51 protein-coding genes and 1 pseudogene (1 of these 52 cut by a window edge) are annotated in these 56356 nt (G+C 71.4%); 20 read left to right on the forward strand and 32 right to left on the reverse strand.

What is annotated here, in order from left to right; translation table 11 throughout:
- Positions 1–529 precede the first annotated feature (529 nt).
- A complete protein-coding gene (gene trpS / locus ACZ6KY_RS33630; protein WP_469314033.1) occupies positions 530–1534 on the forward strand; it encodes a tryptophan--tRNA ligase in 1005 nt (334 codons plus the stop codon).
- Between the two features lie 145 nt (positions 1535–1679).
- On the opposite strand, the gene proC is transcribed toward trpS, so the two are convergent.
- The 3 genes from proC to ACZ6KY_RS33645 all read right to left on the reverse strand — a co-directional run bounded on the left by proC (position 1680) and on the right by ACZ6KY_RS33645 (position 4450).
- Positions 1680–2489, reverse strand: coding sequence for a pyrroline-5-carboxylate reductase (gene proC / locus ACZ6KY_RS33635; RefSeq protein ID WP_356783946.1), 810 nt, complete (start codon positions 2487–2489; stop codon positions 1680–1682).
- 189 nt (positions 2490–2678) lie between these two features.
- On the reverse strand, positions 2679–3512 hold the full coding sequence (locus ACZ6KY_RS33640) for an ABC transporter permease (protein ID WP_469314034.1): 834 nt from the start codon (positions 3510–3512) through the stop codon (positions 2679–2681).
- Entirely contained in the window at positions 3509–4450 is a 942-nt protein-coding gene (locus ACZ6KY_RS33645; RefSeq protein WP_469314035.1) for an ABC transporter ATP-binding protein, read from the reverse strand. The genes ACZ6KY_RS33640 and ACZ6KY_RS33645 overlap by 4 nt, the downstream gene beginning before the upstream one ends.
- Positions 4451–4555: 105 nt before the next feature.
- Between ACZ6KY_RS33645 and ACZ6KY_RS33650 the strand changes: the two are divergent.
- Positions 4556–4751: pseudogene (locus tag ACZ6KY_RS33650) on the forward strand (SulP family inorganic anion transporter); the annotation flags it as partial.
- A 71-nt stretch (positions 4752–4822) separates the two neighbouring features.
- Positions 4823–5014 (forward strand): hypothetical protein, encoded by a 192-nt coding sequence (locus ACZ6KY_RS33655; RefSeq protein ID WP_469314036.1) that lies wholly within the window; start codon positions 4823–4825, stop codon positions 5012–5014.
- Here ACZ6KY_RS33655 and ACZ6KY_RS33660 read toward each other — a convergent pair.
- The 3 genes from ACZ6KY_RS33660 to ACZ6KY_RS33670 form a co-directional block, all read right to left on the reverse strand.
- Positions 4978–5820, reverse strand: a complete 843-nt coding sequence (locus ACZ6KY_RS33660) for a class I SAM-dependent methyltransferase (protein WP_469314037.1) — start codon at positions 5818–5820, stop codon at positions 4978–4980. The two genes, ACZ6KY_RS33655 and ACZ6KY_RS33660, sit on opposite strands and share 37 nt — an antisense overlap.
- 337 nt (positions 5821–6157) lie before the next feature.
- A complete protein-coding gene (locus ACZ6KY_RS33665; protein WP_469314038.1) occupies positions 6158–6655 on the reverse strand; it encodes an EamA/RhaT family transporter in 498 nt (165 codons plus the stop codon).
- Positions 6656–6748: 93 nt separating this feature from the next.
- Positions 6749–7069 (reverse strand): peptidase, encoded by a 321-nt coding sequence (locus tag ACZ6KY_RS33670; protein WP_469314039.1) that lies wholly within the window; start codon positions 7067–7069, stop codon positions 6749–6751.
- Positions 7070–7204: 135 nt separating this feature from the next.
- Between ACZ6KY_RS33670 and ACZ6KY_RS33675 the strand changes: the two genes are divergently transcribed.
- Entirely contained in the window at positions 7205–9382 is a 2178-nt protein-coding gene (locus ACZ6KY_RS33675) for a protein kinase domain-containing protein (protein WP_469314040.1), read from the forward strand.
- Between the two features lie 79 nt (positions 9383–9461).
- Here the strand turns inward: ACZ6KY_RS33675 and ilvD are convergent, their stop codons facing one another.
- The 4 genes from ilvD to ACZ6KY_RS33695 form a co-directional block, all read right to left on the reverse strand.
- Complete coding sequence (ilvD, locus tag ACZ6KY_RS33680; protein WP_469314041.1) at positions 9462–11315, reverse strand: dihydroxy-acid dehydratase; 1854 nt, start codon at positions 11313–11315, stop codon at positions 9462–9464.
- A 286-nt stretch (positions 11316–11601) separates the two neighbouring features.
- Positions 11602–12228 carry a TetR/AcrR family transcriptional regulator gene (locus ACZ6KY_RS33685; RefSeq protein WP_469314042.1) on the reverse strand — a complete coding sequence of 209 codons (627 nt, stop codon included), beginning with the start codon at positions 12226–12228 and terminating at the stop codon, positions 11602–11604.
- On the reverse strand, positions 12225–13049 hold the full coding sequence (locus ACZ6KY_RS33690) for a sugar phosphate isomerase/epimerase family protein (RefSeq protein WP_469314043.1): 825 nt from the start codon (positions 13047–13049) through the stop codon (positions 12225–12227). Before ACZ6KY_RS33690 ends, ACZ6KY_RS33685 begins: the two co-directional genes overlap by 4 nt.
- A 363-nt stretch (positions 13050–13412) precedes the next feature.
- Positions 13413–14345, reverse strand: a complete 933-nt coding sequence (locus ACZ6KY_RS33695) for a Ppx/GppA family phosphatase (protein WP_469314044.1) — start codon at positions 14343–14345, stop codon at positions 13413–13415.
- A gap of 127 nt (positions 14346–14472) precedes the next feature.
- On the opposite strand from ACZ6KY_RS33695, the gene ACZ6KY_RS33700 reads away from it, so the two are divergent.
- On the forward strand, positions 14473–15312 hold the full coding sequence (locus ACZ6KY_RS33700) for a DUF3109 family protein (protein WP_469314045.1): 840 nt from the start codon (positions 14473–14475) through the stop codon (positions 15310–15312).
- 121 nt (positions 15313–15433) lie between these two features.
- Here the strand turns inward: ACZ6KY_RS33700 and ACZ6KY_RS33705 are convergent, their stop codons facing one another.
- Positions 15434–17221 (reverse strand): BACON domain-containing protein, encoded by a 1788-nt coding sequence (locus ACZ6KY_RS33705; protein WP_469314046.1) that lies wholly within the window; start codon positions 17219–17221, stop codon positions 15434–15436.
- Positions 17222–17605: 384 nt separating this feature from the next.
- On the opposite strand from ACZ6KY_RS33705, the gene radA reads away from it, so the two are divergent.
- Both radA and disA read left to right on the forward strand, forming a co-directional pair.
- The gene (gene radA / locus ACZ6KY_RS33710; RefSeq protein ID WP_469314047.1) at positions 17606–19015 is read left to right on the forward strand and encodes a DNA repair protein RadA; all 1410 of its coding nucleotides are present in this window, start codon (positions 17606–17608) and stop codon (positions 19013–19015) included.
- Positions 19016–19083: 68 nt separating this feature from the next.
- A complete protein-coding gene (gene disA / locus ACZ6KY_RS33715) occupies positions 19084–20208 on the forward strand; it encodes a DNA integrity scanning diadenylate cyclase DisA (RefSeq protein WP_389083478.1) in 1125 nt (374 codons plus the stop codon).
- Between the two features lie 82 nt (positions 20209–20290).
- Here the strand turns inward: disA and ACZ6KY_RS33720 are convergent, their stop codons facing one another.
- Positions 20291–21133, reverse strand: a complete 843-nt coding sequence (locus ACZ6KY_RS33720) for a hypothetical protein (RefSeq protein WP_469314048.1) — start codon at positions 21131–21133, stop codon at positions 20291–20293.
- A gap of 191 nt (positions 21134–21324) precedes the next feature.
- Between ACZ6KY_RS33720 and ACZ6KY_RS33725 the strand changes: the two genes are divergently transcribed.
- From ACZ6KY_RS33725 to cseC, 5 genes are all read left to right on the forward strand, one after another.
- Positions 21325–22242 carry an HhH-GPD family protein gene (locus ACZ6KY_RS33725; RefSeq protein ID WP_469314049.1) on the forward strand — a complete coding sequence of 306 codons (918 nt, stop codon included), beginning with the start codon at positions 21325–21327 and terminating at the stop codon, positions 22240–22242.
- A gap of 263 nt (positions 22243–22505) precedes the next feature.
- Positions 22506–23045 (forward strand): SigE family RNA polymerase sigma factor, encoded by a 540-nt coding sequence (locus ACZ6KY_RS33730; RefSeq protein WP_328554197.1) that lies wholly within the window; start codon positions 22506–22508, stop codon positions 23043–23045.
- Positions 23033–23683 carry a hypothetical protein gene (locus tag ACZ6KY_RS33735; RefSeq protein ID WP_469314050.1) on the forward strand — a complete coding sequence of 217 codons (651 nt, stop codon included), beginning with the start codon at positions 23033–23035 and terminating at the stop codon, positions 23681–23683. Before ACZ6KY_RS33730 ends, ACZ6KY_RS33735 begins: the two co-directional genes overlap by 13 nt.
- 19 nt (positions 23684–23702) lie before the next feature.
- On the forward strand, positions 23703–24410 hold the full coding sequence (gene cseB, locus ACZ6KY_RS33740) for a two-component system response regulator CseB (protein WP_401328237.1): 708 nt from the start codon (positions 23703–23705) through the stop codon (positions 24408–24410).
- An 8-nt stretch (positions 24411–24418) separates the two neighbouring features.
- The gene (gene cseC, locus ACZ6KY_RS33745; protein ID WP_469314051.1) at positions 24419–25957 is read left to right on the forward strand and encodes a two-component system sensor histidine kinase CseC; all 1539 of its coding nucleotides are present in this window, start codon (positions 24419–24421) and stop codon (positions 25955–25957) included.
- A 148-nt stretch (positions 25958–26105) separates the two neighbouring features.
- On the opposite strand, the gene ACZ6KY_RS33750 is transcribed toward cseC, so the two are convergent.
- From ACZ6KY_RS33750 to ACZ6KY_RS33760, 3 genes are all read right to left on the reverse strand, one after another.
- Complete coding sequence (locus ACZ6KY_RS33750) at positions 26106–26552, reverse strand: VOC family protein (protein WP_469314052.1); 447 nt, start codon at positions 26550–26552, stop codon at positions 26106–26108.
- Between the two features lie 94 nt (positions 26553–26646).
- The gene (locus tag ACZ6KY_RS33755; RefSeq protein ID WP_469314091.1) at positions 26647–27159 is read right to left on the reverse strand and encodes a helix-turn-helix transcriptional regulator; all 513 of its coding nucleotides are present in this window, start codon (positions 27157–27159) and stop codon (positions 26647–26649) included.
- A 137-nt stretch (positions 27160–27296) separates the two neighbouring features.
- Positions 27297–28928, reverse strand: a complete 1632-nt coding sequence (locus ACZ6KY_RS33760) for an MDR family MFS transporter (RefSeq protein WP_469314053.1) — start codon at positions 28926–28928, stop codon at positions 27297–27299.
- A 171-nt stretch (positions 28929–29099) separates the two neighbouring features.
- Between ACZ6KY_RS33760 and ACZ6KY_RS33765 the strand changes: the two genes are divergently transcribed.
- Complete coding sequence (locus ACZ6KY_RS33765; protein ID WP_469314054.1) at positions 29100–29711, forward strand: TetR/AcrR family transcriptional regulator; 612 nt, start codon at positions 29100–29102, stop codon at positions 29709–29711.
- A gap of 89 nt (positions 29712–29800) precedes the next feature.
- Here the strand turns inward: ACZ6KY_RS33765 and ACZ6KY_RS33770 are convergent, their stop codons facing one another.
- Entirely contained in the window at positions 29801–30487 is a 687-nt protein-coding gene (locus tag ACZ6KY_RS33770) for a M23 family metallopeptidase (protein WP_469314055.1), read from the reverse strand.
- 550 nt (positions 30488–31037) lie between these two features.
- Between ACZ6KY_RS33770 and ACZ6KY_RS33775 the strand changes: the two genes are divergently transcribed.
- Entirely contained in the window at positions 31038–34169 is a 3132-nt protein-coding gene (locus ACZ6KY_RS33775; RefSeq protein ID WP_469314056.1) for an NACHT domain-containing protein, read from the forward strand.
- Positions 34170–34244: 75 nt separating this feature from the next.
- Here ACZ6KY_RS33775 and ACZ6KY_RS33780 read toward each other — a convergent pair whose 3' ends face one another.
- On the reverse strand, positions 34245–36770 hold the full coding sequence (locus ACZ6KY_RS33780; RefSeq protein ID WP_261704656.1) for an ATP-dependent Clp protease ATP-binding subunit: 2526 nt from the start codon (positions 36768–36770) through the stop codon (positions 34245–34247).
- A gap of 430 nt (positions 36771–37200) precedes the next feature.
- Between ACZ6KY_RS33780 and ACZ6KY_RS33785 the strand changes: the two genes are divergently transcribed.
- A complete protein-coding gene (locus ACZ6KY_RS33785; RefSeq protein ID WP_469314057.1) occupies positions 37201–37923 on the forward strand; it encodes an SCO3374 family protein in 723 nt (240 codons plus the stop codon).
- Here ACZ6KY_RS33785 and ACZ6KY_RS33790 read toward each other — a convergent pair.
- From ACZ6KY_RS33790 to ACZ6KY_RS33835, 10 genes are all read right to left on the reverse strand, one after another.
- Entirely contained in the window at positions 37902–38237 is a 336-nt protein-coding gene (locus ACZ6KY_RS33790) for a histone-like nucleoid-structuring protein Lsr2 (RefSeq protein ID WP_469314058.1), read from the reverse strand. The two genes, ACZ6KY_RS33785 and ACZ6KY_RS33790, sit on opposite strands and share 22 nt — an antisense overlap.
- A 226-nt stretch (positions 38238–38463) precedes the next feature.
- On the reverse strand, positions 38464–39039 hold the full coding sequence (locus ACZ6KY_RS33795; protein ID WP_469314059.1) for an amino-acid N-acetyltransferase: 576 nt from the start codon (positions 39037–39039) through the stop codon (positions 38464–38466).
- A 9-nt stretch (positions 39040–39048) separates the two neighbouring features.
- Entirely contained in the window at positions 39049–39465 is a 417-nt protein-coding gene (locus tag ACZ6KY_RS33800; protein WP_469314092.1) for a BlaI/MecI/CopY family transcriptional regulator, read from the reverse strand.
- 198 nt (positions 39466–39663) lie between these two features.
- Complete coding sequence (locus ACZ6KY_RS33805) at positions 39664–39849, reverse strand: hypothetical protein (protein ID WP_328554209.1); 186 nt, start codon at positions 39847–39849, stop codon at positions 39664–39666.
- Positions 39850–39862: 13 nt separating this feature from the next.
- Positions 39863–40459, reverse strand: a complete 597-nt coding sequence (locus ACZ6KY_RS33810; RefSeq protein WP_469314093.1) for a hypothetical protein — start codon at positions 40457–40459, stop codon at positions 39863–39865.
- Between the two features lie 336 nt (positions 40460–40795).
- The gene (locus ACZ6KY_RS33815; RefSeq protein WP_351542506.1) at positions 40796–41593 is read right to left on the reverse strand and encodes a type III pantothenate kinase; all 798 of its coding nucleotides are present in this window, start codon (positions 41591–41593) and stop codon (positions 40796–40798) included.
- An 8-nt stretch (positions 41594–41601) separates the two neighbouring features.
- Positions 41602–42579 (reverse strand): carboxylating nicotinate-nucleotide diphosphorylase, encoded by a 978-nt coding sequence (gene nadC, locus ACZ6KY_RS33820; RefSeq protein ID WP_469314060.1) that lies wholly within the window; start codon positions 42577–42579, stop codon positions 41602–41604.
- A 5-nt stretch (positions 42580–42584) separates the two neighbouring features.
- Complete coding sequence (locus ACZ6KY_RS33825; RefSeq protein WP_469314061.1) at positions 42585–44354, reverse strand: L-aspartate oxidase; 1770 nt, start codon at positions 44352–44354, stop codon at positions 42585–42587.
- Positions 44351–45343 carry a pantoate--beta-alanine ligase gene (gene panC, locus ACZ6KY_RS33830; protein ID WP_469314062.1) on the reverse strand — a complete coding sequence of 331 codons (993 nt, stop codon included), beginning with the start codon at positions 45341–45343 and terminating at the stop codon, positions 44351–44353. Before panC ends, ACZ6KY_RS33825 begins: the two co-directional genes overlap by 4 nt.
- On the reverse strand, positions 45340–46287 hold the full coding sequence (locus ACZ6KY_RS33835) for a Rossmann-like and DUF2520 domain-containing protein (protein WP_469314063.1): 948 nt from the start codon (positions 46285–46287) through the stop codon (positions 45340–45342). The genes panC and ACZ6KY_RS33835 overlap by 4 nt, the downstream gene beginning before the upstream one ends.
- A 218-nt stretch (positions 46288–46505) precedes the next feature.
- On the opposite strand from ACZ6KY_RS33835, the gene ACZ6KY_RS33840 reads away from it, so the two are divergent.
- The gene (locus ACZ6KY_RS33840; RefSeq protein ID WP_469314064.1) at positions 46506–47717 is read left to right on the forward strand and encodes a threonine aldolase family protein; all 1212 of its coding nucleotides are present in this window, start codon (positions 46506–46508) and stop codon (positions 47715–47717) included.
- Positions 47718–47770: 53 nt separating this feature from the next.
- Here ACZ6KY_RS33840 and ACZ6KY_RS33845 read toward each other — a convergent pair whose 3' ends face one another.
- Positions 47771–47989: a hypothetical protein gene (locus ACZ6KY_RS33845; protein ID WP_469314065.1), complete on the reverse strand. Its 219-nt coding sequence runs from the start codon at positions 47987–47989 to the stop codon at positions 47771–47773.
- A 159-nt stretch (positions 47990–48148) separates the two neighbouring features.
- Here ACZ6KY_RS33845 and ACZ6KY_RS33850 point away from each other — a divergent pair, with 159 nt between their 5' ends.
- Positions 48149–49255, forward strand: coding sequence for a DUF5937 family protein (locus ACZ6KY_RS33850; RefSeq protein ID WP_469314066.1), 1107 nt, complete (start codon positions 48149–48151; stop codon positions 49253–49255).
- Positions 49256–49678: 423 nt separating this feature from the next.
- On the opposite strand, the gene ACZ6KY_RS33855 is transcribed toward ACZ6KY_RS33850, so the two are convergent.
- Positions 49679–50350, reverse strand: coding sequence for a response regulator transcription factor (locus tag ACZ6KY_RS33855; protein ID WP_362395850.1), 672 nt, complete (start codon positions 50348–50350; stop codon positions 49679–49681).
- Between the two features lie 69 nt (positions 50351–50419).
- On the reverse strand, positions 50420–51625 hold the full coding sequence (locus ACZ6KY_RS33860) for a sensor histidine kinase (RefSeq protein WP_469314067.1): 1206 nt from the start codon (positions 51623–51625) through the stop codon (positions 50420–50422).
- A 118-nt stretch (positions 51626–51743) separates the two neighbouring features.
- On the opposite strand from ACZ6KY_RS33860, the gene ACZ6KY_RS33865 reads away from it, so the two are divergent.
- A complete protein-coding gene (locus ACZ6KY_RS33865; RefSeq protein ID WP_469314068.1) occupies positions 51744–52946 on the forward strand; it encodes an SAM-dependent methyltransferase in 1203 nt (400 codons plus the stop codon).
- On the opposite strand, the gene ACZ6KY_RS33870 is transcribed toward ACZ6KY_RS33865, so the two are convergent.
- Positions 52911–54062, reverse strand: a complete 1152-nt coding sequence (locus ACZ6KY_RS33870; protein WP_469314069.1) for an NADH-quinone oxidoreductase subunit D — start codon at positions 54060–54062, stop codon at positions 52911–52913. The two genes, ACZ6KY_RS33865 and ACZ6KY_RS33870, sit on opposite strands and share 36 nt — an antisense overlap.
- Positions 54063–54093: 31 nt before the next feature.
- On the opposite strand from ACZ6KY_RS33870, the gene ACZ6KY_RS33875 reads away from it, so the two are divergent.
- Both ACZ6KY_RS33875 and ACZ6KY_RS33880 read left to right on the forward strand, forming a co-directional pair.
- Positions 54094–54597 (forward strand): PH domain-containing protein, encoded by a 504-nt coding sequence (locus tag ACZ6KY_RS33875; protein WP_469314070.1) that lies wholly within the window; start codon positions 54094–54096, stop codon positions 54595–54597.
- A 101-nt stretch (positions 54598–54698) separates the two neighbouring features.
- A complete protein-coding gene (locus ACZ6KY_RS33880) occupies positions 54699–55985 on the forward strand; it encodes a PH domain-containing protein (RefSeq protein ID WP_469314094.1) in 1287 nt (428 codons plus the stop codon).
- A gap of 233 nt (positions 55986–56218) precedes the next feature.
- Here ACZ6KY_RS33880 and ACZ6KY_RS33885 read toward each other — a convergent pair whose 3' ends face one another.
- Positions 56219–56356, reverse strand: the 3' end of a protein-coding gene (locus tag ACZ6KY_RS33885; RefSeq protein ID WP_469314071.1) for a DNA polymerase III subunit gamma/tau domain-containing protein. 1596 nt of this gene lie beyond the right edge of the window; 138 of the gene's 1734 nt are visible here — the last part of the coding sequence; the start codon falls outside the window, past its right edge; it ends in the stop codon at positions 56219–56221.

The raw sequence follows: 56356 nt of genomic DNA on the forward strand, positions 1-56356 counted from the left end.
CTTTCCAGGTTCCCGCTTCCGCGTTTCCCTTTCCGGCGAGTCCGACTCTATCAGATCCTTTCGGGCCTGACTCCCAGTCAGCGGGGCTTGTCTTCCCGGCTGTTGGGCCGTTCCGACGAGTGAGACTTTAGCGGATTCCTGGCTCCCGAGCTAATCGGGGTGGCGCCCTTTCGAACGCGGAATCCTCATTTCGCAAACACACATGAAAACGAGCCGACGACGAGTCGTCGATCGTTGAATGGTGGTGCGGAATGGCTGTCCGGGGACCGACCGGAGTCGACGCTCACGTCGGACAACTCGGAGAACACTACGTACGGGCAGGGGTCGTGTCAACTCCCCTCCGGACGGGCCACCCGAGGCGTACGCTGCGTCCATGACTACGCGTACGTGCACCCGACAGTGGTGGGCCGCCTGACAGGCGGCCGTACACACGTATGTACCCAACGGCCGCCGCCCTCGGCGGCCGTTTTTGTGTCTCCCTCCTGGAGCCGGCCGGTGGGCGCGGCGGCCTCGACCAGGAGGTGGAGAGATGACGCGGATCTTCAGTGGGGTCAAGCCGACCGGGCATCTGACGCTGGGGAACTATCTGGGAGCCGTACGCCGCTGGGCCGCCGTCGATCAGCACCGGGCCGAAGCCCTGTTCTGCATCGTCGATCTGCACGCGCTGACCGTGGACCACGATCCGGGGCGGGTCCGCAGGCTCAGCAGGCAGGCGGCGACGTTGTTGCTGGCCTCAGGGCTGGATCCCGAGCTGTGCACCGTGTTCGTACAGAGTCATGTGGACGAGCACGCGCGGCTGTCGTATCTGCTGGAGTGCGTCGCGACCGACGGAGAGATGCGACGGATGATCCAGTACAAGGAGAAAGCCGCGCTGGAACGGAAACGCGGTGGGAGCGTGCGGCTGTCGTTGCTGACGTATCCCGTGCTGATGGCGGCCGACATCCTGGCGTACGGAAGCGAAGAGGTGCCGGTCGGGGACGACCAGACGCAGCATGTCGAGTTGACCCGGGATCTGGCGGTGCGGTTCAACCAGCGGTACGGCCATACGTTCGTGGTACCTCGGGCGACCCGTCCTGAGGTCGCGGCGCGGGTCATGAACCTGCAGGAACCGACGTCGAAGATGGGGAAGAGCGACGACGTCGGACCGGGCGTCGTCTATTTGCTCGACGAGCCGGATGCCGTGCGGAAGAAGTTCATGCGCGCGGTGACGGACAGCGGACAGGACGTCGAGTACGACCCGGAGGGGCGGCCCGGCGTCTCGAACCTGCTGGAGATCCTCGCGGCCTGTGAGGGCGGGGACCCCGCGGCCTTGGCCGGTGCGTACGAGTCGTACGGCGCTCTGAAGAAGGACACCGCCGAGGCCGTGGTCGAACTGCTCCGGCCCGTACAGGAGAGGCACAAACAGTTGTGTGCGGATCCCGCTTACGTGGAGGGGGTGTTGCGGGACGGTGCGGCGAGGGCCAGAGAAATGGCGCGGCCGACGGTGGACGCGGCGTACGGGGCGATCGGGTTGCTGCCGCCTACGGCCTGCTGAGGACTGACCGGCTGCTGATGACCGGCAGAGGGCCGCGGACCGACCGAGGACCGACGGTGGCTGAGGACTGTCTGATGGTCGTCCTCGGCACCGAGGGCCGTTCCCGGCCGGCCCCCGGTGTCGGGGGACCGCCGGGAACGGTGGGTCAGCTGTTGCCGGAGGCGAGTTCGCGGCTGCGGTCGCGGGCTGCTTCCAGTGCGGCGATGAGCGCCGCGCGTACGCCGTGGTTCTCGAGTTCGCGGATCGCGTTGATCGTGGTGCCCGCGGGAGACGTGACGTTCTCGCGGAGCTTCACGGGGTGCTCGCCGCTGTCGCGGAGCATCACGGCGGCGCCGATCGCCGACTGGACGATCAGGTCGTGCGCCTTGTCCCGCGGCAGACCGAGCAGGATGCCCGCGTCCGTCATGGCCTCGACCAGATAGAAGAAGTACGCCGGTCCCGAACCGGAAAGCGCGGTGCAGGCGTCCTGCTGGGACTCGGGGACGAGGAGGGTCTTGCCGACGGCGCCGAAGATCTCCTCGGCGTACGCCACGTGCTCGGCGGTGGCGTGGCTCCCGGCGGAGATGACGGACATCGCCTCGTCGACGAGGGCGGGGGTGTTCGTCATGACACGGACGACGGGGGTACCCGCGGCCAACCGCTCCTCGAAGAACGAGGTCGGGATGCCTGCCGCACCGCTGATGATCAGACGGTCGGCGGGGATGTGCGGGGCGAGTTCGTCGAGGAGCGAGCCCATGTCCTGGGGCTTGACGGTGAGAATCAGGGTGTCGGCGGTCTTCGCCGCTTCCGCGTTGCTGACCGGGGTGACTCCGTGGCGTTCCTGGAGTTCCTTGGCCCGCTCCGGCCGGCGGGCGGTGACCAGGAGGTCGGTGGGGGCCCAGCCGGCTCGGATCATTCCGCTGAGCAGGGCTTCACCGATCTTGCCGGTGCCGAGGACTGCGACTTTCTGCGGCATGGTTGCGGGTGCCCTCCGAGGGTTGAGTCGTCCGCGTTCATCCTCCCACCGGGGTCACGGAGGCGGGTGGGATGTCCGGTGGGCGGACTGCGCGTTGCCCTCGGTCCCGGCGGGCCGGACAGCACGTTCCTCTCGGTCCCGGCGGGCCGGTGCGGAGCGGACCGGCCCGCTCCGCACCCTCGCGGGGACCTATGGCGTCCTGCGTCGCAGCGTCGCCGCTCCGAGTCCCAGGACCAGCAGCGCGCTCCCGGCGACGATCAGCACGTCGCGTAGGAAGGTCGCGGTCATGTCGGTGTGCTTGAGGACCTCGTTCATGGCGTCGACCGCGTACGACATGGGGAGGACGTCGGAGATGGCCTCCAGGACGGGGTGCATGTTGGAGCGCGGGGTGAACAGGCCGCAGAGGAGAAGCTGCGGGAAGATCACCGCGGGCATGAACTGGACGGCCTGGAACTCGGAGGCGGCGAACGCCGAGACGAAGAGGCCGAGGGCCGTTCCGAGGAGGGCGTCGAGCAGGGCGACCAGCAGGAGCAGCCAGGGGGAGCCCGTGACGTCCAGGCCGAGGACCCAGACCGCGAGTCCGGTGGCCAGGGCCGACTGGATGATCGCGAGCGCACCGAACGCGAGGGCGTAGCCGGCGATCAGGTCGCCCTTGCCCAGCGGCATGGCGAGGAGGCGTTCGAGGGTGCCGGAGGTGCGCTCGCGCAGGGTCGCGATCGAGGTCACCAGGAACATCGTGATCAGCGGGAAGATCCCGAGGAGGGACGCGCCGATGGAGTCGAAGGTGCGGGGGCTGCCGTCGAAGACATAGCGGAGCAGAACCAGCATCACGCAGGGGACGAGGATCATCAGCGCGATGGTGCGCGGGTCGTGCCGCAGCTGGCGCAGGGCGCGGGCCGCGGTGGCCGTCGTACGGGAGACGTTGAGGGCGCTGGGGCGTGACGCCGGTGCCGCCTGCCCGATGGGGCCGGCGCTCGCGGCTGTGGTGGGCGCGGTGGGGCTCGTGGGCGCGGTGGAACTCATCGTGCGGTCTCCTCGCGGGGCTGGGCACCGGCGGGGCGGGGGTCGGCGCCGGGGGCCGAGGGCTCCGAGGCCGGGACGGAGGGCTCCGGGGCCGGGGGCTCGGCGGTGGTGGGGTTCCGCGGTGAGGTCGTGCTGGTCGTCGCGGGCCGGTGCGCGGCCGCCTCGTCCACGAGGTGGAGGAAGGCGGCTTCGACGGTGTCCGAGCCGGTCCGTTCGCGCAGGGCGTCGGGGGTGTCGTCGGCGAGGATCCCGCCCTCGCGCATCAGGAGGAGCCGGTGGCAGCGCTCGGCCTCGTCCATGACGTGGGAGGAGATCAGCAGGGTCGTACCGCGCTGCTCGGCGATGGCGTGGAAGAGGTTCCACAGGTCGCGGCGCAGGACGGGGTCGAGGCCGACGGTCGGTTCGTCGAGGACGAGGAGTTCCGGGGTTCCGAGGAGTGCGACGGCGAGGGAGACACGGCTGCGCTGGCCGCCCGAGAGGTTGCCGGCGAGGGAGCCGGCGTGGGAGGCGAGGTCGACGTCGTCGATGGCCCGGGTGACATCGGCGCGACGGCGCTCGGAGGCGGCCCGGCCCGGGTCGAGGATCGCGGCGAAGTAGTCGAGGTTCTGGCGGACGGTCAGGTCGTCGTAGACGGAGGGCGCCTGGGTGACGTAACCGATGCGGGAGCGGAGCGCGGCGTCGCCGGCGGGGCGGCCGAGGACTTCGAGGGTGCCGCTGACCTTGGCCTGGGTGCCGACCGTCGCGCGCATCAGGGTGGATTTTCCGCAGCCGGAGGGGCCGAGCAGTCCGGTGATCTGGCCGCGCGGGACGGTGAAGTCGAGTCCGCGCAGGACGGTGCGGGTGCCGCGGACGACCGTGAGGCCTTCGGCGCGGACGGCGGGCGGGGAAAGGGGCACGGGTGTTCCTGTGGGGTCGGGCGGACGCGGACGAATAATCATCACATGATGAATATCCTCTCGCGAGGTACGCCGGTCAAGGGCCGCGATGGACCGGCCGAAGGGCCACGATGTACCGGTGGCGCTGCCCCGTGTGCCGGGGTCGCCATGGTGTCCGGTGTGCCCGCCGGACTGGGGCTGGTGACCGGAATCGTCGGTGGGCCGGTCGCCGGGATACCGCCTGGCAGCAGCCTTCAGGTGAGCGAACCCGCGGCCGGGCTGACCGTGTCGGTGTACGAGGCGGTGCGGTCGTACGGGTCCAGGCACGGGTGTTCTGGTGCTCGGGGCCGGGCTGGTGCAGCTCGGACCGCCTGGGACATCGGTCATGTGCACGTGGAGACCGAGAAGCGGGGCACAGCGGGAATGGTCGTACGAGTGGCTGGCAACACCACGTCCCTACGGCTGCCGAAGCTGCTGGACGCCTTGGAGGCGCTGCCGCACGACCATGACGTACGGCTGGAGTTGGGCGGGCTGCGGCATGTCGATCACGCGTGTGCGGCGGCCCTCGACGCATGGGCCGCCGGACGCGATCACGAACGGATCGCCACCAGCAGCTCGACGACGTAGGTCTCCTCCACGAACCCTTCCGGGAACGCCTGGAGGAGGTGGTTCCGTTCCTCGGCGAAGAACGCTCCGGTGGCCTCCTCGCCGAGGACCAGGAACTGCGAGTGGCTGCCGAGACTGGCGAGGCGGGTGTCGATCGCGACGCGCCGGCTCCATCGGACCTGGCGGCGCTCGAAGGAGAGGCGGCCCTCCGGGTCCGCGGCGAGGGACCGGGCGGCGCGGGTGGCGGCGGTGCCCTTCTCCGCCTCCTGGTCCCTGCCGAGGAAACGCTCGGCGCGCCGGGCCGCCGCCTCGATCCACGGGACGTCGAGCGCCTCGGTGTTCCACCACAGGGCCAGCGCCCCGCCGGGACGCAGCACGCGCAGCGCCTCCGGCACCGAACGGCTCGGGTCGGTCCAGTGCCACGCCTGGGCGTAGGTGAGGAAGTCCGCGGAGGCGGTCGCGAGGGGCAGTGCGTCGCCGCTGCCCCGGACGATCGGGATGCGGGGGTGGGCGCGACGGAACTCGGCGGCCATGCCGGGGCCGGGTTCCACGGCGAGGACATCCGCCCCGCGGGCGTGCAGGAGTCCGGTGGAGATCCCGGTGCCCGCGCCCACGTCGACGGCCTTGGCACCGGCCAGCGAACGGGCCGCGAGGGCTTCGACGGCGTCGAAGAGGGCCGGCGGATACGACGGACGGTTCGCTGCGTACTGCGCGGCGGCGGCGTTGAAGGAGTGGGCGCGCTCGGTGCGTTGCGTGCCGTCGGGAACGGTGGAGGGGGAGGGGGACGCGGTCTGGGAGGAGGGGGGAGAAGAAGGGGAAGTGGTCATGGATTCATGATCGCGAGTGGTGCGGGGGTGGGGTAGGGCGTGTTCCTGCCGTCGTGCTCGGCTGGATCGACTTGCGCGCTGGGCCGGGCTTTGGGCCCGGCTCTGGGCCGGGCCGGGGATGGGCCGGACCGGGACTGGGCCGGACCGGGACTGGGACGGACCGGGACTGGGACGGACCGGGCTGGGCTGCCTGGCCGGGGACGGACCGGGCTGGGCTGGCTGGGCCAGGGACTGTGTTCCCCAGTTGGCCGGGGCGCGCCCTGTTCTCGCTGGCCCGGCGGGTCGCACCGTGGGGGGGGGCGTGGTCAGGTGCGGGTCAGATCCGGGCAGGAGCGGGTCAGGAGCGGCGGGTCTTCTTCGAGGGGTTGCCGGCGCGGCGCGTGGTGCGGCGGGTGTACTGCTTCTTCGCCGCCTCGTACTCCTCGCGGTGGAGCTTCTCGCCCGGGGCCTCGGTGAGGGAGCGGAAGCAGTAGGCGAGGAGGGAGCCGACGAAGCCGATGGCGAGCAGACCACGCAGGGAGGCCTGGCGGTCGGGGTCGGGCCGCTTGGTGAATGCCTCCGAGGTGTGCCGGAACGCGAGGGCGCTGCACACCGCGAACATCACCACGACCAGCACGCTCACGAGCGTCCCCACGTCCGCGATGGCCAGGCCCTGGTAGGCGAAGCGGAGCACGAAGCAGGCGGCCACGGCGGCTGCGAGGGAGCCGACGGCCACGCCGATCCGACGGCCGGTGTAGCCGCCGTCGTGCTCCACCCAGGTCGTCCCGAAGAAGCGCAGGGGCTCGGGCTGGGGCCCCGCGGGGGTGCCGGTTCCGGTGCTGGTCTCGTCGCTCACGCCACGATTATCGCTCCGGTCGCGGCTCCGTCGGCTATCGCTCCGGTCACAGCCCTGTCGGCCACCGCGGGCGCCCTTGGGCCGAGGTGTCGGTCAGGAGCACGTCGGGGCTACATAGCCGTCGCTGCCCGTTTGCACATACGCGTCCGACACGAACTGGCCGTTGGAGATGTTGTCCCAGATCTTGCTCGTGCCGTAGGGGCCCGCGACGGACTCTCCCGAGCACTGGCAGTAGATCGGGACACGCGAGCCCGGCGGCAGGGTGCGGACGATGCTGAAATGAGTGCCCGGGCCGCTGCGGACGTTGACGTTGTGGCCCGGAGCGAGCGCGTAGGTGCGGAGTGTCTCGGCCGACAACGGCTCCGCTTCCGCCGCCTCAGCCGAGTCTGCGACGGCGATGTCTTCCACGGCCATATCGATCTCCCCCGTTTGATTGATTCACGCCAAAGACTTGCTGGGCGCCGAGGCTAGCAAGCCGTCGAGGTTTCGCACGAAGGATCGACTAGGCTCTGCGCGTCGCGCACGCGGTCGAACCCACGGGGGTGAGTGATGCCGCCACAGCGCAGCACCGGTACGGACTCGGAAGCGGAACATCCGCGCTATGCCGGGCAGTACCTGCTGGAGGCGAGACTCGGCTCCGGTGGCATGGGAATCGTGCATCTGGCGCGATCCGCCTCCGGGTTGCGGCTGGCCGTCAAGGTCGTGCATGCCGAGTTCTCTCAAGACCCCGAGTTCCGGGGGCGGTTCCGCCAGGAGATCGCGGCCGCCCGCCGGGTCAGCGGTGCCTTCACGGCGCCCGTGGTGGACGCCGACCCCGAGGCCGAACACCCTTGGATGGCAACCCTGTTCATCCCCGGGCCGACGCTCGCCGAGCACGTGAAGCGGAACGGCGCGCTGTCCTCGACCCGGTTGCGCCATCTGATGGCCGGACTCGCCGAGGCACTGCGGGACATCCACCGGGCCGGGGTCGTCCACCGCGATCTCAAGCCGAGCAACGTCCTGTTGGCGGAGGACGGGCCGAAAGTCATCGACTTCGGCATCTCACGCCCCGCCGACAGTGAACTGCGCACGGAGACCGGGAAGTTGATCGGCACTCCGCCGTTCATGGCGCCGGAACAGTTCAGCAGGCCACGCCATGTCGGGCCGGCCGCCGACGTGTTCGCCCTCGGTTCGGTGATCGTGCACGCGGCCACCGGGAGCGGACCGTTCGACTCGGACAGCCCCTATCTCGTCGCCTATCAAGTCGTCCACGACGAACCGGACTTGACGGGCGTGCCGGAGGACATGGTCGGCCTCGTCTCGTGCTGCCTCGCCAAGGAGCCCGAGGACCGGCCCACCCCGGACGAGCTGATGGTGGCGCTGCGCTCGGTCTCGGCCTCGTACGACACCCGGGCCTTCATTCCGGAACAGCGCACCGGGAAAGGGGAGCCGACGCCGTCCGTGCGGGAAACGGCTCCGCGGCCGAGGCCCGAGCGTCCCGAGGGCGCCGAGGACCGTACCCATGTGGCTGCCCGGAAGAGGGGCGGACGGGTCCGTCGGCTGCCCGCCGTCATCGCCGTCGCCGGGCTCGCCGTCGCCGGTGGGGCCGTCGGCGCCTTCGGTCTGCTGGGCGGGTCGCAGAGCCCCGTGGCGAAGCAGCACACCGCGCGGCCGTCCAAGAGCGCCTTCCAGTCGTGGCAACTCGACCTGCGGGCCTCGGGCGCCAAGGCCCGCGGTCAGTCGCGGTGCGCGTACACCCCCCGAGCGCTGCTGTGCGTCCGGCCCGGTGTCCTCGCCGCGGCGATCGATCCGGACGACGGCAAGGTGTTGTGGTCCCGGAGCGACACGGGGAACGGGAACTCCTACTCCATCCCGGCGCCGGTCCTCTCCGGGGGGCTCCTGCTCGTCGGCAGCCGGAGCGGGCATCGGCTGACCGCCCTGGATCCCGCCACGGGCACGACGCGCTGGAGCCGCGACGTCACGCGCTACGAAGGCCGAGTCACGCCCGTCGCCGGTGTCGTCCTGCTCACCGGCCCCGACTCCAAGGTCACCGCGCTGAACGCCGCCACCGGCGAGGAGAAGTGGCGTCACGCGATCCCGGGGCTGGCCGTCCCGCAATTCCAGTCGTACGGGGACGGGGTCGCCTACGCGGTCTCGACCCCCGCCGGGACCGGGAGCGGTACCGAGACCCGGGTGACCGCGGTGGACCCGGCGACCGGTGCCACGACCTGGCAGCGACGCATGGACGGGGCACTCAGCCTCGTGGCCGCCCGAGGCGGAACCGTCTGGTTCACCTCGACCACCGTCGACCAGTACACGGACTCGGTCCTGCGCTACGACGTGGTGAACCGCAGGATTCGGCGCACCACGCTGCGCATCCCGCAGGCGCAGGCGCAGGTGGCCCTACGAGGGGACACCGCGTACCTGCTGGGAAGCGACGGTTCGCTGGTCGCCGTGAACACCAGGACGTCGGAGCAGCTGTGGCGGGCGGAGACGTCCGTCAGCAGGGCGTCGGCTCCCACTGTGGCCGGTCATCGTCTCTACCTCACCGCGGCGGACGGGCGGCTCGTCGCCGTCGACACGGATCGAGGAACGCTGCTCGGGCAGACGAAGGTGCGGCTGGAAAGCGACCGGGGCTCGCTCGTCAGCGTGCTCCCCGCCCCCCTCCCCGCCGGCAACCACATCTACGCCACCGCCCCCGACGGTTCCCTCTTCGCGGTCGACGCGGGGGATCCCTCGGCCTGGTGATCGGCCCGGCGAGCCGCGAAGGGGCCGCCCCGGCAGGAGCGGCCCCTTCGCGGCTTCACAGGCTTTGCAGCCCTTACGGCTAGCCCAGCTTCGAGACGTCCCGCACCGCGCCCTTGTCCGCGCTCGTCGCCATCGCGGCGTACGCGCGCAGGGCTGCCGAGACCTTGCGCTCGCGGTTCGCGGGGGCGTAGACGCCGTTCAGGGCGTCGCGGCGGGTGGCCAACTCCTCGTCGGACACGAGCAGTTCGACCGAGCGGTTCGGGATGTCGATGCGGATGCGGTCGCCGTCCCGGACGAGGGCGATCGTGCCGCCGGACGCGGCCTCGGGGGACGCGTGGCCGATCGACAGGCCCGAAGTCCCGCCGGAGAAGCGGCCGTCGGTGATCAGGGCGCAGGTCTTGCCGAGGCCACGGCCCTTGAGGAAGGAGGTCGGGTAGAGCATCTCCTGCATACCGGGGCCGCCCTTGGGACCCTCGTAACGGATGACGACGACGTCGCCGTGGGTGATCTCCTTGCGGAGGATCTTGTCGACGGCCTCGTCCTGGGACTCGCAGACGACCGCCGGACCCTCGAAGGTCCAGATGGACTCGTCGACGCCGGCCGTCTTCACGACGCAGCCGTCGACGGCCAGGTTGCCCTTGAGGACCGCGAGTCCGCCGTCCTTGGAGTAGGCGTGCTCGGAGGAGCGGATGCAGCCGCCCTCGGCGTCCTCGTCCAGCGCCTCCCAGCGCTCGGACTGGGAGAAGGCCTCGGACGAGCGGACGCAGCCGGGGGCCGCGTGCCACAGTTCGATCGCCTCGGGGGACGGGGAGCCCGCGCGCACGTCCCACGTCTTCAGCCAGTCCGACAGGGACGGGCTGTGGACGGAGTGCACGTCCTCGTTGAGCAGGCCCGCGCGGTGCAGCTCGCCGAGGAGGGCGGGGATGCCGCCGGCGCGGTGCACGTCCTCCATGTAGTACGTGCGGTCCTTGGCGACGTTCGGGGCGACCTTGGCGAGGCACGGCACCCGGCGCGAGACCGCGTTGATCTCGTCCAAGCCGAAGGGGACGCCCGCCTCCTGGGCGGCGGCCAGCAGGTGCAGGATCGTGTTGGTCGAGCCGCCCATGGCGATGTCGAGGGCCATGGCGTTCTCGAAGGCCGCGTGGGTGGCGATGTTGCGGGGCAGGACCGACTCGTCGTCCTGGTCGTAGTAGCGGCGCGTGATGTCGACGACCGTGCGGCCCGCGTCCTCGTACAGGCCCTTGCGGGCGGTGTGGGTGGCGAGGACCGAGCCGTTGCCGGGCAGGCTCAGGCCGATGGCCTCGGTCAGGCAGTTCATCGAGTTGGCGGTGAACATGCCGGAACAGGAGCCGCAGGTCGGACAGGCGTTCTCCTCGATACGGAGGATGTCCTCGTCCGAGATCTTGTCGTTCACGGCGTCGGAGATCGCGTCGACCAGGTCGAGCGTACGGACCGTGCCGTCGACCAGGGTGGCGCGGCCGGACTCCATGGGACCGCCGGAGACGAACACGGTCGGGATGTTCAGGCGCAGCGCGGCCATGAGCATGCCGGGCGTGATCTTGTCGCAGTTCGAGATGCAGATCAGGGCGTCGGCGCAGTGCGCCTCGACCATGTACTCCACCGAGTCCGCGATCAGGTCGCGGGACGGCAGCGAGTACAGCATGCCGCCGTGGCCCATCGCGATGCCGTCGTCGACCGCGATCGTGTTGAACTCGCGGGCGATGCCGCCGGCCGCCGTGATGGCCTCGCTGACGATCCGGCCGACCGGCTGGAGGTGGGTGTGGCCCGGCACGAACTCCGTGAAGGAGTTGGCGACCGCGATGATCGGCTTCCGTCCGATGTCCGCGCCCGGTACACCGGAGGCGCGCATCAGGGCGCGTGCGCCCGCCATATTGCGGCCGTGGGTGACTGTGCGGGACCTCAGCTCGGGCATCGTCGCTCGCTCCTTCGGGGAGGTATGAGGAGGGTTATGACTGGAGTCGAGCGTACGCCGGTGCTCCAGGATCCGGACAGGCCGTCCGCATCTCGGAACACGCGTCTCGACCAGCGGCCGTCCGCGCACGGCATACGCGCATGTCGGCGGCGTTCTGGGGCAACGGAACCACTTCGACGGACGGTCCACTCGCTCATGGGTTCGTCAGGTGCCGTCAGGTGCCGTGACGGGTTCGTCAGGTGTCCGGGCGGGCTCGTCGGACGCCCCCATGAGTTCGGCGCCTGCCTCACGGGTTCGTCAGGTGTCCCTGGACCACGGGCGCCACCCTGGCCACGACGCGCTCCAGGTCCACGGAGGCCAGCGGCTCGACCTTGATCACATGGCGCAGCATCGCGACCCCGACCAGCTGGGCCGCCGCCAGCTCCGCGCGCAGTTCCGCGTCGGGGGCGTCGAGCCGGGCCGCGAGCCGGCGCAGCAGCTGCGCGGCGACGAGCCTGCGGAAGACGGCGGCGGCGGTGTCGTTGTTCACCGCCGAGCGGACGATCGCCAGCAGCGGCGTACGGGTCTTGGGGTTCTCCCAGACGCCGAGGAAGAAGCGGGTCAGGCGTTCCCCGACGCCGTCGAGCGGCCCCTCGACGATCGTCTCGATCGTGTCGGGGGCGCCGAGCGCGGGGGCCATGGCTCCTTCGACGGCCGCCTCGAAGACCTGTTCCTTGGTGCCGAAGTAGTGGTGCACGAGCGCTGAGTCCACCCCGGCGGACTTGGCGATACCGCGGACCGACGTCTTCTCGTACCCGCGCTCGGAGAACTCCTCGCGGGCCGCCTCCAGGATGCGGTCGCGGGTGGCGGGGCCCGCCTCCGTCTGCGTACGGGTGGGGCGTCCCCGGCCGCGGCGGGGGGCGGCGTCCGTCATCCGCGGGGCACCTTCACGGCGGAGGCGAGGTGGAGCCGGGTGAAGGCGAGGGCCTCCGCGAGGTCGGCCTCGCGTTCGGCGCTGGACATCGCGCGGCGGGTGTTGACCTCGATGACGACATGGCCGTCGAAGCCGGACAGCGCGAGCCGGTCCAGGAGTTCGGCACAGGGCTGGGTGCCGCGGCCCGGGACCAGGTGCTCGTCCTTGTTGGAACCGTTGCCGTCGGCGAGGTGGACGTGTCCGAGGCGGTCGCCCATGCGGTCGATCATCCGCAGGGCGTCCGTGCGGGCGGTCGCGGTGTGGCTGAGGTCGATCGTGAAGTGCCGGTAGTCGTCCTTCGTCACGTCCCAGTCGGGGGCGTACGCGAGCATCTCGCGGTCGCGGTAGCGCCACGGGTACATGTTCTCGACGGCGAATCGCACGTCCGTCTCGTCGGCCATGCGCCAGATCCCGGTGACGAAGTCACGGGAGTACTGGCGCTGCCAGCGGAACGGGGGATGGACCACGACGGTGCTCGCGCCGAGCTTCTCGGCTGCCGCCCTGGCGCGCTGGAGCTTGATCCACGGGTCGGTGGACCAGACCCGCTGGGTGATCAGCAGGCAGGGGGCGTGAACGGCGAGGATCGGCATCCGGTGGTAGTCGCTGAGGCGGCGCAGAGCGTCGATGTCCTGGCTGACGGGATCGGTCCACACCATGACCTCGACGCCGTCGTACCCGAGGCGCGCGGCGATCTCGAAGGCCGTCGCGGTCGACTCCGGGTACACGGAGGCCGTGGACAGGGCGACCTTCGCATCCGGGATGCGCACCACTGGTTCTGCCACGAGGGACAGCGTACGGGGTGCTTCCGGCGGTCGGGCGAGGGGCGGGGAGCTTGGCCGGGAGGCTCCTGTGGGCCCCCGGCGGGCGTTCGTTGGGCTCCCGCCGGGAGGTGTCCGGGCCCTCCGGGCCGGCGGTGGACCGGCCTCCGACCTGGGGGTGGATGGACCTCCGGCCCGGGGTGCGGTGGCCGTCGGCCCGAAGGACGCGGGACCCCGCCAGGACGCTCCGGTGATCGACGCCACACACCTGCCGGGGTGCTCACGTGATCGACGCCACGCACCCGGGCGGGGTGCTCGCGTGGCGTCGGTCGGGACCCGTTCCGTACTACGGCGTCAGTCCAGTACGAGGGCGTCTGGTCCAGGCGGCTACTCCGAGGCCATCTGGTCCAGACGGCGCAGGATGACGCCCTCCCGGAGGGCCCAGGGGCAGATCTCCAGGGTTTCCACGCCGAAGAGGTCCATGGCGGCCTCGGCGACCAGGGCGCCGGCCAGGAGTTGGCCGGAGCGGCCAGGGGAGACGCCCGGCAGCTCCGCCCGTTCGTCGGCCGTCATGGATGTGAGGCGGGGGACCCAGTCCTGCAGGGAGCGGCGCTTGAGCTCGCGCTGGACGTACAGGCCGTCGGTGGAGCGTGCGGCGCCGGCGAGCCGGGCGAGCTGCTTGAACGTCTTGGAGGTGGCGACCACGTGGTCCGGGGCGCCGAAGCGGCTGAACTCTCCGACCGTCCGGGCGATCTGGGCCCGTACATGCCGGCGCAGCGCCCGCACGTCCGCCGGGTCCGCCGGATCGGTGGACAGCCAGCCCGCGGTGAGCCGGCCCGCGCCGAGCGGCAGCGACACCGCCGCGTCCGGCTCCTCGTCCATGCCGTACGCGATCTCCAGGGAGCCGCCGCCGATGTCGAGGACGAGGAGCTTGCCCGCCGACCAGCCGAACCAGCGGCGGGCCGCCAGGAAGGTGAGCCGGGCCTCCTCCGCGCCGGTGAGGACCTGCAGCTCGACATCGGTCTCGGCCTGCACCCGGGCGAGAACCTCGTCGGCGTTGCTGGCCTCGCGCACGGCCGACGTCGCGAACGGCAGCAGGGCCTCGACGCCCTTGTCCTCGGCGGCCTCCAGGGCGTCCTGGACGGTCTCGATCAGTTTGTCGACGCCTTCGGGGCCGATCGCCCCGCTCTCGTCGAGCAGTTGGGCAAGCCGCAATTCGGCCTTGTGCGAGTGGGCGGGCAGCGGCCGGGCGCCGGGGTGGGCGTCCACCACCAGCAGATGCACCGTGTTCGATCCCACGTCGAGGACACCGAGTCTCATGGACGGAACGCTACTGCCCACACGGCGATTCACGAGGGGTGGGGCGAAAGCCCACGTCGAACGGTGATCTACGGGCAGCGCCGCCGGGACGTCCCCGGAGCGGGCGGAAGCGACTTACCCTGGACCCGTGCCAAAGACGAAAAAGGCGAAGCCCGACAAATCAGCCACGGGTTCCCCGCAGGCGAAGGCCACGAAGTCCGGAAAGTCCGTGAAGAAGAGCGACGAGAAGGGGCTCGATTTCGCTCGCGCGTGGGTGGAGTTCCCTGATCCGGCCGACGACGAGCAGGTCTTCCGGTGCGATCTGACCTGGCTGACCTCCCGCTGGAACTGCATCTTCGGAAGCGGCTGCCAGGGCATCCAGGCGGGTCGCGCCGACGACGGCTGCTGCACGCTGGGGGCCCACTTCTCCGACGAGGACGACGAGAAGCGGGTGGCCGGGCACGTGGCCCGGCTCACGCCGGAGATCTGGCAGCACCATGACGTGGGCGTGGAGACGGGCTGGGTGTCCAAGGACGAGGACGGCGACCGCCAGACCCGCCCGTACGAGGGCTCCTGCATCTTCCAGAACCGTCCCGGCTTCGCCGGTGGCGCGGGCTGCTCGCTGCACATCCTGGCCATCAAGGAGGGACGCGAGCCGCTGGAGACCAAGCCGGACGTCTGCTGGCAGCTCCCCGTGCGGCGCACGTACGAGTGGATCGACCGGCCCGACGACACCCGCGTGCTCCAGGTCTCCATCGGCGAGTACGACCGCCGCGGCTGGGGACCGGGCGGCCACGACCTGCACTGGTGGTGCACGTCGGCGACCTCGGCACACGGCGCGGGCGACCCGGTGTACGTCTCGTACCGTCCGGAGCTGATCGAGCTGATGGGCAAGGCGGGATACGACCGCCTGGTCCAGCTGTGCGAGGAGCGGCTGGCCTCGCAGCTGCCGCTGCTGGCACCGCATCCCGCGGACCCGGTGGACTGAGTCCGCGTCCGGGAGGTACGCCGACCGAGTCCGCGTGCGCGTCCGGGTGGTGCGTGGACCGGGTGGTGCGTGGACCGGGTGCGCGTCCGCGTCCGGGCCGTGCGGCCAATGGCTCGGGAGCCTACGACGCGCCCGGGTCGCCGCTGTCACCCGGCGGCGGTGACGAGCCGCCCGGGTCGCCGGAGGACGAGTCGGTGACCGTCGGCGTCGGCGTCGGGTCGGGCGGAGTCGGGGACGGGTCCGGGCCGGCCGGGGTCGCCGTCGGGGTGGAACCCGGTCCTGAGGGGCTCGGACTGCTCGCGGTGGGGGTGGGGTGGGACGAGCCCGCCGCCCCGTACCCGGCGATGGTGACCACCGCGCCCGCCGGGGCGATCGCCACCCGCGCGGTCCAGTGGCCCACCGGCTCGCGAAGGTGATCGACGTACACCTTGATCGTCAACGACCCGCCCGGTTCGAGCGTTCCCGAGGACTTGCTGAAGTAGAGCCAGGACACTCCGGTGCGCGCGGACCACCGGACCGGTGAACTGCCCGACGCGGTCAGCGTGACCAGGGTCGTGTCGCCGCTGCTCGCGGCCGCCACCGACAGGTGCCCCGGGGTGGTTCCGCGGGCGCTGACGACCTCCACGGAGACATCCGGCGATCCGCTGCCCTTGGTGAAACGGGAGCCGGGTCCCGCGCTGGCGTTGCCGGCGTTCTCGTAGCCGCCCGCCTGCCCGCCGTCCAGGCCCTCGGGATCCTGGGCCTCGCTCGTGCTGGCCGGGCGGCCGTCCACGCCCTCGCCGGTCAGGGGCGCGCCCCGGTACGCCGCCCAGAGGGCGAGAACGGGCGCGGCGACGACGGTGGCGACGATCGTCGTCGTGACGGCACGCGCGCGGAGACGGTCCCTGCGGGCGGCGTGATCCTTGGGGTCCATCGGGAAACCGCGCCGGTCGAAGCGTGGAGCGCTGCCCCGCGCGCGTGGGGCGTGCGCCATCGCGACGCGCAGGGCCGCGTGCGGGGCCTCCAGCACGGGAAGCGCGGCGGGCGTGACGCTGGTGCCGGGCCAGGCTCCGGGGACCGCTCGCTCGGCGGTGCGTCGGCAGCGCGGGCAGTCGTCGACGTGCCGGACCAGCTCGCCGCGCAGGGTGGTGCTCAGCACGAGCCGGCTGTCGCCGGTCAGCCGGGCGACGCTGGGACAGGCGCCGGTCTCCACGACGGCGAGGGCCGCGCGGGTGCGTTCGACCTCGCAGGCGGCGGAGGCCAGCAGCTCGCGCGCCGCGGGGAGGTCCATGCCGAGGACGGCGGCGACCTCGTGGGCGGCGAGCTGGTGGCGCACGGCGAGTTCGAGCGCCTCGCGCTGCTCCGGGGTGGTCCCGGCGGCCTCCGGCCAGGCCAGCAGGCCGAGTTCACGCCGACGGTGGTCCTGGACCTCCTCGGACAAGGGAACGGCGCTCAGCGCCTCGGCCGCGCGCCGGTCCGCGGCGGCCTTGTGGGCTCTCGTGAGGGCGGCTTCTTCGCGGGGGCCCTTGGAGGCACCCGGGGGGTCGCTCATGTGGGAGTCGCGCCGCCCTGAGGCGTGCGCCGCCTGCCGCTTGCGCCGTGCTTCGGTGAGCTGGCGCAGACAGGACCAGCGGGCGAGCGCGTAGAGCCAGGCCCTGCGGTCGCCGGCGGACTCCGGACCGCGCGGGCCGCGCCGCTCGGCCAGCGCGAGGGCGTCCCCGAGGGCCGCGGTGGCCGCGTCGTGGTCGCACAGCACGGACAGGCAGTAGGTGAACAGGCCGTCCAGGTAGGGCTCGTACCGCGCGGGGGGACGCTGGACCAGGGTGCGGGGGATCGCGCCACGGGGCGCGCCAGCCCGCTTGCGCGCGGCCCCGTGCGCCCGGTGTGCGCCGGTGGTGTGCGTGGAGGTCTCCGGACTGCTGCTCATCACCCGTGCGACCGTAGGTGCCCTGGGGCAGCCCCTTCCTCCCCCTTGAGCACATTTAATCCGTACGGGTGAAACGATCCCTCATAAGGGGACAGGAACCCCCGACCCCTGGCCTGGGCCGTCACCGGCGGCGATGGCAGTCCATGGCAGATGGGCCGGCGAGGGCTCCGCGCGGGGCCCGGTCGCACGGGGGTGGGAACGGGGCGCGGGGGCTCGCGGCACGGGCTCCGGGGGTTCAAACACAGGGGGCACCACGGCTCGGGGCATCGGGCACGACGGCTCGGAGCCGGGTCGATGTGGCTCAGAACACGGGCCGGGGGCGGAGGCCCAGGGCGGGGCCGTACCGGCGGGTGCCGGGTTGTCAGTGGCTCCGGCTACGGTTCGGTCATGGCTGCCCGTACGAAAACCGCGAAGGACCGGCCGTCCTACCGCTGCACCGAGTGCGGCTGGCAGACGGCCAAGTGGCTCGGCCGCTGCCCCGAGTGCCAGGCCTGGGGGACGGTCGAGGAGTACGGCACGCCCGCTGTCCGCACGACGGCGCCGGGGCGGGTCACCACGTCCGCGGTGCCCATCGGGCAGGTCGACGGCCGTCAGGCCACCGCGCGCAGCACCGGCGTGCCCGAGCTGGACCGTGTCCTCGGCGGCGGTCTCGTGCCCGGGGCGGTCGTCCTCGTCGCGGGCGAGCCGGGCGTCGGCAAGTCCACCCTCCTGCTGGACGTGGCGGCCAAGTCCGCGAGCGACGAGCACCGCACCCTGTATGTGACGGGCGAGGAGTCGGCCAGCCAGGTGCGGCTCCGCGCGGACCGCATCAAGGCGATCGACGACCACCTCTATCTCGCCGCGGAGACCGATCTGGCGGCCGTCCTCGGCCACTTGGACGCGGTGAAGCCGTCCCTGCTCATCCTGGACTCCGTCCAGACCATCGCCTCCCCGGAGATCGACGGCGCGCCCGGCGGCATGGCCCAGGTCCGGGAGGTCGCGGGCGCGCTCATCCGCGTCTCCAAGGAGCGCGGCATGTCCACCCTGCTCGTGGGCCATGTCACGAAGGACGGCGCGATCGCCGGACCCCGGCTGCTCGAACACCTCGTGGATGTCGTCCTGTCCTTCGAGGGCGACCGGCACGCGCGCCTGAGGCTGGTCCGAGGAGTCAAGAACCGCTACGGCACGACGGACGAGGTCGGCTGCTTCGAGCTGCACGACGAGGGCATCACCGGCCTCACCGACCCCTCGGGGCTCTTCCTGACGCGCCGCACCGAGCCCGTCCCCGGCACCTGTCTGACCGTCACCCTCGAAGGCCGCCGTCCGCTGGTCGCCGAAGTGCAGGCGCTCACCGTGGACTCCCAGATCCCCTCCCCGCGCCGTACGACCTCCGGCCTGGAGACCTCCCGCGTCTCGATGATGCTCGCCGTCCTGGAGCAGCGCGGCAAGATCAGCGCCCTCGGGAAGCGGGACATCTACTCGGCGACGGTCGGCGGCGTGAAGCTCTCCGAGCCCGCCGCGGACCTCGCCATCGCGCTCGCCCTGGCGTCCGCGGCCAGCGACACCCCGCTGCCCAAGAACCTCGTGGCGATCGGCGAGGTGGGGCTCGCGGGCGAGGTCAGACGGGTCACGGGCGTCCAGCGCAGGCTGTCCGAAGCACACCGGCTGGGCTTCACGCACGCTCTCGTACCGACCGATCCGGGCAAGGTCCCGGCCGGTATGAAGGTCCTGGAAGTGGCGGACATCGGCGCGGCGCTGAGTGTCCTTCCGCGCTCGCGTCGCAGAGAGGCCCCACGGGACGAGGAGCAGCGCCGGTAGACTTTGCCCTGGTCTCGCCCGTCCGTACGAACCGAGGGCGGCCGGAAACCTTCGACCGGAGGAGTGCAGTGGCAGCCAACGACCGGGCAGCAGCTCCCGGAAAGTCCGGTGGGAGCTCCGGTGCCGATGGCCTGATGCGCGCCGCACTGAGCGCCGTGGCACCCGGCACGGCGCTGCGCGACGGGCTTGAACGGATCCTCCGCGGCAACACGGGCGGACTCATCGTGCTCGGCTCCGACAAGACCGTCGAAGCGATGTGTACGGGTGGATTCGTCCTGGATGTGGAGTTCACCGCGACCCGTCTGCGTGAACTGTGCAAGCTCGACGGCGGCATCGTGCTCGACAAGGACATCACCAAGATCCTCCGGGCGGGCGTGCAGCTGGTGCCCGACCCGACGATCCCGACGGAGGAGACGGGCACCCGGCACCGCACCGCGGACCGGGTGAGCAAACAGGTCGGCTACCCCATCGTCTCGGTCTCCCAGTCGATGCGTCTGATCGCCTTGTACGTCGGCGGTCAGCGCCGCGTCCTGGAGGACTCCGCCGCGATCCTCTCCCGCGCCAACCAGGCCCTCGCCACGCTGGAGCGGTACAAGCTCCGCCTGGACGAGGTCGCGGGAACGCTGTCGGCGCTGGAGATCGAGGACCTCGTCACCGTCCGGGACGTCTCCGCGGTCGCCCAGCGTCTGGAGATGGTGCGCCGCATCGCCACCGAGATCGCCGAGTACGTCGTCGAACTGGGCACGGACGGACGGCTGCTGACCCTTCAGCTCGACGAGCTGATCGCCGGCGTCGAGCCCGACCGCGAGCTGGTCGTACGGGACTACGTGCCCGAGCCGACCGCCAAGCGGTCCCGCACGGTCGACGAGGCGCTGTCCGAGCTGGACGCGCTCGCCCACGCCGAGCTGCTCGAACTCTCCACGGTGGCAAAGGCGTTGGGCTACACCGGCTCCCCCGAGGCGCTCGACTCCGCGGTCTCCCCGCGCGGCTTCCGTCTCCTGGCCAAGGTGCCGCGCCTGCCCGGCGCGATCATCGACCGGCTCGTGGAGCACTTCGGCGGGCTCCAGAAGCTGCTCGCCGCGAGCGTGGACGACCTCCAGACGGTCGACGGCGTGGGCGAGGCACGGGCCCGCAGCGTCCGCGAGGGGCTGTCCCGGCTCGCCGAGTCGTCGATCCTGGAGCGCTACGTCTAAGGGTTCCTCGTCGGCCGAGGCCCCCCGGTTCACGCCTTACGCGGCGCGGCCCCTCGGATCGGGGCCGGCCGGCCGAGGGCCCTCAGTCCTTGGACAGGACGAACGACGTCTGCGCCTTCGTCAGGCCCGGCGCCTTCGCCTCGACCAGGTAGGTGCCCGCGGGGGCCGAACCCGAGGGGGGCGTCGCGCACGCGGGGGCGCCGGGCCTGCGGTCCCACTTCACCGTGTAGACGACCTGGCTGCCGGCCGGTACGCGGTAGAGGACGCCCGCGGCGTTCTTCGGGCAGTCGTCCGAGGCCCAGATGTCCTTGTCGCCGCCCGCCTGAGTGATCGTCAGAACCGTGCTCTTCGGGCCGAGATCGACCTTGCAGTCGCTGCCCGAGGTGTTCTTGGCGATGAGCTGGATCTCGGGCCGGTCACCGGGCGCGTACGTGTTGTGCACGCTCTTGAGCGTCAACTTCACGTTGTCCGGAGTGCAGTTGGGGAGAGTGGAACCGGCCGGAAGCTGATCGGCCGATCCGCCGCCGCCGTTCTTCGCCCCGTCGTCGGAGCTGCCGCCGGAGCTTGCGCCGGAGTCCGTGGAGCCGTCGCCGGAACCGTCACCGGAGCCGCCGCCGGAGCCCCCGCCGCTGTCGCTCCCGCTCCCGCCGGTACCGCCGCCGCTGTCACCCCCGCCGCTCGACTCGTCGCGGCCGCCCGGGTGTTGGCTGATCGCGGGACCCGAACCGGACGGGCCCGGTGTGATCGAGGTCGCGGGGTTCTTGCCGTTCGACCCGCCCGCGGCGTTGTTGCCGCCCCCGCCGCCGGTGCCGACCACCCAGACGGTGAACAGCGCCAACAGCCCTACTACGGACAGCAGAACGGCCCTCCGACGCCAGTAGATGGTGGAGGGGAGCGGCCCAACCGGATTGCGCAGAGATCCCACGGCGCAAACTGTACGAGAGATCGGCCGCGCCGCTCGCCCCACCCGCCGCCCCGGTACCAACTTTTCCGGATCATCATCCCGGCGGCCACCCTCCCCGGCGCCGCGACGGCCGTCGGATGCGGTCTTTCACCACCGCCCGCCCCGGCGTCGTCCCCCCATCCTCACCGCCGCATGGCAGGATCGACATCGCCATGACTGCACCCACCAAGCCCACCGAGCCCACCCGGAACGCTCCCGGCGAGAACCTCCACACCCCCGTCATCGCCTGGTTCGACGAGCACGCCCGCGATCTGCCCTGGCGGCATCCCGATGCCGGCCCCTGGGCCGTGATGGTCAGCGAGTTCATGCTCCAGCAGACCCCGGTCAACCGCGTCCTGCCCGTGTACGAGCAGTGGCTGGCCCGCTGGCCGCGCCCCGCCGATCTGGCGAAGGACGCGCCAGGGGAGGCCGTCCGGGCCTGGGGGCGGCTCGGCTACCCGCGCCGCGCCCTGCGACTGCACGGCGCCGCGGTGGCCATAACGGAGCGGCACGGCGGCGACGTACCGACGGAGCACGCGCAGCTTCTCGCGCTGCCCGGCATCGGGGAGTACACGGCGGCGGCGGTCGCGTCGTTCGCGTACGGCCAGCGGTATCCCGTACTGGACACGAACGTCCGCAGGGTCTTCGCCCGCGCCGTCACCGGCGTGCGGTACCCGCCGAACGCCACCACCGCCGCCGAACGCAGGCTCGCCCGCGCCCTGCTGCCCGAGAGCGAGAGCACGGCGGCGCGCTGGGCCGCCGCGTCCATGGAGCTCGGCGCGCTGGTCTGCACGGCGAGGAACGAGACGTGTCACCGCTGCCCGATCGCCGCGCAGTGCGCGTGGCGGCTGGCCGGCAAGCCGGAGCACGAAGGACCGCCGCGCAAGGGACAGACGTACGCGGGCACGGACCGCCAGGTGCGCGGCAAGCTGCTGGCCGTCCTGCGGGAGGCGCATGTGCCGGTTCCGCAGACCGCGCTGGACCGGGTGTGGGACGAACCGGTCCAGCGGGGCCGGGCGCTCGACGGACTCGTCGCCGACGGACTGGTGGAGCCGCTCCCCGGCGGTCTGTATCGGCTGCCCCTGACATAGCGGCTGACGCAGCGACGACACCAGAACCGGATCAACCGGGACGTACGACCCCCTCCCTTTACCCCGCACCTACGACCGTTACACAACCGACGGACAGCCGAGTGCTGGCCGCAGGCTGTCTCGGACAACCCCGTGACAACCCCTCCGTAGCTTCAGTGCCGTACCGCAGGAAAGGCCGCAACAAGCGGCGGATGAGCGGCGGTTCGCAGGAAACGGACAACCGGCAGCAGGCAGGTCGGAAACGGGGATGGAGGCGGTTGATCATGGCGCACGGCGAGGTGCTCGAATTCGAGGAGTACGTCCGCACTCGGCAGGACGCGCTGCTGCGCAGTGCCCGCCGCCTGGTCCCCGACCCGGTCGACGCCCAGGACCTGCTCCAGACGGCGCTCGTGCGGACGTACGGCCGCTGGGAGGGCATCGCGGACAAGCGCCTCGCCGACGCCTACCTGCGCCGCGTGATGATCAATACGCGCACCGAGTGGTGGCGGGCCCGCAAGCTCGAGGAGGTGCCCACCGAGCAGCTTCCGGACGCGTGCGTGGAGGACGCCACCGAGCAGCACGCGGACCGCGCGCTGCTGATGGACATCATGAAGGTGCTGGCACCCAAGCAGCGCAGTGTCGTGGTGCTGCGACACTGGGAGCAGATGTCCACGGAGGAGACGGCCGCCGCACTCGGTATGTCGGCCGGAACGGTCAAGAGCACGCTGCACCGGGCGCTGGCCCGGCTCCGCGAGGAGCTGGAGAACCGCGACCTGGACGCCCGCGCGCTCGAACGTGAGGAGCGGGAGCGTTGCGCGGCCTAGGAGTTCGGGCCAGAGCGGCCCTGAAGGCGGGGAGTTCGGCGGCGGCCGGGCTCACCGCCCTCGGCCTTTTCGTGACCGCGTGCGCCACCGGCGGCACCGGTGCCCGCGACGAGGGCCCGGCGGGCAGTGACGCGGTCGCCAAGGGCAGCATCGCGCCGGTCGTCTCCGGCTCGCCCTCCAAGGCGCCCAAGCGCGTGGACGCGGTCAAGATCGTCGAAGACGACCCGGCGGTCAGCGCGGCGGTCAAGCGCGACCTGAAGCCGTGCGTCGCCGACGAGTACCCGGTCGACGTGTCGTACGGGAACCTGACCGGCGGGTCCTCGAACGACGTCGTGATCAACGTGATGACCTGTGCCGATGCCGTCGGCGTCGGCTCGTACGTCTATCGCGAGGCGAACGGCAGGTACCAGAATGTCTTCAAGGCCGAGGAGCCGCCGGTCTACGCCGAGATCGACCGGGGCGACCTGGTGGTCACCCAGCAGCTGTACGAGAAGGGCGACCCGGTGTCGTACCCCTCCAGCGAGGAAGTGATCACCTACAACTGGTCCGCGACGCGCTTCGTCGAGCAGTCCCGGATCCACAACGACTACAGCAACGCGGTGGGCGGTGGCAGTTCGGCCGCCCCCGACGGGAACTGAGAGCGGGCGGAGCAGCCGGATGGCAGAGCAGACCCACGTCCTGTTCGTCGAGGACGACGACGTCATCCGCGAGGCCACGCAACTCGCCCTGGAGCGCGACGGCTTCGCGGTCACGGCCATGCCCGACGGGCTCTCGGGCCTGGAGGCGTTCCGTGCCGACCGTCCCGACATCGCCCTGCTGGACGTGATGGTCCCCGGACTCGACGGTGTCTCGCTGTGCCGCCGTATCCGCGACGAGTCGACCGTGCCGGTCATCATGCTGTCCGCGCGCGCCGACTCGATCGACGTGGTGCTCGGCCTGGAGGCCGGCGCCGACGACTATGTGACCAAGCCGTTCGACGGAGCCGTGCTCGTCGCCCGTATCCGCGCGGTGCTGCGCCGCTTCGGGCACGCGAGCGGCGGTGTGGGCGCGCCGGGCGAGGGGGCCGTGCCGGTGGACGGCGGGGTGCTCGCCTTCGGTGACCTGGAGATCGACACCGAGGGCATGGAGGTGCTCAGGAGCGGTACGCCGGTGGCGCTGACACCCACCGAGATGCGGCTGCTCCTGGAGTTCTCGTCCGCGCCCGGTACGGTGCTGAGCCGCGACAAGCTGCTCGAGCGGGTGTGGGACTACGGCTGGGGCGGGGACACCCGGGTGGTCGACGTCCATGTGCAGCGGCTGCGTACGAAGATCGGCCAGGACCGTATCGAGACGGTCCGCGGTTTCGGCTACAAGTTGAAGGCCTGAGCAGGGGTATGCGGGGGATATTTCAGCGCTCGGCTCCGGGGAAGCCCTCGGTTCCGGGGCAGGGACCGGTTCCGGGCGGACGCGCGGACGCGGGCGGCGGCGTGCACGCGGGTTCGCGCGACGGCGTGGGCGTCGGCCTCGGCCTCGGCAGAGACACGGGCAGGGGCGATGTCCTCGGCACGGACACCGGCAGGGGCCGGAGCATCGGCATCGGGATAGACCGGGGCGATGCGTCGGGTACCAGCATTCGTACGGGCATCCGCTGGAAGCTCAGCACGGCGATCGCCCTGGTCGGCGCGCTGGTCGCCATCGCGCTGAGCCTGGTCGTGCACAACGCGGCCCGCGTCTCGATGCTGGACAACTCGCGCGACCTGGCCGACGAGCGCATCCAGCTCGCCGAGCGCATGTACGGGCCGGGCCGGCCGCCGCCGTTCGGGGCCAAGATCGACGACCCCTCCATTCCGGCGGACCTGATGACCAAGGTCTCGGAGGGGCGGCGGGCGACCTACGTCTCCGACAGTCCGAACGGCGTGCCGGACATCTGGGCCGCCGTACCGCTCAGGAACGGCCAGGTGCTGTCCTGGCACGAGCGGTTCACGGACCGCAACGCGGACGTGATGAAGGACCTCGACCAGGCGCTGATCATCGGCTCCATCGCGGTCGTCTTCGGCGGCAGCGCACTCGGTGTGCTCATCGGCGGCCAGTTGTCGCGCCGGCTGCGCAAGGCGGCGGCCGCCGCGAACCGGGTCGCCAAGGGCGAGCGGGACGTGCGGGTGCGGGACGCGATCGGCGGAGTCGTGCTCGACGAGACCGATGACCTCGCGCGCGCCGTGGACGCCATGGCCGACGCGCTCCAGCAGCGCATCGAGGCCGAGCGCCGGGTGACCGCCGACATCGCCCACGAACTGCGCACCCCGGTGACGGGGCTGCTCACGGCGGCCGAGCTCCTGCCGCCCGGCCGACCCACCGAGCTCGTACGGGACCGGGCGCAGGCCATGCGCACCCTCGTCGAGGACGTCCTGGAGGTCGCCCGGCTGGACGGCGCCTCCGAGCGGGCCGAGCTGCAGGACATCATGCTCGGTGAGTTCGTGACCCGGCGGGTGGCCGCGAAGGGCGCGGACGTCGAGGTGCGGGTGGTGCACGAGTCGGAGGTCACGACGGACCCGCGCCGCCTGGAGCGCGTCCTGCTCAACCTCCTCGCGAACGCCGCCCGACACGGCAGGCCGCCGATCGAGGTCACCGTCGAGGGCCGCGTCATCCGCGTCCGCGACCACGGCCCCGGCTTCCCCGAGAAGCTCCTCGCCGAGGGGCCGAGCCGCTTCCGCACCGGGAGCGCCGACCGCGCGGGCGACGGCCACGGACTCGGCCTCACCATCGCCGCGGGCCAGGCCCGGGTGCTCGGCGCACGGCTGACCTTCCGCAACGTACGGCCCGCCGGGACCCCGGAAGACGTACCCGCAGAGGGCGCGGTCGCCGTGCTGTGGCTGCCGGAGCACGCGCCGACGAGCACCGGCAGCTACCCGATGCTGCCGGCGTCCGGGAAGTAGCCGCGGGGTCGGGAGCCTGTCAGAAGCTCCGGCCCCAGCGGCTCCGAACCCTTCCGGACCCAGCGGTTCCGGACCCAGTGGTTCCGGATCAAGCGGCTCGGACCAAGCGGCTCCAGTCCCGGCCGCTTGAGTCCTGGCCGCTCCAGCCCTAGTGGCTCCAGTCCTTGTCCAGGTCGAGCCCGCCCGCGCGGTGCTGGGTGAAGGAGAACCAGTTCCCCGAGTCGTCGCGGAACAGCGCCTCCGTGCCGTACGGGCGCTCCTGCGGTTCCTGGAGGAACTCCACCCCGCGGTCCTTGAGCTTCTTGTAGTCGCCGTGGATGTCGTCGGTCCGCAGCACGCCCGCGCCGAGCACGCCCTTGGCGATCAGCTTCTTCAGCATCTCCGCGGACTCGGGGTCCATGGCGGGCGGTCCGGGCACCATGAGGGTCAGCTCGACCCCGGGCTGATCCGGGGCGCCGACGGTGAGCCAGCGCATGCCGCCCTCGCCCATCGTCATGTCCGTACGGAGTTGGAGCCCGAGCTTCTCGGTGTAGAACTCCCTGGCCCGGTCCTGGTCGAGGACCCAGACGGTCGAGATGGCGAGTCCTTTGATCATGGTGTGCTCCAGGTGTCCGGGATCGCGCGGTGACCGCGGTCGGGCCGGGTCGTCGTCCGCTGGGCCTGCCCTGCCACCGTAGGCGGCCTCCGCGTCACGGCGCTTCTCCGGAATTGCGCTCTCCTCCACTGGTGCCGGTACGGGATCCCGTGCCCGACGCACCCGTGCCGGTACGGGATCCGGCACCCGACGCACCCCTGCCGGTACGGGATCCCCCGCCCGGCCCGGTCCGGAAGCCGCCGGCCCAGAGCATCGCGTAGCAGCCCGGTATCAGCGCGGCGCCCCGCCCGACGTGTTCCGCCCGGTAGTCGCTCGGGGTCAGCCCGGTCCAGGCCTTGAAGCGCGCCGAGAAGGTGCCGAGGCTGCTGAAGCCGACCAGATGGCAGATCTCGGTCACCGAGAGGTTCGCGGTGCGCAGCAGGTCCTCCGCCCGGTCGATGCGCCGGTGCGTCAGATACCGGCCCGGGGTCTCGCCGTACGCCGCCTTGAAGGCCCGTATGAAGTGATAGCGCGAATATCCGGCGCGCGCGGCCAGCGCGTCGAGATCGGTGCCGGGCTCGGCCCAGTCCCGATCGATGGCGTCCTTGGCGAGCCGCAGCTGCCGCATTCGGTCCACGTTCCCGATGGTGGCACGCGGCACTGACAGTGACCGGGCACAGGAGAAGGCCCCCGGGGCGGACAACGCCGGGGGCCTTCGTTTCGAGGAGTTCAGGGGCCGTCGGAAGGACCGGCCCCGCGATCAGGTCAGACCGGCTCGGCGATGTGGATCTGGGGTGCCTCGTCCGGGGCGCCGTCCGCGCCGGGCTTGGGCGCGCCGGCTCCCTTGAGGGCGACCTCCTTGACGAACACCGACGAGATCATCACGACCACGGCCACCGACGCGCCCAGCAGGAAGGCCGTGTGCGTACCGGCCGACACCGCGTGCTGGTAGGCCTCGCGCGCCACCGCCGGCAGCTTCGCCAGGCTCGCCGCGTCCAGCTGCGGGGACTGCTCGGTGATCTTCGAACCCAGCGCGCCGGCCTTCTCGGCCATGACGTCCTTGACGCGGCTGTTGAACAGCGCGCCCATGACGGCGACACCGAACGACGAGCCGAGCGTACGGAACAGGGTGGTGGAGGAGGACGCGACGCCCATGTCCTTCATCTCCACGCTGTTCTGCGCCACCAGCATGGTGACCTGCATCAGGCAGCCCATGCCCAGGCCGAGGACGGCCATGTAGACGCCGGACATGAAACGGGTGGTGTCCGTGTCCATCGTCGACAGCAGGTAGAGGCCGATCACCATCAGCACACCGCCGATGACGGGGAAGATCTTGTAGCGGCCGGTGGCGGTGGTGACCCGCCCGGCGACCATCGACGTCACGAGCATCGCGCCCAGCATGGGCAGCAGCAGCAGACCGGAGTTGGTCGCGGACGCGCCCTGCACCGCCTGCTGGTACAGCGGCAGGAACAGCGTGGCTCCGAACATGGCGAAGCCGGTGACGAAGCCGATGATCGACATCAGGGTGAAGTTGCGGCTGCGGAAGATGTGCAGCGGCACGATCGGCTCGGCGGCCTTGGTCTGCCAGAAGACGAACCCGACCAGCGCGGCGACGCCGAGGCCGATGAGCTCCATGATCCGCGCGGACGACCAGGCGTACTCCGTGCCACCCCAGGTGGTGACGAGGACGATGGAGGTGATGCCGACGGTCAGCAGAGCGGCACCGAGGTAGTCGATGCGCGTCTCGGACCGCTTCTTCGGCAGGTGCAGGACGATGCTGATCGCGGCGAGCGCGACCGCGCCGAGCGGCAGGTTGATGTAGAAGGACCAGCGCCAGCCCCAGTTGTCGGTGATGGTGCCGCCGATCAGCGGACCGCCGATCATCGCGAGCGCCATGATGCCGGCCATCATGCCCTGGTACTTGCCGCGCTCACGGGGCGGGATCAGGTCACCGATGATCGCCATGACGCCGACCATGAGACCGCCTGCGCCGAGACCCTGAATGGCCCGGAATCCGATCAGCTCACCCATGTTCTGGGCCATGCCGCTCAGCGCGGAGCCGATCAGGAAGATCACGATCGACGTCATGAAGGCGCCCTTGCGCCCGTACATGTCGCCGAGCTTGCCCCAGATCGGGGTGGAGGCCGCGGTGGCGAGGGTGTACGCCGTCACGACCCAGGAAAGGTGCTCGAGTCCGCCGAGGTCACCCACGATGGTCGGCATGGCCGTGCCGACGATCATGTTGTCGAGCATCGCCAGCATCATCGTGAGCATCAGCGCGAGCAGGACCACGCGCACGCTGCGCTGTCGCTTCCCGCCCTCGACCGCCGGCTGGCCGTCGGCCCCTGGCCCCGTCTGCCCGGCGGCCGGTTCGGCCTCTTTCGTCTTGTCCGCCATCGTTCCCACTCCCCTAGTTACCTCTGCCGCCGTCCGGCTACTTACTTGCCGACCGGCAAGCTGACTACACTCAGGGAAAATAGCCCCGCAACTAGCCGGGCGTCAAGTAAGTATGACTAGTTTTACCAGCCGGGCGACAGGTAAGTTTCAGGGAGCGCGAGGAACACAAGGATGGGCGGCACGATGGACGGCACCAAGCGGCAGCGCCGGGGCGACACTCGGCAGCGCATCCAGGACGTAGCCCTCGAACTCTTCTCCGAGCAGGGCTACGAGAAGACCTCGCTGCGCGAGATAGCCGAGCACCTCGATGTCACCAAAGCGGCGCTCTACTACCACTTCAAGACCAAGGAAGAGATCCTCATCAGCCTCTTCGAGGATCTGACGAGGCCGCTCGACGAACTGATCGAGTGGGGCAGACAGCAGCCGCACACCCTGGAGACCAAGCAGGAGGTGCTGCGCCGCTACAGCGAGGCCCTCGGTGGCGCGTCCCCGCTCTTCCGCTTCATGCAGGAGAACCAGGCAACCGTACGCGAGCTGAGCATCGGCGAGACCTTCAAGGACCGCATGATCAGCATGCTGGAGATCATCAAGGAGCCCGAGTCGCCGCTGACCGACCAGGTCCGCTGCATCAGCGCGCTCTTCACGATGCACGCCGGCATGTTCGTCCTCAAGGACGTCGAAGGCGACCCCGAGGACAAGCGCAAGGCTGTCCTGGAGGTCGCGATCGATCTGGTGACACAGGCCCACGGGGGCGGAGCGGCCCACGGAGGCGGAGTTTCCTAGCGCCGCTTTCCGGACGCCGGGGCTCCGCCTCGGGCTCTGCTCCGGCACTCCGCACCGGGGCTCCGCGCCGGATCACCGGCGCGGGCGGGTCAGACCGTGACGCCCATGTTGTGCAGGAACACGACGGGGTTGATGGCCGAGCCGTAGTTCGGGGTCGTACGGATCTCGAAGTGCAGGTGCGGGCCGCTGGAGTTACCGGTGTTGCCGGACAGGGCTATGTGCTGACCGGTGGCGACGACCTGGCCGACGCGCACGTCGATGCGCGACAGGTGGGCGTACTGCGAGTACGTGCCGTTGCCGTGCTTGATGACGATGGCGTTGCCGTACGCCGGACCGTCACCGGCGCCGTTGCCGCCCGCCTTGACGACGGTGCCGCCGTGCGCGGCCATGACGTTGGTGCCCTGCGGCACGGCGAAGTCCTGGCCGGAGTGCTTGTGGGCCCACATGCCGCCGGCCTGGTTGAAGGTGGCGGACAGGGTGTACTTCGCGACCGGGTCGATCCAGGAAGCGGCCTTCTTGGCGACGGCCTTCTTCGCGACGGCGGCCTTGTTGGCGGCCGCGGCCTTCTTCACCGCGGCGGCCTTGGCCTGAGCCGCCGCCTGCGTCTGAACGGCGTTGGCCGCGGTGACGGTCGCGCTGGTGCTGACGCCCGCTTCGGCGGCGGTCGCGACCCCTGCGCCCAGTACGGCCGAGGCGCCCAGACCGACGGCCAGGACGGCCGCCCGAGTGCGGACCAGGGAAGTAAGGGACTTGCGGGACGTGACGCGCTTCGACATGAATACCTCGTGGAGCCGGGGACAAGGGACCGAACAACCACTGCGGCGCGGTGCCTGCCGCCGAGTGGGCCATTCATTGGTAACCCGCACCCCCAGTCCGACTCAAACCCCCCATCTACGACGCGAACTAGTACTTCATCGCAAAACTTGATGAACCTTGACACCACGGACATCTCGGCCGGGATCTTGTCGCTTTAGCCCGGGAAACATGGTTTAACCCCACTTCGAGGGGGCGCACCCCTTGCCGGACACGCCTGCGGCCCACCCTTCCGGGCGGCGCGCCACAGGTCCTCCCCACCCCGGGCCGAAGGTCCTTTTTGTCCGTTTTCGCGTATCCACTATTCGCCCTAGTACCGGACAAAACGCCTGTGCCGCATGTCACCGGGCCCCCGGATCCGGGACCCCCTGAATGTGACGCGGGCTACGCTTCCGCCCCTGGTTTCAAGGCTCTTGGGACAGCTCGGCGGGCAATGACCGGGCTCTGCTGTGCCGATCGGCTCCCGGCCCCTACGGTGGCCTTCGGGCTCAACGTTTTCACGGGGGGATCGTCATGGACCCAGTAGCCGTCGGCGCACGCCTGGCCTCGAGTGTGGCCGGGCCTCTCATCAGGAAGCTCTTCGTGGCGGAGGGCCCGGGAGCCGGGCTCGTGGACAAGCCCGTACGCATCTCGGCGTTCGTCTCCTTCAAGGGCGAGAAACGGGTCGTGGGCGAGAAGGAGCTGGCCGGTCTCTCGGCCGCCCTGGTCAGCCGGGCGCTGCGCGGCGGAGAGCGACCGTTCCCCGCCGACGAGGAACAGGCCGTCGTCCATGCCCTCGCGGCGACCCTGCACGCCCTGGGCGACCTCACCATGACGGACGTCCAGGCGGTGGAGCTCGGCCACCGGGCGCTCGCCCTGCGGCTGCGCGAGGCCGGCGAGAACCCCGAACGGGACCTGTCCTTCGACGCGGCCCTGTTCTACGAGGGCCTGCTCGACACGGCCTGCCTCCACATCCTGCACTTCTTCACCCAGCGCTCGACGTTTGCCTCCCGCACCCTCGTGGAGCAGGTCCGCGGACAGCGCGAGCTGATCGCCAAGGTGGACGAGCTGATCGCGCGCACCCCCATGACGGGCGGCACGGACCAGGCGTTCGAACAGCGCTATCTCGCCCATCTCGCCACCAGGCACAGCCACCTCACCATCTACGGCATCGACCTCGTCAACTCCCCGGAACGCTGGCCGCTGGACGCCGCCTACCTCTCCCTCCAGGCCTTACGCCCCGTGGAGGACGAGGAGACCGCCTCGTCGGACGGTGTGCGCATCGCCGCCGCGGGCGCCTCCCTGCCCGCCGAGCAGGCCCTGTCGGAGCAGGACCTGGTTCTCCTGCGCGGTGTGGCCGGGTCCGGCAAGACCACGCTGGTGCAGTGGCTGGCGGTGACCGCGGCACGCGGCGAGCGGGGAGACCGCGTCCCCTTCGTCCTCCCGCTGCGCACCCTCGTCCGCCGCCCGGACGGCCTTCCGGCCCCGGACGCGTTCCTGTCCGCCGTCCGGATCCCCTTCCACGCGACCCAGCCGGACGGCTGGACCGACAGGGTGCTCGGCCACGGCCGCGGCCTGCTGCTCGTCGACGGCCTCGACGAAATCCCCGAACGTGACCGCGAACACACCCGCCGCTGGCTGCGCGAGCTTCTCGACGCCTACCCCGGCAACCAGTGGCTGGTCACGTCCCGCCCCTCGGCCGTACGGGAGGACTGGCTCGCCCCCGACGGATTCACCGAGCTCGTCCTCTCGCCGATGACCGGCGACGACGTGGCCGCGTTCGTCCGCCGCTGGCACGCCGCGGCTCGCCTGGACGCCTCGGACACGGACCGCCTCGACGGCTACGAGCGTTCCCTGCTCGACGCCGTCCGGACCAAGCCGGACCTCGGCCGCCTCGCCACCAACCCCCTGATGTGCGGCCTCATCTGCGCGCTGCACCGTGACCGCCGGGGATATCTGCCGCACGGCAGGCAGGAGTTGTACGACGCCGCGCTCTCCATGCTGCTGTCGCGCCGCGACGAGGAGCGCGACATGTCGGTCCCCGGAAGCGGTCACGACGGCATCCGTCTCACCGAACTCCCACAGATCCAGCTGCTCCAGCGGCTCGCCTACTGGCTCATCCGCAACAGCCGGGTGGAGATGGACCGCGACCGCGCCGAACGCATCGTCGCCGACGTGCTGCCCTCCCTCCCGGCCGCCGCCGAGCAGGGCGACGCCGCGCTGATACTGCGTCACCTCGTCGTCCGCAGCGGCCTTCTGCGTGAACCCACCCCCGGCACCGTCGAGTTCGTCCACCGCACGTTCCAGGACTACCTGGGCGCCAAGGCCGCGGTGGAGGACGGGGACTTCGGTCTGCTGGTGCGCAACGCCGGGGAGTCCCAGTGGGCGGATGTGATCCGGATGGCCGTCGCCCACGCCAGGCCCCGGGAACGGGCCGAGCTGCTGGGCGCCATGACCGGCGCGGCGGCGCGGCTCGACGGGCCGTCCGCGACCCGCGTACGGCTTCTCGCCCTCGCCTCGCTGGAACACGCCACGCAGCTCGCGCCCGAGGTGCGGGCCGCCGTGGAGGACGACGCGGCCGCGCTCATCCCGCCGAGAACATCGGAGGAGGCCCGCGCCCTGGCCGAGGCGGGCCCCCTCGTCCTGGAGCTGCTGCCCGGACCGGAGGGGCTGACCGAGGCCGAGGCCCGAGGGGTCGTGGTCACCGCCTCCCTGATCGGCACCGACGCGGCCATCCCCGTACTGGCACGCTTCCGCTCGCACCCGGCCCTGTCCGTACGGGCCCAACTCGCCTGGGGATGGCACAGGTTCGACACCGAGCGCTACGCGTCCGAGATCATCGCCCGCCTGGACCCGGCCGGCCTGTACTACACCGCGCACTCGGCCGCCCAGCTCCGCGCGCTGCGCGAACTGGGCGGCCGGCCCCGGCTTCAGATCGTCGGAGACATCGACCCGGCGGAGCTGCGCTCCTGCCTGCCGCCGGACCAGGTGACACGTCTGCTGCTGTGGAACAACAACCGGCTGCGGGACCTGGGCTTCCTGACGGCGCAGCCGCGACTGGAGCAGCTCAGCCTCGACCAGTGCACGGGGATCGGCGATCTCGCGCCCCTCGCGGAGCTGCCGCTGCGGGGGCTGTACCTGCTGTCCGCCTCGGGACGGCCCCCGGCCCCCGGCGGTCTGGCGGCGCTGACCTCGCTGCGTGAACTGAATGTCGGACACCGGCTCGTGGGCCGGTCGCTGAGCGAGACCCTCCCCTTGAACGCGCCGCTGGAAGTCGTCTGCTTCGGGCTGGACGTACTGCGGGAAACCGGCCTGCGGGGGCTGAGTCACTGGCAGTCCCTGCACACCCTGTGGCTGAGCCGGGTACCCGGCGAACTCACCCCCGACGACTGGTCCGAGGTCACCGCACTGTCTGGGCTCAGGGAACTGCGGATACACCGGGCCGCCCTGGAATCCCTCGAATCGGCGCCGCCGCTGCCGGCCGTGGAGCACCTGGAACTCAGAAAACTGACGGGGAACGAGGACCTTTCCGGACTGCGGGCCCTGCTGCCGAATCTGCGGACGGTCAATTTCGTCCTCAATTCGGACACCGGTACCGCGCCGGAACAACTCGCGAGTCAATTGCCCGGGGAACATACGACGGCCACGACCCACAACGTTCTGTGACTCCGCCCCTCCGGAAAAAGGGGCTGCCCCGGGACCGAAGTCCCGGGGCAGCCCCTCTTCAGGCGGACCCGCAGGTCACGCCTCCTTGCTCAGGTTGGGACCGGCACCGCCGGCGGCCTGCTCGATCGGCGGGATGTCGGGAAGCGCCGACTTCTCCTCGCCCCGGAAGGTGAAGGCCTTGGCCTCGCCCTCGCCCTCCGTGCCGACGACCACGATGTGACCGGGACGGAGCTCCCCGAAGAGGATCTTCTCGGAGAGGATGTCCTCGATCTCGCGCTGGATGGTCCGGCGCAGCGGCCGGGCGCCCAGGACGGGGTCGTAGCCCTTCTTGGCGAGGAGGGACTTGGCGCTCGGGCTGAGCTCGATGCCCATGTCCCGGTCCTTCAGACGCTCGTCCACCTTCGCGACCATGAGGTCGACGATCTGGATGATGTCTTCCTCGGTCAGCTGGTGGAAGACCACCGTGTCGTCGACACGGTTCAGGAACTCGGGGCGGAAGTGCTGCTTCAGCTCCTCGTTGACCTTGGCCTTCATCCGGTCGTAGTTGCTCTTGACGTCGCCCACGGCCGCGAAGCCGAGGTTGAAGCCCTTGGAGATGTCCCGGGTGCCGAGGTTGGTCGTCATGATGATGACCGTGTTCTTGAAGTCCACGACCCGGCCCTGGGAGTCGGTCAGACGACCGTCCTCCAGGATCTGCAGCAGCGAGTTGAAGATGTCCGGGTGCGCCTTCTCGACCTCGTCGAAGAGGACGACGGAGAACGGCTTGCGGCGGACCTTCTCGGTCAGCTGGCCGCCCTCTTCGTAGCCCACGTAACCGGGGGGCGAACCGAAGAGACGCGAGACCGTGTGCTTCTCGCTGAACTCCGACATGTCGAGGGAGATCAGCGCGTCCTCGTCACCGAAGAGGAACTCCGCGAGGGTCTTCGACAGCTCCGTCTTACCGACACCCGAGGGGCCGGCGAAGATGAAGGAACCACCGGGACGCTTCGGGTCCTTCAGACCCGCTCGCGTGCGGCGGATCGCCTGCGAGAGCGCCTTGATGGCGTCCTTCTGGCCGATGACCCGCTTGTGGAGCTCGTCCTCCATGCGCAGCAGACGCGAGGACTCCTCCTCGGTCAGCTTGAAGACCGGGATGCCGGTGGCGGTGGCCAGGACCTCGGCGATCAGCTCGCCGTCGACCTCGGCCACGACGTCCATGTCGCCGGCCTTCCACTCCTTCTCGCGCTTGGCCTTCGCCGCCAGCAGCTGCTTCTCCTTGTCGCGGAGAGAGGCCGCCTTCTCGAAGTCCTGGGAGTCGATGGCCGACTCCTTGTCGCGGCGCACGCCCGCGATCTTCTCGTCGAACTCACGGAGGTCCGGCGGTGCGGTCATCCGGCGGATGCGCATCCGGGAGCCCGCCTCGTCGATCAGGTCGATCGCCTTGTCGGGCAGGAAGCGGTCCGAGATGTACCGGTCGGCGAGCGTCGCCGCCTGCACCAGGGCCTCGTCCGTGATGGACACGCGGTGGTGGGCCTCGTACCGGTCGCGCAGACCCTTGAGGATCTCGATCGTGTGGGGGAGGGAAGGCTCCGCCACCTGGATCGGCTGGAAGCGGCGCTCTAGGGCCGCGTCCTTCTCGAGGTGCTTGCGGTACTCGTCCAGCGTGGTGGCGCCGATGGTCTGCAGCTCACCGCGGGCCAGCATCGGCTTCAGGATCGAAGCGGCGTCGATGGCGCCCTCGGCGGCACCCGCGCCGACCAGCGTGTGCAGCTCGTCGATGAACAGGATGATGTCGCCGCGGGTACGGATCTCCTTGAGGACCTTCTTCAGGCGCTCCTCGAAGTCACCGCGGTAGCGGGAGCCGGCGACCAGCGCGCCGAGGTCGAGGGTGTAGAGGTGCTTGTCCTTGAGGGTCTCGGGCACCTCGCCCTTGACGATGGCCTGGGCGAGGCCCTCGACGACGGCGGTCTTGCCGACGCCGGGCTCACCGATCAGCACCGGGTTGTTCTTCGTACGGCGGGACAGGACCTGCATGACCCGCTCGATCTCCTTCTCGCGCCCGATGACCGGGTCGAGCTTGGATTCACGGGCGGCCTGGGTGAGGTTCCGGCCGAACTGGTCGAGGACCAGGGAGGTGGAGGGGGTGCCCTCGGCAGGACCACCGGCGGTGGCGGTCTCCTTGCCCTGGTAGCCGGAGAGCAGCTGGATCACCTGCTGCCGCACCCGGTTGAGGTCTGCGCCCAGCTTGACCAGGACCTGGGCGGCGACGCCCTCGCCCTCACGGATCAGGCCGAGCAGGATGTGCTCCGTGCCGATGTAGTTGTGGCCCAGCTGAAGGGCCTCGCGGAGCGAGAGCTCCAGCACCTTCTTGGCACGGGGGGTGAAGGGGATGTGCCCGGACGGGGCCTGCTGGCCCTGGCCGATGATCTCCTCCACCTGCTGGCGGACCGCCTCGAGCGAAATCCCGAGGCTCTCCAGGGCCTTAGCGGCGACACCCTCACCCTCGTGGATCAGGCCCAGGAGGATGTGCTCGGTGCCGATGTAGTTGTGGTTGAGCATCCGGGCTTCTTCCTGAGCCAGGACGACAACCCGCCGCGCGCGGTCGGTGAACCTCTCGAACATCGTTAATCGCTCCTCAGAGCGGTCAGGCAGTAAGGGGACGCTCCCCTCCCTGTCCTTCCGCAGCTTAGTCCCGCAAGCGGGGACCGCTCATTCCAACTGCCGACACCGTCCTTGGCCTCCTGACCCCGAACGCCGACATCTGCTCCAACCTGATGGTGCGAGACGATGTTCCCGCAGGCCAGGCAGATACCCTCTCCCGCTGTACGCCGATGGCGAACGTGAGATGCCCGAGCCTTGCGTGTCGCCCCTCCCACTAGGGATGTCTTACCCGTGCGCACCGACACTCCATGCCGCGCGCACCGGTTCCCTCCGCTACGGGCGAACATCCGTGCCCGGCCGAACGCTCCCGCACGCCCCTTTTTCCGGAACTCTGCGCGTTCGCTTAAACGCCCAGCGTAACTCCGGGGCTCTTGTGGCGGTTGCTCCTTGCATGGTTTCCACCGTCCCTGTCCCTCGCCGGCCGTTCGATCCCGGTGATCCGGTCGATCCGGTGCATCAGTGGTACGAGAACGAACTGGGCTGGACGGCAGTGCCCGGGTCGCCGGTACGGCTCGTCACGGGGCTGCGCTTCGACGTCCTGGAGGTGCCGGCGGAGGCGGGATTCGCGGCGCTGCGGCATCTGGGGCCCGCTTCTCCGGTGGCGTTGCACGGGGAGCGGATGCGGCTGCTGGTGGCCGCCGGAAGCGCGGAGGAGCTGCCGGGGCTGCTCGACTGGCTGGAGTGGGGCGCTCTCGCGCTGGATCTCACGGCGATCGGCGCGGACGGAAGCATCGAGGCTCCCCCGCCGCCGGATCCCGGCGTCCCGGTGGCGCCGGACTTCGCGGCTCCGGCGTCGCGGGGCCCCCGTGCTCCGCTGCCGGCCGGATTCGGGGAGCGGCCCGGGGACCACCCGCAAGCCCGTCCCGCGGACCGGCTGCCGGCCGGTCCGGAAACGCGGAGGGGCCCACGAGGGGCCGCCCGCTGGCTGCGACCCCCGGAGCCCGGCCGCGAGGTGGAGCCGGCCTTGCCGACGCTGTCGGCGCTGGGCGGCGGGGCCGTCGGCGGGGGCGTTGGGGGCGCCCCCGATCTCGTACGACTGGTGCAGACGATGGCGACACACTGCCATCGGGTGAAGCTGCGGCAAGCGTGCGCTCAGCCGTTGGCCTTCTCGTAGGCCTCGCGAATGGACGCGGGAACACGGCCGCGGTCGTTGACGTCGTGGCCGTTCTCCTTGGCCCAGGCGCGAATCTGCGCGGTGTCCTGGCTGCCACCGGAAGCGACGCGGGCCTTTCCGCGTCCGCCCGAAGCGCGGCCTCCGGTACGACGGCCACCCTTGGTGTAGGGGTCGAGAAGACCACGGAGCTTGTCCGCATTGGCGGTCGTGAGATCGATTTCGTACGTCTTGCCGTCCAACGCGAACGTCACGGTCTCGTCCGCCTCGCCACCGTCGAGGTCGTCGACAAGAAGGACCTGAACCTTCTGCGCCACCGGATTTCCTTTCATCGATAACTTCAGGGCAAGGAGGGCCCGCGGCGTCCGCCGTTTCGCCGTCCCTTGTTATATGCAGTACTGCAGTACGTCGGAAAGCAAACCGCTTTTGCTGGAAAAACACAAACCCCTGGCAGAGACTCACTGGACACCGCCCGCCGGAAACGTGCGCGTTTCGGACATAGGGAACGTGGGCAACGCACTCCGCAGGAATAGCCGGCCGCGATCACAGATGCAGAAGCATCCGACTGTTGCCCAAGGTGTTCGGTTTCACCCGTTCGAGACCGAGGAACTCTGCCACGCCCTCGTCATAGGAACGCAGGAGCTCGGCGTACACATCCGTGTCGACGGGTGTCTCGCCGATCTCCACGAAGCCGTGCTTCGCGAAGAAGCCGACTTCGAAGGTCAGACAGAAAACCCGTCGAACGCCGAGCCAGCGAGCGGTCTGCAGCAACTTCTCCAGCAACTGGTGACCGACGCCCAGGCCCTTGACCGCGGGGTTCACCGCGAGAGTGCGGACTTCCGCGAGGTCTTCCCACATCACGTGCAGGGCGCCACAGCCGATCACCTCGGCACTTGAGCCGGCGCCGCGTTCCGCGACCCAGAACTCCTGGATGTCCTCGTAAAGGGTGACCGTTGGTTTGTCGAGCAGGATACGGCGGCGCACGTTCGCGTCGAGGAGTCCGCGTACGGCCGCGACATCGCCTGTCCTGGCCCGCCGGACGGTGACGGTTTTCGCGGTGACTTCGGGATGCTGTGCCGGAAGCTCTGCCGGAACCTCCGCGGGATGCTCTGCTGGCATGAGCGGACGCTATCGCCCGGAGGCGCCCCCGTCGGCGGCGGGGTTCTCCTCGGAGGGCTCGGGCACCGGGGGCCTTTCGACGGCTTCGGGGGCTTGCGGTTCGGGCCCTTGCACCATGCGTACGGCATCCCTGAGCGCGACCCGCTGTTCCTCGCTCATCATCCCGAAGAAGGCGACGAGAGCGGCCGCCGGGTTGTCGCTCTGCGACCAGGCGTCGTTCATCAGGGCCGCCGAGTAGGCGGCGCGTGTGGAGACAGCCTCATATCGATAGGCCCGGCCTTCCGCCTCGCGACGCACCCAGCCCTTCTGATGGAGATTGTCCAAAACGGTCATCACCGTGGTGTACGCGATGGACCGTTCCTGTTGAAGGTCTTCCAGGACTTCCCGAACGGTCACCGGGCGGTTCCACTTCCACACCCGCGTCATGACCGCGTCTTCGAGTTCTCCCAATGGGCGAGGCACAGTTCAGAACAATAGTGGGAGATGGTCAACAAAAAGGGCGTACGACTCGAAGAACGTATGAAACGTCCGAGTCGTACGCCGGTGACAGCGCGCTTCAGCGCGGGACGGCCGTACGCCGAAGGGTGTTCGCCGGGCCGCGCGAGGCCGCCCGGGGCTCAGGGCTCAGGCCCCGGCGTCCTTGGGGGCCGAGGCCTGCTGGGCGGCCTCCACGCGCGCGAGGGCGGCGTCGACGACACCGTCCTCCTTGGCCTTGTTGGCCCCGCCCTGACTCTTCACGATCGTCACGATGAGCCCGATGAAGAACACGGCCATCACTACGGGGGGCACGAGCGCGGAGACATAGTCCATGGCTCCAGAGTAGCTAGCCCGCCGCGAGCTGCTGCGGCGGGTTCGCCGGAGGCGGTCCGGGCTTGCGCCGCGGCGGGAAGACCTCGCCCGGGGTGGGGATGGGACGGTCCGGGCGCGGCGTCCCGCCCGGCGGCTGGGACTGCGGTTTCGGCTCCGGCTTCCTGTCGGGCTCCTCGGCGGCGCGACCGCCGGGCAGGGCCAGCAGCCGGGTGCGGGACGAGGGGACCGAGGCGACCGTGCGGCCCGCGAGCCTGGCGCGCACGTCCTGCTCGGCGAGGACCCGGCAGCGGTCCAGGAGGGCCGCCGCGGTGGGGTTGCCACGCAGCGCGCGGAGCGCGGCGAGGTCGTCGGGGTTCGGCCGGTAGCCGGAGGCGAGGACCTCTTCCAGGAGGACGAGGTAGCCGGCGGCGGTGCCCGGCAGCGCGGCCCGGTAGCGGGCGAGGTCGGCCAGCAGGAAGGCCCGGAGCCTGGCTCCCTCACGGGCCGCCTCGTCGACGGACTCGGCGAGGCGGAGGCAGTCCTGGACGTCCTCGGCCGAGACGGGACTGGGGTGCAGGGCGAGGGCGAGGGCACGGCGGAGCACACGCAGCTCCTCCGCACCGAACGCCATACCGCCGTGGGATCCGTAGGGCGTGGGCATGGGGCGACGATACGTGCTAATCAGACAAAATCCGCATAGCGGTAGAAATGTGGCGCGTCCCGCGTTCGCGGAGCCGCCGTCACCGAGACGCGCCCGTCGCCGGGAACGCCATGGTCGAGAAGGCCGTGGCCGAGAACGTCGCGACCAAGAACTCCGTGACCGAGAGGCGCCGTCGACCAAGGAATTCCGTATCGGATTCCGGAAGTGCCCCGGCCGCCGGCCACTGCCCGCTGAAATCGACGCCGAAGGGGCCCCGCGTTCGCGGGGCCCCTTCGGTTCCTGCTCCATGAAGCGCGCGGGCGGAGCTCACATGCGCGAGACGTTCCGCTCGTACACCAGGCGCAGCCCGATCAGCGTCAGCCAGGGCTCGTGCTCGTCGATCACCGAGGACTCGCCGAGGACCATCGGAGCCAGCCCGCCCGTGGCGATGACGGTGACGTCCTCGGGGTCGTCGGCGAGCTCGCGCGCCATCCGGGTCACGACCCCGTCGACCTGGCCCGCGAACCCGTAGATGATGCCGGACTGCATCGCCTCGACGGTGTTCTTGCCGATCACCGCGCGGGGCCGGGCCACCTCGATCTTCCGCAGCTGAGCGCCCTTGACGCCGAGCGCCTCGACGGAGATCTCGATGCCGGGGGCGATGACACCGCCGATGTACTCGCCCCGCGCGCTGACCGCGTCGAACGTGGTCGCGGTACCGAAGTCGACGACGATCGCCGGTCCCCCGTACAGCTCGACGGCCGCGACGGCGTTGATGATCCGGTCGGCGCCGACCTCCTTGGGGTTGTCCGTGAGGATCGGCACGCCCGTCTTGACGCCGGGCTCGACGAGGACGGCGGGGACATCGCCGTAGTAGCGCCGCGTCACCTCGCGCAGCTCGTGCAGCACGGACGGCACGGTGGCGCAGATCGCGATGCCGTCGATGCCGTCACCGAGTTCCTCGCCGAGCAGCGGGTGCATGCCCATGAGTCCCTGGAGCAGCACGGCGAGTTCGTCCGCGGTCCGCCGCGAGTCGGTGGAGATGCGCCAGTGCTCGACGATCTCCTCCCCGTCGAAGAGGCCGAGGACCGTGTGGGTGTTGCCTACGTCGATGGTCAGCAGCATGGTCGCGGTTACTCCGCCGCTCGCAGGTCGAGACCGATGTCGAGGATCGGGGAGGAGTGCGTGAGCGCGCCCACGGCCAGGAAGTCGACGCCCGTGCGCGCGTACGCCGCGGCGGTGTCGAGGGTGAGCCGCCCGGACGCCTCCAGGAGGGCCCGGCCCTCGACGACGCCCACCGCCTCCTCGCATTCGAGGGGCGTGAAGTTGTCCAGCAGGATCAGGTCGGCGCCCGCGTCCACGACCTCGCGCAGCTGGTGCAGGGTGTCGACCTCGACCTCGACCGGGACCTCCGGGAACATCTCCCGTACGGCCTTGAATGCCTGTGCCACGCCGCCCGCGGCGACCACGTGGTTGTCCTTGACCAGCGCGGCGTCGGCGAGCGACATGCGGTGGTTGACGCCGCCGCCGCAGCGCACCGCGAACTTCTCCAGGGAGCGCAGGCCCGGCGTCGTCTTGCGGGTGTCCCGCACGCGGGTCCTGGTGCCCTCCAGGGCGTCCGCCCACGCGCGCGTGGCGGTCGCGATGCCGGACAGGCGGCACAGGAGGTTCAGGGCGCTGCGTTCGGCCGTCAGCAGGTCGCGGGTGCGCGTGGTGACGGTGAGCAGCTTCTGGCCGGCCTCGACGCGGTCGCCGTCCTCGACGTGCCGCTCGACCTCGAACTCGTCGGTGCAGATCACGGAGATGACGGCCTCGGCGACCCGCAGGCCCGCGACGACGCCCGCGTCCCTGGCGGTGAAGTCCCCGGTGGACACGGCGTTCTCGGGGATGGTCGCGACCGTCGTCACGTCCACGCCGTTGTCGAGGTCCTCCTGGATCGCCACGTTCGCGATGTCCTCGACCTCCAGGGGGTCGAGACCGGCGTCGGCGAGGAGCTGGGCCAGAGCGGGATCGAGGCCGCACTCCAGGTACGCCTCGTCCGTGTCGGCGCCGCAGCCGCAGCCGTCGCCGCAGCCGCCGCTCTGGGCGAGGGGAAGGTCGTGGGTGCTCACTTCGGTCACTGCTCCTGGGGACGGGACTGGGGCGCCGCGTGGGGCTGCCGGGATGTCGGGGGGAAGTCTGCGGTATCGGTGGTCAGGACCGCGAGCGTCCGGTCGGGATTCAGCCGTACGACGATGTGGCGGCGCCAGTCCGCGTCGTCCCGGTCGGCGTGGTCCTCGCGCCAGTGGCAGCCCCGGGTCTCCTCGCGCAGGAGGGCGGCGGCGACCAGGACGCGGGCCACGCACAGCAGGTTGGTGGCCTCCCAGGTGTCGACGCCGGGCTCGGAGGTCTTGCCGTTCTCGTCGAGGGCGTCCCGCGCGTCGGTGTGCAGCTTCTGGAGCTGGTCGGCCGCGGTCGCGAGGGACTCGGCTGAGCGCAGCACACCGGCGCCGACGGTCATGATCCGCTGGATCGCGAACCGGTTCTCGGGGGCGAGCAGCGGGTGCGCGGGCTTCTCGGGGTGCGGGACGGGTTCGGGCACACGCGCGTGGAGACCGTCCTCGGCGTGGCTCGCCGCGATGTCGTCGGCGATCCGCTCGGCGTAGACCAGGCCTTCGAGCAGCGAGTTCGAGGCGAGCCGGTTGGCGCCGTGGACGCCCGTGCAGGCGACCTCGCCGCACGCGTACAGGCCGGGGACCGTGGTGCGGCCCCGCGCGTCGGTCCGTACGCCTCCGGAGGCGTAGTGCGCGGCCGGGGCGACCGGGACGGGCTCGGTCACCGGGTCGATGCCGTGGGCGCGGCAGGCGGCCAGGATCGTGGGGAAGCGGTGCTCCCACATGGCGGCGCCGAAGTGCCGGGCGTCGAGGAACATGTGCTCGGCGTCCTGCTCCTGCATGCGGCGCGTGATGCCCTTGGCGACGATGTCCCGGGGCGCCAGCTCGGCCAGTTCGTGCTGGCCCACCATGAAGCGCACGCCGTCACCGTCGACCAGGTGGGCGCCCTCGCCGCGTACCGCCTCGGAGACCAGCGGCTGCTGGCCCTCCGCGTCCGCCCCGAGGAACAGCACGGTCGGGTGGAACTGCACGAATTCGAGGTCGGAGATCTCGGCGCCCGCGCGCAGGGCGAGGGCCACGCCGTCGCCCGTGGAGACGGACGGGTTGGTGGTCGCGGAGTAGACCTGGCCCATGCCGCCGGTCGCGAGGACCACGGCGGGGGCGTGCACGGCGCCCACCCCGTCGTGCTGGCCCTCTCCCATGACGTGCAGGGTCACGCCCGCGGTGCGGCCGTCGGCGTCCGTGAGGAGGTCGAGGACGAGCGCGTTCTCGACCGTGCGCAGGCCCCGCGCGCGGACCGCCTCGACGAGGGCCCGGGAGATCTCGGCGCCGGTCGCGTCGCCGCCGGCGTGCGCGATGCGGCGGCGGTGGTGGCCGCCCTCGCGGGTGAGTTCGAGTTCGCCCTCGGTGGACTCGTCGAAGTGGGCGCCGGTCGCGATGAGCCGGCGGACGGCGTCGGGGCCCTCGGTGACGAGGATGCGCACGGCCTCCTCGTCGCACAGGCCCGCGCCCGCCACCAGGGTGTCGTCGAGGTGCTGCTCGGGGGTGTCGCCCTCGCCGAGGGCGGCTGCGACGCCGCCCTGCGCCCAGCGCGTGGAGCCGTCGTCCAGGCGCGCCTTGGTGACGACGACGGTCCGCAGCCCCGCCGCCTCGCAGCGCAGGGCCGCGGTGAGGCCGGCGACGCCGGATCCGACGATCACGACGTCCGCGGTGAGGGCCCAGCCGGGGGCGGGCGCGTGCAGTCGTATGCCGGTGCCCTTGGCTGTGTCTGAACCTGTGCCATGGCCGGTCACGAGGCGGCTCCGAAGGTGAGGGGGATGTTGTCGATCAGCCGGGTCGTCCCGACCCGGGCGGCGACGGCGAGGACCGCCTCGCCGGTGAAGTCGTCCGGGATCTCCGTGAAGTCGGAGGGGTCGACGAGAGCGAGATAGTCAAGGACCAGCGGCGGGTGCATGCGGGCCGCCTCGTCGAGGACCAGCCGGGCGGCCGAGCGGACGCCGCCCGGCCAGCCGGGGACGGCCTTCGCGACGGCGTGCGCGTCGGCCGCGGCCCGCGACTCGCCTATGGCGCTGAGGGCCTCGGCACGCGCGCGCGTGGCCGGCACTTCGAGGGCCCGCGCGCGCAGCGCCTCCTGGGCCGCGTGCCGGTCGCGGCCCGCGAACAGGGCCTGCGAGAGGGCGAGCGCGGTGCGCCGCTCCTCGGCCGAGAGGTAGCGGTTGCGGCTGGAGAGGGCGAGTCCGTCCTCTTCGCGCACGGTGGGGACACCGGCGATCTCCACGCCGAAGTTCAGGTCGCGCGCCATGCGCCGGATCAGGGCGAGCTGCTGGGCGTCCTTCTGCCCGAACAGCGCCACGTCGGGCCGGGTGAGGTGCAGCAGCTTGGCTACGACGGTGAGCATGCCGTCGAAGTGGCCGGGCCGCACGGAGCCCTCCAGGCGCTCGCCCATCGGTCCCGCGGAGATCCGGACCTGGGGCTCGCCGCCGGGGTAGACCTCGTCGACGGCAGGGGCGAACACGACGTCCGCGCCCGCCTGTTCGGCGATCTTCAGGTCGGCGTCGAGGGTGCGCGGGTAGCGGTCGAGGTCCTCGCCCTGACCGAACTGGAGGGGGTTCACGAAGACGGTCACGACCACTTCGCCGCCGTCGCCCGCGACCTCGCGGGCGGTGCGGATCAAGGTGGCGTGGCCCTCGTGGAGGGCGCCCATGGTCATCACGACGGCCCGGCGGCCCGCGCGGGCACGCGCGTGCAGTTCGTCGGCGGTGCGCAGCAGGACGGTGGTCATCGGGCGTCTCCCTCGGTCCCCTGGGTCCCCTGGATCCCGTTCGTCCCGTCGGCGAGTACCCCCAGGAGGTCCTCGGCGAGTTCCGGCTTGAGCAGTCCGTGGGCGAGCGCGCGGTCGGCCGTCGCGCGGGCCATCGCGAGATAGCCGGCGACCGTCTGCGGGGCGTGCTCGCGCAGCTCGGCGACGTGCGCGGCGACCGTGCCCGCGTCCCCGCGCGCGACCGGTCCGGTCAGCGCCGCGTCGCCCGACCTGAGCGCGTTGTCCAGAGCGGCGCCGAGCAGCGGGCCCAGCATCCGGTCGGGGGCCTCCACACCGGCGGTGCGCAGCAGTTCCATCGACTCGGCGACCAGGGTCACCAGGTGGTTGGCGCCGAGCGCGAGGGCCGCGTGGTAGAGCGGCCGGGACTCCTCGGCGATCCACTCGGGCTCGCCGCCCATCTCGATCACCAGGGCCTCGGCGGCCAGCCGCAGCTGCTCGGGCGCGGTGACCCCGAAGGAGCATCCGGCGAGCCGCTGGACGTCCACGGGAGTGCCGGTGAACGTCATCGCGGGATGCAGGGCGAGCGGCAGCGCGCCCGCCCTCAGGGCCGGGTCGAGCACCCGCGCGCCGTACCGTCCGGAGGTGTGCACCAGCAGTTGGCCAGGGCGGACGGCGCCCGTCTCGGCGAGCCCTTCGACGAGCCCGGGGAGGGCGTCGTCGGGAACGGTCAGCAGCACGAGCTCGGAGCGCTCCAGGACCTGCGCCGGGGACACCAGCGGCACGTCGGGCAGGAGCTGCGCGGCCCGCCGCCTGGAGGCGTCGGAGACGCCGGAGACGGCCACCGGGCGGTGTCCGGCGAGCTGGAGTGCCGCGGCGAGCGCGGGTCCGACGCGGCCGGCGCCGACGACGCCGACGGTCAGCCGCGCGGGGCGGTCCTTGGGCTCTGTCTGGGGATACGTACTCACTCGACGGCGGCCTTCCGTTCCAGTCCGCTCGGGGTACCGGACGATTTCTCGTCATGTTAACGCGATTGGTTCGGGGGCAGTTCGGCCGTCCACAGGCTGTGGGTTTCCGCGAGCCGCGGGAACGGGACGTGCGCCGACCGCGTGAACGGGATTTCCGCAGGTCACCGGCGCACGGAAATCGGGTGACCGGCCGGGCGGGATCGGGACATCATCCTCGGATGAGCGATACAGCGGCACAGAGCGGGACGGAGCCTGCGGAGCAGGCCGGGGAGCAGACGGCGGAGCCGTCTGCCAAGGAGCGGTTCGAGCGGCGCGTCGCCGCCTGGAAGGCGGCGGAGCGGGTGCTGTGGCGGCCCAGCCACCAGCAGACGCTCGGCGAGCGTCTGGCCTGGCTGAGCGAGGGCGCCGGCGAGGTGTGCGACCTGGACGGGCGGGTCGACATGTACGGCGACGGCCTCGTCGAGACCCTGGAGGAGCGGGTCGCCGCGTTGCTGGGCATGGAGGCGGCGGCCTTCTTCCCGACCGGGACCATGGCCCAGCAGGTCGCCCTGCGCTGCTGGGCGGGCCGGACCGGCGACACGACCGTGGCGCTGCACGCCCTCAACCACCCCGAGGTCCATGAACGGCAGGCGTTCAGCCAGGTCAGCGGCCTGCGCCCGGTCCGTCTGACGGACGAGCCCCGGATGCCGACCGCCGAGGAGGTACGGGACTTCCCCGAGCCGTTCGGAGCGCTGCTGCTGGAGCTGCCTCTCAGGGACGCCGGTTTCGTCCTGCCCTCCTGGGAGGAGCTCACCGAGGTCGTGGAGGCCGCCCGGGAGCGCGACGCGGTGGTCCACTTCGACGGGGCCCGGCTGTGGGAGTGCACCCCGCACTTCGGCCGCCCCCTGAACGAGATCGCGGGCCTCGCGGACAGCGTGTACGTCTCGTTCTACAAGTCGCTCGGCGGCTTCGGCGGTGCCGCCGTCGCGGGGCCGAAGACGCTCGTGGACGAGGCGAAGACCTGGCGGCACCGGTACGGCGGCATGATCATCCAGCAGTTCCCGACCGTCCTGTCGGCACTGATCGGCCTGGAGCGGGAGCTGCCCCGGCTGCCGGACTACGTCGCCCACGCGCGCGTGGTGGCCGGCGCCCTGCGCGAGGGCTTCACGGAGGCGGGGGTCCCGTGGGTCCGTGTCCACCCGGAGGAGCCGCACACCCACCAGTTCCAGATCTGGCTGCCGTACGAGCCGGATGTTCTCGGGGACACGGCTCTGCGGCACGTCGAGGAGACGAGGACGGGCCTCTTCGCCCAGGGCTGGAACCGGGGCGGCCCCGGACTCTCGTACACCGAGGTGACGGTGGCCGGGCCGGGTCTGGAGTGGACGGCGGACGACGTGAAGACGGCGGTCCGGACGTTCGTGGAGCGGCTGCCGGGCGGGATCACCGGGTAGCACGGGGTCGCCTGGACGGCACGGGATCACCGCACGGCTCGGCGTCGGGGACCTCAGTGGGCCGGGTGCCGGCGCTGTCCGTGGAGCCACCGGCTCAGGGCGCCGCGTATCCGGCCGTGGGCCGGGTGCCCGGCCATGACGGCCCGGAACTGCCGGTAGTCGCGCAGCTCCCGCGCGACCTCCCGGTCGTGGCTGCCGGGCGCCGGTGGTGCCGCTTCCCCGTGCTGCGAGGCCCGGTAGGTGTCCAGGAGGTACTGCTGCGTGATGCTCATGACCGATCGCCTCTCGGGACGAGGGATGGGACCGAAGGACCTGCGCGAAATGCCCCGGATGCTCCAGATTGCGCCTGTCCGCCCCGGCTGTCGCCTCGATTGACGGCCGCCGTCAATCGACGGCGGCCCGTTGTCGGTGGCGGGGTGCACCATGGGGGCATGAGCGTGCGCATCGACATCGGCGGGCTGCGGCCGGAGCGGATCGCCGTCGTGCCGTCGCCGCTGGCCGAGCTGGGGATGGCGCTGCACGCGCTGGCGGAGCCGGGACACCACCCCGGGTTGCAGGGCTGGGTGACGGGGGTGACCGCCGGGCTCGATCCCCATCTCGCGGACCGGATGTGCGAGGCGGACTTCCTGTGGCGTACGACGTTCTCGGACCTGTTCCTGCCGTGTGCGGGCGTCCCCGGCGGGGCCGCGCTGCCGGGCGCGACGCTCGCCGAGGACCTGGACCTGCTGGACAAGCTCACGGACGAGCAGTTCGTGGACGCGGCCCTGGAGTTCACCTGCGCGCTGGCCTACAGCTCCGAGGGACCGCACGCGCTCTCCGACCCCGAGGTGCGGCGGCGCGCCGTGGATCTGGCCGCCTCGCGCGGGCCGCAGCAGACGCGGTTCACCGAGCGGCTGCTGGTGGACCCGCCGGGCGTGCGGGCCTGGCTGCGGCAGTTCCTGGAGGACTGCGACGAGGCCTTCTTCGCCGAGACCTGGTCCCGGCTGCGCCACCCGCTCGCCGCGGAGGCCCGCCACAAGACGGATCTGCTCCGGCACAAGGGCCTGTCCGAGGCACTGGCCTCCGTATCGTCCGCGCTGTCCCTGGACGAGACGGCGCGGCGCATCACCGTCGACAAGCTGACCGAGGGACGGACGGTCGCGGCGGACGGCGGCCTGCTCCTCGTCCCCACCAGCCTCGGCCGCCCGCACCTGATGGTGCTGCACCGCTACCAGTGGCAGCCGGTGCTGCACTATCCCGTCAGCTCCCCGGAGCTCGCGACCCCGCCCTCCGTCGAGCAGCTCACCCTGCGGATGGCCGCCCTGTCCCACCCGGTCCGGATGCGCATCTGCCGCCATCTGGCACGCAGCGCGTACACCACCGGCGAGCTGGCCCAGGCGCACGGCATGACCGCACCGGAGATATCCCGGCATCTGGGTGTGCTCAAGAAGGCGGGCCTGATCACCACGCGGCGCCGCGGCCGGTACGTACTGCACCAGCTCGACGTCAGCGTGGTGGCCCGGCTGGGCAGCGACTTCCTGGAGGGCATCCTGCGCTAGGCCAGCGCTGGGCCCTGTCCGGGGCGCACGGCCCGGTGAGGCGGTGCCGCGACGAGGTGCCGGTCCGGACGTAGCGTTGACGCCGTGGCGCCGACGGGCTCCGGACCATCCCCCGGGTCGGCGGAGGCGGCCGCGGTGCCGCCACGGCGCTGAAGCAGCAAACAATGTCGCGGCAGGACAGGGCGGTTTCCCCCGCCCCCGGCGATGAGCCGGTGCCGGAGGGGTGACAGCGGCCACCGGCCGTTCGAACGCCCGTGAACCTCAACCCACCCGGGTTGGAATCCCCCACTTTCAAGAGGGGGAGGATGTCAAAGGAGCATGCACAGACCCTCATCCCGCGCAGCACCCTGCACCGGCCGCCGGGCATACGGCCCTGCGGCACGGAGTGCGGCCCCCGCGTTCGACTGTGCGGCGCCCCGTGCCTCAGCCGAGCCCGCCCGCCCTGACGATCCCCGTCTCGTAGGCGAGCACGACCACCTGCACCCGGTCGCGCAGCCCCAGTTTGGTGAGAATGCGCCCGACGTGGGTCTTCACGGTGGCCTCGGAGAGGACGAGGCGGGCCGCGATCTCCCCGTTGGACAGGCCCTGCGCGACGAGGATCATGACCTCGCGCTCGCGCTCGGTGAGCCGCTCAAGCCCCTTGTGCCGGGGCTCCTTGCCGGCGTTGGGCAGCAGCGGCGCGAACCGGTCGAGCAGACGCCGGGTGGTGGACGGCGCGACCACGGCGTCGCCGCTGTGCACGGACCGGATGGCGGCGAGCAGTTCGCCCGGGGGCACGTCCTTGAGCATGAAGCCGGAGGCGCCCGCCTTCAGCCCGGAGAAGGCGTACTCGTCGAGGTCGAAGGTGGTGAGGATCAGCACCTTCGGCGGGTTCGGGTCCGAGCAGATGCGGCGGGTGGTCTCCACGCCGTCCAGCTTCGGCATGCGTACGTCCATCAGGACCACGTCGACCTCGGTGGCGCTCAGTACCTGCAGGGCCTCGACGCCGTCGCCCGCCTCGGCCACGACCTCCATGTCCGGCTGGGCGGCGAGCACCATCCGGAAACCGGTGCGCAGCAGCACCTGGTCGTCGACGAGCATCACGCGGATCGCCATCGGGGGCCTTTCACTTCGTCAGGATCATTCGTCGGGATCAGCTTCGTAGGAATCGGGTGTGTACAGGTGTCAGTGGGCCGCTTTGAGCGGCAGCAGGGCGCTGATGCGGAAGCCTCCGCCCGGCCGCGGCCCCGCGTCCAGGGTGCCGCCGACCATGCCGACGCGCTCCCGCATACCGATCAGGCCGTGGCCCTGCCCGTCGGCGCCACCCTCTTCGTACAGCTCGTGGGGCGCGCCCGTGCCGTCGTCCTCGACGAGCAGGCCGAGGCCGTCGTCGAAGTAGACCAGGCGGACGCTCGCACCCGCGTTCGGGCCCCCGTGCTTGCGGGTGTTGGTGAGCGCCTCCTGCACGATGCGGTACGCCGTGAGCTCCACGCCGCTGGGCAGCGGGCGCGGGGTGCCCTCCACCTTGAAGTCGACGGGCAGTCCTGAGGTGCGGCACTGCTCGATGAGGTCGTCGAGCTGCTCGACGTCGGGCTGCGGCACGTACTCGCCGCTCTCCTGGTGCTCGCCGGTGCGCAGGACGCCGAGCAGGCGGCGCATCTCGGCGAGGGCCTGCCGGCCGGTCCCCGAGATGGTCTCCAGCGCCTTCCTGGCCTGGTCCGGGGCGGTGTCCATGACGTACGCGGCGCCGTCGGCCTGGACCACCATCACCGAGACGTTGTGCGCGACCACGTCGTGCAGCTCGCGCGCGATCCGGGCGCGCTCGGCGGCGACCGCGACCTTGGCCTGCGCCTCGCGCTCCTTCTCCAGACGGGCGGCGCGCTCCTCCAGCTGTGCGAGGTAGGCGCGGCGGGTGCGGATCGAGTCGCCGAGCACCCAGGCGAGCGCGAACGGAACGGTCTGGAAGATCGCTATGAGGACACCGCCGAGACCGCCGGTCTCGTGCGTGGGCCAGCGCATCTGCGAGAGCGTGCCCGCGCACAGCCCGCCGACCAGCGCGAACCGGGAGGCCCAGCGGGCGCCGTCCGCCGCGACCGTGTAGATGATCACCAGCATCGCGAAGTCCTCGGGCGCCGACGGGACGTCGAGGACCAACTGTGCGAGGCCCGCCGCCACGGCCAGGACCAGCATCTTCTCCGGCATGCGGCGGCGCAGCGCGACGACCAGGCTCATGACGACGGCGATCGGGAGGGCCGCGGCGACCGACCCTCGCTGGTCCGCGGCTCCGTTGACATTGCTGAGGCTCACCCCGGAGATCCCGAGCAGGGCGACGGCCCAGAAGCTGTCGACCCATGTCGGGTACCTGCGGAGAAAGTCATAGAGGCGCTGCACGTAACCCAGAGTAGGGAAGCGTGCAGTGTGCAGGGGTCAACCGGAGGACCGATCCGGGAGGGCCCCTCGTACTCCCCAAGGTGGAGGCCCCCCGCTCCGGGACGCTTAGCCTGGCCCCGTGGAATGTGCGGCGACGGGCGAGTGGCGTGGGTGGCGCGAGGCTACGGAGGAGGCGTTGTACGGCCCTTCCGGCTTCTATCGGGGGCCCGAGGGACCGGCCGGGCACTTCCGGACCTCGGTGCACGCGTCCCCGTTGTTCGCGGGTGCCGTGGCGCGGCTGCTGTGCCGCCTCGACGCGGCGCTCGGCCACCCGGACACGCTGGCCTTCGTCGACATGGCGGCCGGCCGCGGCGAGCTGGTGACCGGCGTCCTGGCCGCTCTCCCCGCCGACGTGGCCGCCCGCGCGCGCGGGTACGCGGTCGAGCGGGCCGACCGGCCGGCCGGCCTCGACCGGCGGATCACGTGGCTCGCCGAGCCCCCGCGGGGGATCACCGGGCTGCTGTTCGCCAACGAGTGGCTGGACAACGTGCCCGTGGACGTCGCCGAGGTCGGCCCGGACGGAGAGCCGCGGCTGGTCCTCGTCCGCGGTGACGGAGCGGAACGTCTCGGGGAGGCCGTCACCGGGGCGGACGCGCGGTGGCTGCGGAACTGGTGGTGGCCGCCGGCCGGGACGCGGCCCGACCGCACACCCGCGCCGGGAGCGGGGCCGGTCCGCACAGCCCCACAAGAAGCACCACACCCGCAGGGGGCGCGCAGGTCTCCCGAAGAGCCCCCCGTGCCCGCCGAGGGCGCCCGTGCCGAGATCGGGCTCCCCCGGGACCTCGCCTGGGCCTCCGCCGTGTCCGCGCTCGACCGGGGTCTCGCCGTCGCCGTCGACTACGCGCACTTCGCGGACGGACGGCCGCCCTTCGGGACGCTCACCGGTTTCCGGGAGGGACGCGAGACGGCGCCCGTGCCGGACGGGTCGTGCGACATCACCGCGCATGTGGCGCTCGACGCGTGCGCGCTGCCCGGGGGACGCGTGGTGACCCAGCGTGCGGCACTGCGCGCGCTGGGCGTGAGCGGCGCGCGTCCCCCGCTCGCCCTGGCCTCGACGGACCCGGCGGCCTATGTGCGCGCCCTCGCGGGCGCCGGCGCGGCGGCGGAACTCACCGCGCCGGGCGGGCTGGGCGGTTTCGGCTGGCTGCTCCAGCCCGTCGGCTTCCCCGACGCGCTCCTGGACACCTTGGACGCCCAGGGCACCCCGGACACTCCGGACGCCGGGAAAGCCGTCCTGCGCGAAGCCCTACTTGTCGATGTCCCCGACCACGAAGAACAGTGACCCCAGGATCGCCACCATGTCCGCGACCAGCGTCCCGGGCAGCAGTTCGGTCAGCGCCTGGATGTTGTTGAAGGACGCGGAGCGCAGCTTCAGCCGGTACGGGGTCTTCTCGCCCTTGCTGACGAGGTAGTAGCCGTTGATGCCGAGCGGGTTCTCGGTCCAGGCGTACGTGTGCCCCTCGGGCGCCTTCAGGACCTTCGGCAGGCGCTGGTTGATCGGGCCGGGCGGCAGCTCGGCGAGCCGGTCGAGGCAGGCGTCCGCGAGGTCCAGGGAGACGTGCGTCTGCTCCAGGAGACACTCGAAGCGGGCCAGACAGTCGCCCTCCTCGCGCGTGACGACCTTCAGGGTGTCCTGGAGCTCGCCGTACGCGAGGTAGGGCTCGTCGCGGCGCAGGTCGAAGTCGACACCGGAGGCGCGCGCGATGGGGCCGCTCACGCCGTACGCGTGCACGGCCCGCGCGGTGAGGACGCCCACACCGCGCGTACGCCCCCGGAAGATCTCGTTGCCGAGCACCAGGTCGTCGTACACGCCCATCCGCGAGCGCAGCGCGGCGACGCAGGCACGCGCACGCGTTGCCCATCCGGCCGGGAGGTCCTCCTTGAGGCCGCCGACGCGGTTGAACATGTAGTGCATGCGTCCGCCGGAGATCTCCTCCATGACGTGCTGGAGTTCCTCGCGCTCCGTGAAGGCGTAAAAAATCGGGGTGATCCCGCCCAGTTCCAGGGGGTAGGAGCCCAGGAACATCAAGTGGTTGAGGACGCGGTTGAGCTCCGCGAGGAGCGTGCGCGTCCACACCGCGCGCGCGGGGACCTCCATACCGAGCATCCGCTCCACGGCCAGGACGACACCCAGCTCGTTCGAGAAGGCGGACAGCCAGTCGTGGCGGTTGGCCAGCATGATGATCTGACGGTAGTCACGCGCCTCGAAGAGCTTCTCCGCACCGCGGTGCATATAGCCGATGACCGGCTCCGCGTGCTGGATCCGCTCGCCGTCGAGGACGAGCCGCAGGCGCAGCACGCCATGGGTCGAGGGGTGCTGGGGGCCGATGTTGAGCACCATGTCGGTGCTCTCGGCAGCGCCGCCGACACCGACCGTGGTCTCCGTCGTAGGAGTCATGGGCACAGTCTCTCGTACGTACGCTTGCGTCATGGAGACGGGGAGCACGCGGACCGACGAGAGCGCGATGCCGGAGCCGGTCTGGACCGGACTGCCTCCGGGGCTGCTGCGGATGCGACGGCTGCTGCTGGTGGTGTGGCTGGGACTCCTGACGATCGCCGTCGGAGCGCTCCTCGCCCTGTTCGCCGGTCCGGGCTGGGCGGCCTTCGCGCTGCTGCCGCTCGCCCTGGCCGCGTGGGGCTGGCGCATGCTGGGGCGCAACTGGCGCTCCTGGCGGTACGCCGAACGCGCGGACGACCTGCTGATCAGCCGGGGTGTGCTGTGGCGTGAGGAGACCGTGGTGCCGTACGGGCGCATGCAGCTGGTCGAGGTGACCTCCGGGCCTCTCGAACGCCACTTCGGGCTCGCCGGCGTGCAGTTGCACACGGCCGCCGCGGCGACCGACGCGCGCATCCCGGGGCTCGACCCGGCCGAGGCCGAGCGGCTGCGGGACCGGCTGACCGAACTGGGCGAGGCACGATCGGCGGGACTGTGAGCACGGACTCCCCGGACTCCTCGGGGCACACGTCCGCCGCGGTCGGCGGTCCCTCCGGTACGACGGCCCCGCCGGGCGCCGACGAATCCGTACAGGAGGAACTGCCGCTGTCCGAGCGGCGGTTGCACCCCGTGACCCCGTTCCGGCGCGCCTGGGCACCGGTCGCCGTGCTGGCCGGCTGGGCCGTCCACGACCCCGGCCAGGCGCAGGAACAGCTGACCAGACTCACCACCACCGCGCTGCTCCTCGGACTCGCCGTGATCGTCCCGGGCGCCGCCCTCTACGGCTTCCTGAGCTGGTGGTTCACCCACTTCGCGGTGACCGACACCGAACTGCGCATCCGGACCGGCCTGTTGTTCCGCCGCACCGCCCACATCCGGCTCGAACGGCTCCAGGCCGTCGACATCACCCAGCCGCTGCTGGCCCGTGTCGCGGGCGTCGCCAAGCTCAAGCTCGATGTCGTCGGGACGGACAAGAAGGACGAACTGGCATACCTGGGCGAGGGCGAGGCCCGGATGCTGCGGGCCGAACTCCTCGCCAGGGCCGCCGGGTTCGCGCCCGGGGCCGCCCGCGAGGTCGGCGAGGCACCGGTCCGCCGGCTGCTGCACGTCCCGCCCGGCGTCCTCGCCGCCTCCCTGCTGCTCACCGGCGCCACCTGGGGTTCCCTGGCCGCCGCGTTCGTCGTCCCCACCCTGCTGTGGCTCGCCACGCACAGCGTGTGGACGGTCCTCGCGACCGGACTGCCTCTGCTCGGCGCGGCGGGCGCGAGCAGCGTGGGGCGGTTCGTCGCCGAGTACGACTGGACGGTGGGCGAGTCGCCCGACGGACTCCGCATCGACCACGGGCTCCTGGACCGTACGCACGAGACGGTGCCGCCCGGCCGCGTGCAGACCGTACGGATCGTCGAACCCCTGCTGTGGCGGGGCAGATGGGTGCGCGTCGAGCTGGACGTGGCCGGGTCGTCGAACTCGGTCCTCGTGCCCGTCGCCCCGCGCGAGCTCGCCGAGGCCGTGATCGCCGCGGTACTGCCCGGAGTGACCGTTCCGGCGTCCCTGGAGCGGCCGCCGCGGCGGGCCGGCTGGTGCGTGCCGTTCTGGTGGCGCGGGTACGGACTCGCCGTCACCGACACCGTCTTCGCGGCCCGCCGCGGACTGCTGCGGCGCCGCCTCTCCCTCGTCCCGCACGCGAAGGCGCAGAGCGTACGGCTGACACAGGGGCCCTGGCAGCGCTTCAAGGGGCTCGCCGACGTCCACATCGACGCCGGCGCCGGGAAGACGGTGACGGCACGGCTGCGGGACGCCACGGAGGCGAGGAAGCTGCTCCAGGCACAGGCGGACCGGTCCCGCACGGGACGGCGGGAAGCCCGGCCGGACCGGTGGATGGCCTGAGGCACGCACGGGGGTGGAGTTCGCGCGGAGGGGGCCGCGGCGCCCGTGGGCTGGCGCCTGTGGGCCTGACGCCCGTGGCGAAGAGGGCTTGCCCCCCTGAAGGCGTCCCCTGAAACGGATTGACGGATTGAGGGCGGTGGCGGGGAAACAGGGTGAGGGCAGTGGCGGGGTGCCACTGCCCTCACTTCGTTACGTCTGTTCGGCTCGTTACGTCTGTTCGGCGAGCGTCCGGTTCAGGAAACCGCGCTCCGCAGCCCCGTCATGTCGATGTGCTCGGTCTCGTCGTGCGCGGTCAGGTCGATGACCTGTCGGTCGGCACCGCGCGAAGCCTCGCTCGCGGGCTTGAACCCGGACTCGGCCTCGGCCTTGTG

The sequence above is a fragment of the Streptomyces sp. NPDC042002 genome (genome assembly GCF_055588305.1).

Excerpts from the sequence above, each read along its gene's own strand:
- trpS (WP_469314033.1), top strand. The coding sequence starts at position 530 with ATGACGCGGATCTTCAGTGGGGTCAAGCCGACCGGGCATCTGACGCTG.
- proC (WP_356783946.1), bottom strand. The coding sequence starts at position 2,489 with ATGCCGCAGAAAGTCGCAGTCCTCGGCACCGGCAAGATCGGTGAAGCC.
- ACZ6KY_RS33640 (WP_469314034.1), bottom strand. The coding sequence starts at position 3,512 with ATGAGTTCCACCGCGCCCACGAGCCCCACCGCGCCCACCACAGCCGCG.
- ACZ6KY_RS33645 (WP_469314035.1), bottom strand. The coding sequence starts at position 4,450 with ATGATTATTCGTCCGCGTCCGCCCGACCCCACAGGAACACCCGTGCCC.
- ACZ6KY_RS33660 (WP_469314037.1), bottom strand. The coding sequence starts at position 5,820 with ATGACCACTTCCCCTTCTTCTCCCCCCTCCTCCCAGACCGCGTCCCCC.
- ACZ6KY_RS33670 (WP_469314039.1), bottom strand. The coding sequence starts at position 7,069 with ATGGCCGTGGAAGACATCGCCGTCGCAGACTCGGCTGAGGCGGCGGAA.
- ACZ6KY_RS33675 (WP_469314040.1), top strand. The coding sequence starts at position 7,205 with ATGCCGCCACAGCGCAGCACCGGTACGGACTCGGAAGCGGAACATCCG.
- ilvD (WP_469314041.1), bottom strand. The coding sequence starts at position 11,315 with ATGCCCGAGCTGAGGTCCCGCACAGTCACCCACGGCCGCAATATGGCG.
- ACZ6KY_RS33685 (WP_469314042.1), bottom strand. The coding sequence starts at position 12,228 with ATGACGGACGCCGCCCCCCGCCGCGGCCGGGGACGCCCCACCCGTACG.
- ACZ6KY_RS33695 (WP_469314044.1), bottom strand. The coding sequence starts at position 14,345 with ATGAGACTCGGTGTCCTCGACGTGGGATCGAACACGGTGCATCTGCTG.
- radA (WP_469314047.1), top strand. The coding sequence starts at position 17,606 with ATGGCTGCCCGTACGAAAACCGCGAAGGACCGGCCGTCCTACCGCTGC.
- ACZ6KY_RS33725 (WP_469314049.1), top strand. The coding sequence starts at position 21,325 with ATGACTGCACCCACCAAGCCCACCGAGCCCACCCGGAACGCTCCCGGC.
- ACZ6KY_RS33730 (WP_328554197.1), top strand. The coding sequence starts at position 22,506 with ATGGCGCACGGCGAGGTGCTCGAATTCGAGGAGTACGTCCGCACTCGG.
- cseB (WP_401328237.1), top strand. The coding sequence starts at position 23,703 with ATGGCAGAGCAGACCCACGTCCTGTTCGTCGAGGACGACGACGTCATC.
- cseC (WP_469314051.1), top strand. The coding sequence starts at position 24,419 with ATGCGGGGGATATTTCAGCGCTCGGCTCCGGGGAAGCCCTCGGTTCCG.
- ACZ6KY_RS33750 (WP_469314052.1), bottom strand. The coding sequence starts at position 26,552 with ATGATCAAAGGACTCGCCATCTCGACCGTCTGGGTCCTCGACCAGGAC.
- ACZ6KY_RS33755 (WP_469314091.1), bottom strand. The coding sequence starts at position 27,159 with ATGCGGCAGCTGCGGCTCGCCAAGGACGCCATCGATCGGGACTGGGCC.
- ACZ6KY_RS33760 (WP_469314053.1), bottom strand. The coding sequence starts at position 28,928 with ATGGCGGACAAGACGAAAGAGGCCGAACCGGCCGCCGGGCAGACGGGG.
- ACZ6KY_RS33765 (WP_469314054.1), top strand. The coding sequence starts at position 29,100 with ATGGGCGGCACGATGGACGGCACCAAGCGGCAGCGCCGGGGCGACACT.
- ACZ6KY_RS33770 (WP_469314055.1), bottom strand. The coding sequence starts at position 30,487 with ATGTCGAAGCGCGTCACGTCCCGCAAGTCCCTTACTTCCCTGGTCCGC.
- ACZ6KY_RS33775 (WP_469314056.1), top strand. The coding sequence starts at position 31,038 with ATGGACCCAGTAGCCGTCGGCGCACGCCTGGCCTCGAGTGTGGCCGGG.
- ACZ6KY_RS33780 (WP_261704656.1), bottom strand. The coding sequence starts at position 36,770 with ATGTTCGAGAGGTTCACCGACCGCGCGCGGCGGGTTGTCGTCCTGGCT.
- ACZ6KY_RS33785 (WP_469314057.1), top strand. The coding sequence starts at position 37,201 with ATGGTTTCCACCGTCCCTGTCCCTCGCCGGCCGTTCGATCCCGGTGAT.
- ACZ6KY_RS33795 (WP_469314059.1), bottom strand. The coding sequence starts at position 39,039 with ATGCCAGCAGAGCATCCCGCGGAGGTTCCGGCAGAGCTTCCGGCACAG.
- ACZ6KY_RS33800 (WP_469314092.1), bottom strand. The coding sequence starts at position 39,465 with ATGACGCGGGTGTGGAAGTGGAACCGCCCGGTGACCGTTCGGGAAGTC.
- ACZ6KY_RS33805 (WP_328554209.1), bottom strand. The coding sequence starts at position 39,849 with ATGGACTATGTCTCCGCGCTCGTGCCCCCCGTAGTGATGGCCGTGTTC.
- ACZ6KY_RS33810 (WP_469314093.1), bottom strand. The coding sequence starts at position 40,459 with ATGGCGTTCGGTGCGGAGGAGCTGCGTGTGCTCCGCCGTGCCCTCGCC.
- ACZ6KY_RS33815 (WP_351542506.1), bottom strand. The coding sequence starts at position 41,593 with ATGCTGCTGACCATCGACGTAGGCAACACCCACACGGTCCTCGGCCTC.
- panC (WP_469314062.1), bottom strand. The coding sequence starts at position 45,343 with ATGACCACCGTCCTGCTGCGCACCGCCGACGAACTGCACGCGCGTGCC.
- ACZ6KY_RS33840 (WP_469314064.1), top strand. The coding sequence starts at position 46,506 with ATGAGCGATACAGCGGCACAGAGCGGGACGGAGCCTGCGGAGCAGGCC.
- ACZ6KY_RS33845 (WP_469314065.1), bottom strand. The coding sequence starts at position 47,989 with ATGAGCATCACGCAGCAGTACCTCCTGGACACCTACCGGGCCTCGCAG.
- ACZ6KY_RS33850 (WP_469314066.1), top strand. The coding sequence starts at position 48,149 with ATGAGCGTGCGCATCGACATCGGCGGGCTGCGGCCGGAGCGGATCGCC.
- ACZ6KY_RS33855 (WP_362395850.1), bottom strand. The coding sequence starts at position 50,350 with ATGGCGATCCGCGTGATGCTCGTCGACGACCAGGTGCTGCTGCGCACC.
- ACZ6KY_RS33870 (WP_469314069.1), bottom strand. The coding sequence starts at position 54,062 with ATGACTCCTACGACGGAGACCACGGTCGGTGTCGGCGGCGCTGCCGAG.
- ACZ6KY_RS33875 (WP_469314070.1), top strand. The coding sequence starts at position 54,094 with ATGGAGACGGGGAGCACGCGGACCGACGAGAGCGCGATGCCGGAGCCG.